Source organism: Flavobacterium riviphilum, from assembly GCF_055231795.1.
Map to the genome: position 1 here is coordinate 1 of NZ_JBUYSY010000014.1, position 57,671 is coordinate 57,671.

The 57,671-nt window shown below is 36.6% G+C and carries 50 protein-coding genes and 1 tRNA gene (1 of these 51 running past the window's edge); 35 read left to right on the forward strand and 16 right to left on the reverse strand.

Going from position 1 to position 57,671, the window contains the following annotated elements; all coding sequences use genetic code 11:
- On the forward strand, positions 1-188 hold a 188-nt coding region (locus tag ACZIX2_RS11630), incomplete at its 5' end, for a hypothetical protein (protein ID WP_463340260.1).
- Positions 189-194: 6 nt separating this feature from the next.
- Here ACZIX2_RS11630 and ACZIX2_RS11635 read toward each other — a convergent pair.
- Entirely contained in the window at positions 195-1,028 is an 834-nt protein-coding gene (locus ACZIX2_RS11635; protein WP_463340261.1) for a winged helix-turn-helix domain-containing protein, read from the reverse strand.
- A gap of 165 nt (positions 1,029-1,193) precedes the next feature.
- On the opposite strand from ACZIX2_RS11635, the gene ACZIX2_RS11640 reads away from it, so the two are divergent.
- The gene (locus tag ACZIX2_RS11640; RefSeq protein ID WP_463340262.1) at positions 1,194-1,742 is read left to right on the forward strand and encodes a hypothetical protein; all 549 of its coding nucleotides are present in this window, start codon (positions 1,194-1,196) and stop codon (positions 1,740-1,742) included.
- A gap of 121 nt (positions 1,743-1,863) precedes the next feature.
- Here the strand turns inward: ACZIX2_RS11640 and ACZIX2_RS11645 are convergent.
- From ACZIX2_RS11645 to ACZIX2_RS11660, 4 genes are all read right to left on the reverse strand, one after another.
- Positions 1,864-1,950, reverse strand: a tRNA-Ser gene (locus ACZIX2_RS11645).
- A 56-nt stretch (positions 1,951-2,006) separates the two neighbouring features.
- Positions 2,007-3,035 (reverse strand): asparaginase, encoded by a 1,029-nt coding sequence (locus tag ACZIX2_RS11650; protein WP_463340263.1) that lies wholly within the window; start codon positions 3,033-3,035, stop codon positions 2,007-2,009.
- Positions 3,025-4,161, reverse strand: a complete 1,137-nt coding sequence (locus ACZIX2_RS11655) for a 1-acyl-sn-glycerol-3-phosphate acyltransferase (protein WP_463340264.1) — start codon at positions 4,159-4,161, stop codon at positions 3,025-3,027. The genes ACZIX2_RS11650 and ACZIX2_RS11655 overlap by 11 nt, the downstream gene beginning before the upstream one ends.
- Positions 4,162-4,225: 64 nt before the next feature.
- Positions 4,226-4,993, reverse strand: a complete 768-nt coding sequence (locus ACZIX2_RS11660; protein WP_463340265.1) for a TatD family hydrolase — start codon at positions 4,991-4,993, stop codon at positions 4,226-4,228.
- An 84-nt stretch (positions 4,994-5,077) separates the two neighbouring features.
- Here ACZIX2_RS11660 and ACZIX2_RS11665 point away from each other — a divergent pair, with 84 nt between their 5' ends.
- Positions 5,078-5,515: a retropepsin-like aspartic protease gene (locus tag ACZIX2_RS11665; protein ID WP_463340266.1), complete on the forward strand. Its 438-nt coding sequence runs from the start codon at positions 5,078-5,080 to the stop codon at positions 5,513-5,515.
- Positions 5,516-5,705: 190 nt separating this feature from the next.
- On the opposite strand, the gene odhB is transcribed toward ACZIX2_RS11665, so the two are convergent.
- Entirely contained in the window at positions 5,706-6,941 is a 1,236-nt protein-coding gene (odhB, locus tag ACZIX2_RS11670) for a 2-oxoglutarate dehydrogenase complex dihydrolipoyllysine-residue succinyltransferase (RefSeq protein WP_463340267.1), read from the reverse strand.
- A 104-nt stretch (positions 6,942-7,045) separates the two neighbouring features.
- Entirely contained in the window at positions 7,046-9,832 is a 2,787-nt protein-coding gene (locus tag ACZIX2_RS11675; RefSeq protein WP_463340268.1) for a 2-oxoglutarate dehydrogenase E1 component, read from the reverse strand.
- A 115-nt stretch (positions 9,833-9,947) separates the two neighbouring features.
- Between ACZIX2_RS11675 and ACZIX2_RS11680 the strand changes: the two genes are divergently transcribed.
- Positions 9,948-10,472 carry a hypothetical protein gene (locus ACZIX2_RS11680; protein WP_463340269.1) on the forward strand — a complete coding sequence of 175 codons (525 nt, stop codon included), beginning with the start codon at positions 9,948-9,950 and terminating at the stop codon, positions 10,470-10,472.
- A gap of 6 nt (positions 10,473-10,478) precedes the next feature.
- Here the strand turns inward: ACZIX2_RS11680 and ACZIX2_RS11685 are convergent, their stop codons facing one another.
- The 3 genes from ACZIX2_RS11685 to ACZIX2_RS11695 form a co-directional block, all read right to left on the reverse strand.
- Entirely contained in the window at positions 10,479-11,306 is an 828-nt protein-coding gene (locus ACZIX2_RS11685) for an ion transporter (RefSeq protein ID WP_463340270.1), read from the reverse strand.
- 65 nt (positions 11,307-11,371) lie between these two features.
- On the reverse strand, positions 11,372-11,725 hold the full coding sequence (locus ACZIX2_RS11690) for a hypothetical protein (protein WP_463340271.1): 354 nt from the start codon (positions 11,723-11,725) through the stop codon (positions 11,372-11,374).
- A 79-nt stretch (positions 11,726-11,804) separates the two neighbouring features.
- Positions 11,805-12,779, reverse strand: a complete 975-nt coding sequence (locus ACZIX2_RS11695; RefSeq protein ID WP_463340272.1) for a polyprenyl synthetase family protein — start codon at positions 12,777-12,779, stop codon at positions 11,805-11,807.
- 252 nt (positions 12,780-13,031) lie between these two features.
- On the opposite strand from ACZIX2_RS11695, the gene ACZIX2_RS11700 reads away from it, so the two are divergent.
- From ACZIX2_RS11700 to ACZIX2_RS11720, 5 genes are read left to right on the forward strand one after another with little or no spacing between them, the layout of a single operon-like run.
- Positions 13,032-13,553 (forward strand): YceI family protein, encoded by a 522-nt coding sequence (locus ACZIX2_RS11700; protein WP_463340273.1) that lies wholly within the window; start codon positions 13,032-13,034, stop codon positions 13,551-13,553.
- Between the two features lie 10 nt (positions 13,554-13,563).
- Positions 13,564-14,178: a TetR/AcrR family transcriptional regulator gene (locus ACZIX2_RS11705; RefSeq protein ID WP_463340274.1), complete on the forward strand. Its 615-nt coding sequence runs from the start codon at positions 13,564-13,566 to the stop codon at positions 14,176-14,178.
- 32 nt (positions 14,179-14,210) lie between these two features.
- The gene (locus ACZIX2_RS11710; protein ID WP_463340275.1) at positions 14,211-15,554 is read left to right on the forward strand and encodes a TolC family protein; all 1,344 of its coding nucleotides are present in this window, start codon (positions 14,211-14,213) and stop codon (positions 15,552-15,554) included.
- Positions 15,555-15,556: 2 nt separating this feature from the next.
- The gene (locus tag ACZIX2_RS11715; protein WP_463340276.1) at positions 15,557-16,624 is read left to right on the forward strand and encodes an efflux RND transporter periplasmic adaptor subunit; all 1,068 of its coding nucleotides are present in this window, start codon (positions 15,557-15,559) and stop codon (positions 16,622-16,624) included.
- Between the two features lie 26 nt (positions 16,625-16,650).
- On the forward strand, positions 16,651-19,824 hold the full coding sequence (locus tag ACZIX2_RS11720; RefSeq protein WP_463340277.1) for an efflux RND transporter permease subunit: 3,174 nt from the start codon (positions 16,651-16,653) through the stop codon (positions 19,822-19,824).
- A gap of 93 nt (positions 19,825-19,917) precedes the next feature.
- Here ACZIX2_RS11720 and ACZIX2_RS11725 read toward each other — a convergent pair whose 3' ends face one another.
- Entirely contained in the window at positions 19,918-20,265 is a 348-nt protein-coding gene (locus tag ACZIX2_RS11725) for a toxin-antitoxin system YwqK family antitoxin (protein WP_463340278.1), read from the reverse strand.
- 430 nt (positions 20,266-20,695) lie between these two features.
- Between ACZIX2_RS11725 and aspS the strand changes: the two genes are divergently transcribed.
- The 18 genes from aspS to ACZIX2_RS11815 all read left to right on the forward strand — a co-directional run bounded on the left by aspS (position 20,696) and on the right by ACZIX2_RS11815 (position 38,040).
- On the forward strand, positions 20,696-22,447 hold the full coding sequence (gene aspS, locus ACZIX2_RS11730; RefSeq protein WP_463340279.1) for an aspartate--tRNA ligase: 1,752 nt from the start codon (positions 20,696-20,698) through the stop codon (positions 22,445-22,447).
- A gap of 153 nt (positions 22,448-22,600) precedes the next feature.
- On the forward strand, positions 22,601-22,795 hold the full coding sequence (locus tag ACZIX2_RS11735) for a cold-shock protein (RefSeq protein WP_463340280.1): 195 nt from the start codon (positions 22,601-22,603) through the stop codon (positions 22,793-22,795).
- Positions 22,796-23,020: 225 nt separating this feature from the next.
- On the forward strand, positions 23,021-23,386 hold the full coding sequence (locus ACZIX2_RS11740; protein ID WP_463340281.1) for an NADH-quinone oxidoreductase subunit A: 366 nt from the start codon (positions 23,021-23,023) through the stop codon (positions 23,384-23,386).
- Between the two features lie 35 nt (positions 23,387-23,421).
- A complete protein-coding gene (locus ACZIX2_RS11745) occupies positions 23,422-23,970 on the forward strand; it encodes an NADH-quinone oxidoreductase subunit B (RefSeq protein ID WP_463340282.1) in 549 nt (182 codons plus the stop codon).
- Positions 23,971-23,973: 3 nt separating this feature from the next.
- The gene (locus ACZIX2_RS11750) at positions 23,974-24,495 is read left to right on the forward strand and encodes an NADH-quinone oxidoreductase subunit C (protein WP_463340283.1); all 522 of its coding nucleotides are present in this window, start codon (positions 23,974-23,976) and stop codon (positions 24,493-24,495) included.
- Between the two features lie 29 nt (positions 24,496-24,524).
- Positions 24,525-25,763, forward strand: a complete 1,239-nt coding sequence (locus ACZIX2_RS11755; RefSeq protein ID WP_463340284.1) for an NADH-quinone oxidoreductase subunit D — start codon at positions 24,525-24,527, stop codon at positions 25,761-25,763.
- Positions 25,764-25,844: 81 nt separating this feature from the next.
- Positions 25,845-26,375 (forward strand): complex I 24 kDa subunit family protein, encoded by a 531-nt coding sequence (locus ACZIX2_RS11760; protein WP_463340285.1) that lies wholly within the window; start codon positions 25,845-25,847, stop codon positions 26,373-26,375.
- 1 nt (position 26,376) lies between these two features.
- Positions 26,377-27,744, forward strand: a complete 1,368-nt coding sequence (nuoF, locus tag ACZIX2_RS11765) for an NADH-quinone oxidoreductase subunit NuoF (RefSeq protein ID WP_463340286.1) — start codon at positions 26,377-26,379, stop codon at positions 27,742-27,744.
- 92 nt (positions 27,745-27,836) lie between these two features.
- The gene (locus ACZIX2_RS11770) at positions 27,837-28,883 is read left to right on the forward strand and encodes an NADH-quinone oxidoreductase subunit G (protein ID WP_463340287.1); all 1,047 of its coding nucleotides are present in this window, start codon (positions 27,837-27,839) and stop codon (positions 28,881-28,883) included.
- On the forward strand, positions 28,876-29,928 hold the full coding sequence (gene nuoH, locus ACZIX2_RS11775) for an NADH-quinone oxidoreductase subunit NuoH (RefSeq protein ID WP_463340288.1): 1,053 nt from the start codon (positions 28,876-28,878) through the stop codon (positions 29,926-29,928). Before ACZIX2_RS11770 ends, nuoH begins: the two co-directional genes overlap by 8 nt.
- Before the next feature lie 111 nt (positions 29,929-30,039).
- A complete protein-coding gene (locus ACZIX2_RS11780; protein ID WP_463340289.1) occupies positions 30,040-30,585 on the forward strand; it encodes a NuoI/complex I 23 kDa subunit family protein in 546 nt (181 codons plus the stop codon).
- On the forward strand, positions 30,585-31,097 hold the full coding sequence (locus ACZIX2_RS11785; RefSeq protein ID WP_463340290.1) for an NADH-quinone oxidoreductase subunit J family protein: 513 nt from the start codon (positions 30,585-30,587) through the stop codon (positions 31,095-31,097). Before ACZIX2_RS11780 ends, ACZIX2_RS11785 begins: the two co-directional genes overlap by 1 nt.
- Position 31,098: 1 nt before the next feature.
- Entirely contained in the window at positions 31,099-31,419 is a 321-nt protein-coding gene (gene nuoK / locus ACZIX2_RS11790; RefSeq protein WP_463340291.1) for an NADH-quinone oxidoreductase subunit NuoK, read from the forward strand.
- A gap of 6 nt (positions 31,420-31,425) precedes the next feature.
- A complete protein-coding gene (gene nuoL, locus ACZIX2_RS11795) occupies positions 31,426-33,309 on the forward strand; it encodes an NADH-quinone oxidoreductase subunit L (RefSeq protein ID WP_463340292.1) in 1,884 nt (627 codons plus the stop codon).
- Between the two features lie 12 nt (positions 33,310-33,321).
- Positions 33,322-34,764 (forward strand): complex I subunit 4 family protein, encoded by a 1,443-nt coding sequence (locus ACZIX2_RS11800; RefSeq protein WP_463340293.1) that lies wholly within the window; start codon positions 33,322-33,324, stop codon positions 34,762-34,764.
- A 68-nt stretch (positions 34,765-34,832) separates the two neighbouring features.
- Positions 34,833-36,200 carry an NADH-quinone oxidoreductase subunit N gene (locus tag ACZIX2_RS11805; protein ID WP_463340294.1) on the forward strand — a complete coding sequence of 456 codons (1,368 nt, stop codon included), beginning with the start codon at positions 34,833-34,835 and terminating at the stop codon, positions 36,198-36,200.
- Positions 36,201-36,311: 111 nt separating this feature from the next.
- On the forward strand, positions 36,312-37,262 hold the full coding sequence (gene mnmL, locus ACZIX2_RS11810; protein WP_463340295.1) for a tRNA modification radical SAM protein MnmL/YtqA: 951 nt from the start codon (positions 36,312-36,314) through the stop codon (positions 37,260-37,262).
- Positions 37,263-37,332: 70 nt separating this feature from the next.
- Positions 37,333-38,040: a porin family protein gene (locus tag ACZIX2_RS11815; RefSeq protein ID WP_463340296.1), complete on the forward strand. Its 708-nt coding sequence runs from the start codon at positions 37,333-37,335 to the stop codon at positions 38,038-38,040.
- A 24-nt stretch (positions 38,041-38,064) separates the two neighbouring features.
- On the opposite strand, the gene ACZIX2_RS11820 is transcribed toward ACZIX2_RS11815, so the two are convergent.
- Entirely contained in the window at positions 38,065-38,670 is a 606-nt protein-coding gene (locus ACZIX2_RS11820; RefSeq protein ID WP_463340297.1) for a hypothetical protein, read from the reverse strand.
- A gap of 151 nt (positions 38,671-38,821) precedes the next feature.
- Between ACZIX2_RS11820 and ACZIX2_RS11825 the strand changes: the two genes are divergently transcribed.
- The 3 genes from ACZIX2_RS11825 (at position 38,822) to ACZIX2_RS11835 (ending at position 42,882) form a co-directional block, all read left to right on the forward strand.
- The gene (locus tag ACZIX2_RS11825; RefSeq protein ID WP_463340298.1) at positions 38,822-41,263 is read left to right on the forward strand and encodes a bifunctional UDP-N-acetylmuramoyl-tripeptide:D-alanyl-D-alanine ligase/alanine racemase; all 2,442 of its coding nucleotides are present in this window, start codon (positions 38,822-38,824) and stop codon (positions 41,261-41,263) included.
- Between the two features lie 67 nt (positions 41,264-41,330).
- Positions 41,331-41,702 (forward strand): large conductance mechanosensitive channel protein MscL, encoded by a 372-nt coding sequence (gene mscL / locus ACZIX2_RS11830; protein ID WP_463340299.1) that lies wholly within the window; start codon positions 41,331-41,333, stop codon positions 41,700-41,702.
- Between the two features lie 190 nt (positions 41,703-41,892).
- The gene (locus ACZIX2_RS11835) at positions 41,893-42,882 is read left to right on the forward strand and encodes an aspartate-semialdehyde dehydrogenase (RefSeq protein ID WP_463340300.1); all 990 of its coding nucleotides are present in this window, start codon (positions 41,893-41,895) and stop codon (positions 42,880-42,882) included.
- A 54-nt stretch (positions 42,883-42,936) separates the two neighbouring features.
- On the opposite strand, the gene ACZIX2_RS11840 is transcribed toward ACZIX2_RS11835, so the two are convergent.
- Positions 42,937-43,860 (reverse strand): hypothetical protein, encoded by a 924-nt coding sequence (locus tag ACZIX2_RS11840; protein WP_463340301.1) that lies wholly within the window; start codon positions 43,858-43,860, stop codon positions 42,937-42,939.
- Between the two features lie 167 nt (positions 43,861-44,027).
- On the opposite strand from ACZIX2_RS11840, the gene ACZIX2_RS11845 reads away from it, so the two are divergent.
- The 5 genes from ACZIX2_RS11845 (at position 44,028) to ACZIX2_RS11865 (ending at position 47,711) form a co-directional block, all read left to right on the forward strand.
- Positions 44,028-44,717 (forward strand): HAD family hydrolase, encoded by a 690-nt coding sequence (locus ACZIX2_RS11845; protein ID WP_463340302.1) that lies wholly within the window; start codon positions 44,028-44,030, stop codon positions 44,715-44,717.
- On the forward strand, positions 44,717-45,346 hold the full coding sequence (locus ACZIX2_RS11850) for a CatA-like O-acetyltransferase (RefSeq protein WP_463340303.1): 630 nt from the start codon (positions 44,717-44,719) through the stop codon (positions 45,344-45,346). Before ACZIX2_RS11845 ends, ACZIX2_RS11850 begins: the two co-directional genes overlap by 1 nt.
- Before the next feature lie 61 nt (positions 45,347-45,407).
- Entirely contained in the window at positions 45,408-46,787 is a 1,380-nt protein-coding gene (locus ACZIX2_RS11855) for a hypothetical protein (RefSeq protein WP_463340304.1), read from the forward strand.
- A gap of 73 nt (positions 46,788-46,860) precedes the next feature.
- Positions 46,861-47,382, forward strand: a complete 522-nt coding sequence (locus ACZIX2_RS11860) for a ferritin (RefSeq protein ID WP_463340305.1) — start codon at positions 46,861-46,863, stop codon at positions 47,380-47,382.
- Positions 47,383-47,507: 125 nt separating this feature from the next.
- On the forward strand, positions 47,508-47,711 hold the full coding sequence (locus ACZIX2_RS11865; RefSeq protein WP_463340306.1) for a hypothetical protein: 204 nt from the start codon (positions 47,508-47,510) through the stop codon (positions 47,709-47,711).
- A 77-nt stretch (positions 47,712-47,788) separates the two neighbouring features.
- Here ACZIX2_RS11865 and ACZIX2_RS11870 read toward each other — a convergent pair whose 3' ends face one another.
- From ACZIX2_RS11870 to ACZIX2_RS11880, 3 genes are all read right to left on the reverse strand, one after another.
- Positions 47,789-50,809: a T9SS sorting signal type C domain-containing protein gene (locus ACZIX2_RS11870; protein WP_463340307.1), complete on the reverse strand. Its 3,021-nt coding sequence runs from the start codon at positions 50,807-50,809 to the stop codon at positions 47,789-47,791.
- A gap of 483 nt (positions 50,810-51,292) precedes the next feature.
- Complete coding sequence (locus ACZIX2_RS11875) at positions 51,293-54,481, reverse strand: DUF7507 domain-containing protein (protein WP_463340308.1); 3,189 nt, start codon at positions 54,479-54,481, stop codon at positions 51,293-51,295.
- Between the two features lie 295 nt (positions 54,482-54,776).
- Positions 54,777-57,671, reverse strand: the 3' portion of a protein-coding gene (locus ACZIX2_RS11880) for a T9SS sorting signal type C domain-containing protein (RefSeq protein WP_463340309.1). Its footprint extends 3,945 nt past the window's final position; 2,895 of the gene's 6,840 nt are visible here — the last part of the coding sequence; its start codon lies off the right edge, out of view; the stop codon is at positions 54,777-54,779.

Genomic DNA, 57,671 nt, shown 5'->3' on the forward strand with positions numbered 1-57,671 from the left:
TCAAATATAAATATTTGTGTCCAGACGGTAGGATGGCAGTGGAAATCCTCTTGTGCTGGGGTTCAGCACAAGAGATTGTAACGAACAGCGGGACAACTCGTGTGGTGCGCAAAGAACTACTGCTCCTAAAAAAACAAACACGAATGACACGAATGCATTCCTTCGAATTCCCATTTCGAACGCGATAGTTTTCCTTAAGCCGTTACTTCCAGCTTGTATCCTTTGCCGCGTACCACTATGATGTTAGTCTTTGGGTCTAATTCTAGTTTTTTTCTAAGTTTTGAGATGAACATATCCAGACTACGGCCTACGATGACGCCTTCGTCTTCCCAAATCTCTTTTTGCAAGCGGCTTCGGGCTATGGTTTCGTTGGGAGCTGAAGCAAAGATGCGCAACAAACGCGTTTCGGTTGCGGTCAAAACTTCGATTGTTTCGTTGATTTGCAGTTGACGTTGTTGCGCATCAAACACGACCAAACCAAAAGTAAATAACTTGTCATCCTCGGTTTTACCTACCGTATTTTTCGGCTTAGCTGGCTTCAAAAAAACAAAACCAAGCAGGGCAAAAAAGGACAAACCTCCCAAAATATACCCATAGTTTGTTGCGAAGCCATTGGGTTTAAAGGTAATGTTGATGGTATAACAAGCTACCGGTTGTTTTCTTCCTAGACAGGCTACAATATCGTCTTTTTTGTTTTTGGAAATGGCGTATCCATAAGTGACAGTCGCGTTGGCGCAGTTAAGCACGCTAACCACATAATCGTTGGCGAGCGGGTCTTTGGCTAACCAACGCTGCGTCGTTTTCACCAGAGCATCGGGTTGAAAGCTAAACGCACTCTCAAAAGTGATTTGATACTCGTTTTCGGCTATCTTTTTGATGGGAAGCACTCTTGAAGTACTGTCGCCAGACTGCAGGAGTATGTCGTGTCCAATACGGCGCAGTAACACTTCTCGTTTAGAACTAGCATAGTTGTCCTTATCCCGAAAGCTAAATCCAACGCAGATTACCACAATAAATAAGAGGCCCATCCATCCGAAGAGGTAGTTGCGTTGTCTGGAAAGGAGATATTGTGTAAATTGCATAGTGTCAAGTTTATATTTACAAAGTTTACATTTTTATTTACAATCCCAATTGCTTCAGCCTTAAAATATTCAAATACATTCGCAGTATCAATTTTAAAAAACGACAACGTTATGAAAAAAACCATCTATTTGTTGACCTTAACCCTGATTTTACTAAGCGGAGTAGTATTGGCTAATTGTGAAATGAAAAATGAAGACAATTCCCCCAAGAAACCAAGCTCGATTGCTGACAAAAAAGCCAATGAAAAAGCAAGAAAAAAATGGGAGGCTTCTCCTGACGGCAAACGGTATATGGCTTGGAAAGTTTCTCCATTAGGCAAAAAAGTGCAGGCTAGTTATGAAAAATTAAAGCCTTCTTTAAAAGCTTTCAGCAAAATCGAAGCCGTGGTTACTTGTATAAACTATCAGCGTCCAAGTACCAATAATTCGGGACCCAAATGGCTTATTGTGGAAATTATGGGTGAACGATACATGATGCAATTCATTCCTAAAGAATTCGAGCTATTAAAAGACCTAAAAGTTAATGACACAATAACTATCAAAAGCCGCAGCGCCGGACTTTCTCCCAATCATCCCCATTTGATTTTATCGAGCGACTATATTGAACACGACAATAAGGTGCTCTTTGAACGTGATTTGAGCAAAAATAATGGGTGTTGAGGTGAAGTAAAACTTCTATTTTGAAATGTAAGTGGTTAGTCTCGAATTAGGTAACGGTAAAATATAAAAAACCCACTAAAGGAAACATTTAGTGGGTTTTGTTGTTGTAGGAAATTGTTAGCAGAGAGGATGGGATTCGAACCCACGATACAGTTACCCATATACAAACTTTCCAGGCTTGCTCCTTCAACCACTCGGACACCTCTCTTTTTGGGATTGCAAATAACTTAAAAAAAAATGGTTTTTGAAAATAATTCACCACTATTATCCCATTTCTCCTCGAATTTCCTTTTCAAATAAGGTTTTAAATTGAGATGGGGGAGTCTTTTGTCCTAACAAATGCATTAATTTGGTTATTGCGGCTTCGGTTGTACAATCTTTGCCAGAGATAACGCCAATTTTTTTGAGTTGCGAACTGGTTTCGTATTGCCCCATATTGACGCTTCCCCCCGAACATTGGGTCACGTTGATGATGTGAACACCAGCTGCAATAGCATTGGCGATAGCAGTTATAAACCATTCGGCCGTAATAGCATTACCTGCGCCAAAGGTCTCTAGTACGATTCCTTTTAAATCGGGTAATTTAAAAATGGTTTCAATGAGGTGCTGATTGATCCCTGGGAAAAGTTTTAGAATAAGGACATTCGTGTCAAAATCTTTATGAACGCGTAGTGGTTTTGAGGCGTCATAAGGCAATAATAAGGACTCGTTAATATTTAAATGCACACCCGATTCGACCAAAAAGGGATAATTGGGCGAACCAAAGGCGTTGAAATGCTCGGCGCTCAATTTGGTGGTACGGTTGCCGCGATACAATTTGTATTCGAAATACAAGCCTACTTCGGTAACTACAGGCTTGCCAGATTTTTGTAAGGAGGCAATTTGTATAGCTGTAATTAAATTTTCTTTGGCATCGGTACGCAAATCCCCTATGGGCAATTGTGAGCCAGTAAAGATAACGGGTTTGCTTAGGTTTTCGAGCATAAAGCTCAAGGCCGAAGCAGAATACGACATTGTATCTGATCCGTGCAATACTACAAAGCCGTCAAATGCTTCGTATTGGGATTCGATTACCTCGGCTATGGCGACCCAATGTTCGGGAGCGATATTCGAGGAATCTATTGGGTTTTCAAAGGAGAAAGTTTCAATGTCGCAATCCAAAAGTTGCAATTCGGGTACCCGTTGTAAAAGCTTTTTAAAATTGAAGGCCTTCAAAGCGCCCGTTTCAAAATCTTTTTGCATACCAATGGTCCCACCGGTATAAATCAAAAGTATTTTGATATTAGAGTTCATGATTGTATTTGCGTTGATTGATAACTGGATTGGCATACATCGATAAAAAACCTTCTAAAACCACAGGATTGTCGTGGTCTATACGCAGTTCTAGACGACGTAAGAATAGCGATTTTTCGTTTTCGGTGTATTTATGTGCGTAAGTTGAGGATTGATGCAACAAATCGTAGGCAATGAAATTGGTAGGCCACAACCTGTAGTTGGACAAAATAGAATCGTCTATGCATTGTGCCAGTGCAAGGATTTGTTTGTTGCTGTTTTCTTCATTGGCCAGGATCGTATCTATTTCTGAGTCAATCACTTTGCCCACATGAATGTGAATGCGTTTTTTTTGCCCCATTACGCCACTCATGATATTCTGAAAGTCTTCATTTTTCTCTTTCACATACACTTCGTTATTGGCTTGTGCTAATAATTGTGGCATTTTTAAAACATCGGTAGGGTCGTATTCGTAAGAAATGGATACTGGCACAATTTTTACTTTTTTGAAATAGTGCATCACATTTTTTTCGTCGGAACCCATGCCAAGCATTTTCAATACACCGGGATTGGTGGCGTCATTGCCGTCTTTGGTTCTACCTTCGCGTTGTGCAATCCAAACCGAACGATTTTCATGCATTAACAATTGTCCGATGTATTCTGACAGGAGTTTGGAGCTTTGTAGCATTTCCCTTGGCGATTGGCCACGCAATACTAAGAAATTGCGGTTGAGTTTGGCTAATATTTTTAAAAAGGACTTTTGTACCAAATTATCTCCAATGGCTGATGCGGTCATGACCAATCCTTTCTCAAATAGCGTAGCATTGAGTAGGGTGGTGTCCAGTAAAATATCCCTATGATTCGAGATGAACAAATACGCAGTATCTTTCTCTAAACGATCAAATCCAGAAGTGGTAAGGCCTTCGGAACTTCTTTCCAATACTTTTAATACGGATTGGTATATAAATTTGCATTGGAAATCAGTGATAGTATTGATTTTTAACAATTGTTCTTTCCAAACCTCTTCAGCCACATTTGGCAAAGAGAATTGCATTAATGCTTTCATCATCGGATGGGGTACTACTTCTCGTAGGGCCTCATTTACTTCGGCATCATAATAGGAACGAATTGCGTCAAATTTTTGCATTATATTTTTACGTTTAGAGTGAACAAAAGAACAAAAAAAATCACAAACTAAGGCACTTTTGTGTTTAAATCCCAAAAACCCTTTTGGAGTTTTCGGTTGTAATTTGGCCTATTTCTGCAACACTGAGTTGATAAATTGAAGCCAGTTTGCTGGCCACTTGCAGCAAATAACTACTCTCATTTCGCTTGCCTCTAAATGGGATAGGGGCCAGATAAGGAGCGTCGGTTTCTAAGACAATGTGTTGTAAATCAATTTTGTGCAAAAATTGATCAATTTTGCCGTTTTTAAACGTAGCCACTCCACCAATCCCTAAAAGCATGTTGTAGGAAATGGCCTGAAGGGCTTGCTCATAAGTGCCGGTAAAGCAATGAAAAATCCCGAACAATTCTGGACTTTTTTCTTCTTCTAGAATTTCAAAAATTTCATCAAAAGCTTCGCGGCAATGTATAACAATTGGCAAATGGTATTTTTTTGCCCACTGAATTTGTTGTCTAAAGGCGATTTGTTGTTCTTTTATGTGAGTTTTGTCCCAATACAAATCGATGCCAATTTCGCCCACTGCGTAGAATTTTCTGGTCGCCAATTCGGTTTCCACATGCTGTAATTCTTCTAGGTAATTATCTTTTACATAAGTAGGATGTAAGCCCATCATAAGGAACACTTGATCTGGGTATTTTTGTTCCAAATCATACATGGCCGAGGTGTGGTTGGAATCAATTGCCGGAATAAAAAAACGGGAAACGCCAGCATTGATGGCTCTTTGCATCATTTCGTGGCGGTCTTGGTCAAATTCTTCAGAATATAAGTGGGTATGCGTATCAGTAAGTATCATCTTTTCAATTTTCGGGTGCAAAGTTAGTATTTTGCACTAGTAGATTTGCAAATTTTAGGCTACTTTTGACAATACTTTAGTCGTATGGAAAACCTGCACGCCATTTTACAATCCGAAAATTACCGCAAAATTCGTTTTAAAATTATCCGAACACAGCATTTGTTGATTAAAGCTAAAATCAACGGCATTCGAGGTAATTTTATTTTGGATACCGGAGCTTCTAGCAGTTGTGTTGGGTTTGAAAGCATTGACTTTTTTCAATTAGAAGCCCAACATTCCAAAACCAAAGCCTCAGGTGCAGGGGCAACCGGTATGCATACCCAACTCTCGGTCAACAATACGTTACAATTGGGCCGATGGAAACACCAAGAGGCGTCTTTAGTTATTTTTGATTTGTCGCACGTCAACGAAGCGCTAGTACAACATAAAGCCAAACCAGTTCATGGAATCATTGGCGCCGATGTATTACTCAAAGGGCAAGCCATTATCGATTACTACAACCATTATTTGTATTTAAAATAGGGCAATTGCCAAGGCACCGCGCTATCCACTATAGTTTTGCAAAACCATAAAGGGTAGTTTTGCAAAAGCTGCCGTTCCTATCGCTATTGCGATGCGTATTTCTATACAACATTTGTTGTAAAAAGACCCAAAAAAAATCCCAAAAACCAATCTTGGAATTTGGGATTTTACTATTGAAGATCGAATTGTATTACAACTCAAATGCTTTTTTAGGATTGTTATCACAAAGCAATTCTACTGGATTTTCTAGAGCCTCTTTCACGGCTACTAAGAAACCAACCGATTCGCGTCCGTCGATGATGCGGTGGTCATACGAAAGTGCCACATACATCATAGGGTGAATTTCTACTTTACCGTTTACGGCTATAGGACGCTCGATGATGTTGTGCATTCCTAAGATTCCTGACTGTGGAGGGTTGATGATAGGAGTAGACAACATGCTGCCAAAAACACCACCGTTAGTGATCGTAAAAGTTCCTCCTGTCATATCATCTACCGTGATTTGTCCTTCGCGAGCTTTGATAGCCAAACGTTTGATTTCAGCTTCGATACCACGGAATGTTAAGTTTTCAGCATTACGAACTACAGGTACCATTAATCCTTTTGGACCAGAAACTGCAATCGAAATATCGCAGAAATCGTAAGCCACTTTATAATCACCATCAATCATAGAGTTTACATCTGGATACAATTGTAAGGCTCTAGTAACCGCTTTGGTGAAAAATGACATGAATCCTAAGCTCACTCCGCCATGCTTCGCTTTGAAAGCATCTTTGTACTCGTTGCGTAAGTTATTGATTGGGGTCATGTTTACTTCATTGAAAGTAGTCAACATGGCCGTGTCGTTTTTAGCAGCTACTAAACGCTCTGATACTTTTCTACGTAACATCGATAATTTAGTGCGCTCTGAGCCACGGTTGCCTCCAGTTGGCGTTCCCATAGAAGCTACGGCATTGATGGCATCGTCTTTAGTAATTCGTCCCGCTTTACCAGTACCAACAACGGTTTCTGGAGCGATATTTTTTTCGTCTAAAATTTTTCTAGCGGCTGGTGAAGGCGTGCCTGCAGCGTAACTTGGTGCTGCTGGAGCTGGTTGAGCAGCTACTGGAGCTGGAGCTTCTACTTTTGCTTCCGCTTTTGGAGTTTCAGCTACTGGAGTAGCCACTGCTGCTGCGCCTGATGGTTTAGCAGCACTTGTATCGATATGACATACTACAGCACCAACGGCTACAGCATCTCCTTCTTCTGCTTTTAAGGTAATGATACCGCTAGCTTCTGCTGGCAACTCTAAAGTAGCTTTATCAGAATCTACTTCGGCAATTGCTTGATCTTTTTCTACATAATCACCATCTTTTACCAACCAAGTGGCTATTTCTACTTCTTTGATGGATTCCCCTGGTGATGGGACTTTCATTTCTAAAATCATCTTCTTTTAGTTTATTGTTTGTAGTTTATGGTTATTAGTTTGAGGCTTATGATTTTTTAGTTTGTATTGAAAATGATATAACTAACTAAAAAACACTGAAGCTTTTATCTAAATAAATTTTTATCAAATACCATTCTAATTGCATCGGCATGACGGCGTTTTGCTCTAGTGTAACTTCCAGATGCTGGCGCTGCATAGGCTTTTAATGAAGCAAGTCTCCATTTTACTAAATCGAAATTGGCCAACATGTAAGTATAAGCCCCCATGTTTTTAGGCTCTTCTTGTGCCCAAACGTAATCATCAACATTTGGATATAGTGCAATGATAGCTTTCAATTGTTCGATTGGCAATGGGAATAACTGTTCGATACGAACTACAGCTACATCATTTCTGCCATTATTAGCTCTTTCCGCTGTGATGTCATAGTAAAACTTACCAGTACAGAATACTAAAGTTTTCACCTCTGCTTTGTTAACTGAGGTATCGTCGATAGTTTCTTGGAATTCGCCATGAGTGAATTCTTCTACAGCCGAAACGCATCTTGGGTCTCTCAACAAACTCTTTGGTGTGAATACTACCAATGGTTTACGGAAATTGGTTTTCATTTGTCTTCTCAACAAGTGGAAAAAGTTAGCAGGTGTAGTACAATCAGCCACATACATGTTTTGACGGGCACACAATTGTAAATAACGTTCCATTCTAGCCGAAGAGTGTTCTGCTCCTTGTCCTTCATAACCATGGGGCAATAGCATTACGATTCCGTTTTGGTTGTTCCATTTGTCCTCTCCACAAGAAATGTATTGGTCAATCATGATTTGAGCTCCGTTTGAGAAATCACCAAATTGTGCTTCCCAAATGGTCAAGCATTTTGGATTGGCTAAGGCATAACCATAGTCAAAACCTAAAACACCATACTCCGAAAGGTGTGAGTTAAAGGCGCTAAAGTTTCCTTTTTTGCCTTCTAGATGATTCAATAAAATCACTTCTTCTTCAGAATCTTCTACTTTTACAACCGCATGACGGTGCGAAAATGTTCCGCGTTCCACATCTTGTCCAGAAATACGAACATCAAAACCTTCGGTCAATAGGGTGCCAAAAGCCATGGCTTCGGCAGTTCCCCAGTCGATTGTATTGTTTTCGTAACCAACTTTTCTATCGGTTATGATCTTGTTGATTTTGTTAATGAATTTTTTATCAGAGGGCAAAGTTGAAATCGTATCAATGATAACATCTAGCCCTTCTTTAGGGTACGCAGTGTCTACTTTTTGAAGCATTTCTACTGCAGTTACTTGTTGGTACCCTTCCCACTCATTTTGCATGAATGGCGTGATGATTGTCAAGTCTTTTTTACGAGACGCTTCAAGGTTATCGTTAAGTTTATCTTTGTATTCTTTTTCGATTTGGTTGACATAAGTTGCGTCAATTACGCGCTCTGCCAATAGTTTTTCGGCATAGATATCTCTAGGATTTTGATGCTTGGCAATCAATTTATATAGAACCGGTTGTGTAAATCTTGGCTCATCCCCTTCGTTGTGACCGTATTTTCTATAGCCTAATAAGTCAATAAATACGTCTTTGCCAAACTCCATTCTAAAATCTAGGGCAAAAGACATGGCGTGTACTACAGCTTCGGCATCATCGGCATTAACGTGCAATACTGGCGAAAGTGTTACTTTGGCAATATCGGTACAATAGGTTGAAGAACGCGCGTCTAAGTAGTTAGTCGTAAATCCTACTTGGTTGTTGATAACAATATGAATGGTTCCGCCTGTTTTGTAACCATCCAATTGTGCCATTTGCACGATTTCGTACAAAATACCTTGTCCTGCAATAGCAGCATCACCATGAACTGCAATAGGTAGTACTTTGGAAAAATCATCTGCAAAGTATTTGTCTTGTTTGGCTCTTGAAATCCCCTCAATTACAGCTCCTACCGTTTCTAAATGCGAAGGGTTTGGTGCCAAATTGATGTTGATTTTCTTGCCTTTACGGGTTACTTTGTCGGCGGTTAATCCTAAATGGTATTTTACGTCACCATCAAAATATTCTTGATCGTAGTCTTTACCATCAAACTCGCTAAAAATGTCTTGGGTAGATTTTCCAAAGATATTGGCCAAAACGTTCAAACGGCCACGGTGTGCCATTCCCATTACGAATTGCTCCACACCTTTATCGGCTGCTTTTTCAATCAAAGCATCAAGCGCAGGAATAATGGTTTCGCCACCTTCTAGAGAAAAACGTTTTTGCCCTACGTATTTGGTGTGTAAGAAGTTTTCAAACGAAACGGCTTCGTTCAATTTTTCAAGAATCACCTTTTTCTCATCAATAGAGAAATTAGGTTGGTTGTCGTTGATACGGATTTTTTGACGAATCCACTCCACGATTTCTGGTTTACGAATAAATACATATTCAATACCGATATGTTGACAATAAATACGTTCTAAGTGTCCAATGAGTTCTCTTAAAGTACAAGGCTCTTTACCGATTACTTTGGCAGCATCAAAAACCACATCCATATCCGAAGCCACAAGTCCAAAGTTTTCAATGTCTAAAGTAGGCAAATACACACGACGATCGCGAACAGGGTTTGTTTTGGTAAACAAATGCCCTCGCATACGGTAGCCGTCAATTAATTTAATTACTTTAAACTCTTTTTGAAGCTTTTCAGAAATGGCATTAGCGTCAGCAGTGTTTGTAGGTGTTGTGTTGGAAACTACTGGGGCAGAATGGTACACTGGGTTTTCTTCGTTGTAAGTAGTCATTCCAAAATCGAACCCCTGAAAAAAACTTCTCCAACTGGGTTCAACACTATCTGGATTTTCTAAATATTGATCATATAATTGTGCAAAAAATTCGGTATGTGCTGCGTTTAAAAATGAAAACCTATCCATAATTTTTGTTTGAAAGTATTTTAAAATAGTCCGACAAAAGTACAATAAACAGTTATATATTAATCATTTTTTTCCTTACATTTACTCTGAAAAATGTTAAAAAACACCCTTTACTATGAAAAAAAATGAATTTTTTGTGGCTATTACTGCAATTGTAGTTTTTGTCTTAGTCGGATTTACGCAATCGTTATATGCGCAACAGGCGCAATCTTATGGAATTAACAAAAAAATACAGTTTGGAGGAGGGCTTGGTTTGAATTTTGGATCGGGTTTTACAGATGTTTCTATTGCTCCTAGTGCTATTTATAATGTGAACCCATTTTTGGCTGTCGGGGGAAGTTTGCAATTAGGCTATATCAAAGTAAGAAACAGTTATGAAACGTTTACTTATGGCGGTAGTGTAATTGGGTTAGTGAACCCCATACCTCAAATTCAACTTTCGGCAGAATTAGAGCAATTGCGTTTTAATACCGACTTTAGGTTTGGTGGCTCACTCAATTTCTGGAATACGGCCTTGTATTTGGGTGCGGGTTATAGAGCCAATAATGTTACCTTTGGGGTGCGTTATGACGTTTTGCATGATGACAACAAAAGCATCTATAGCGAAGCTTTTATGCCTTTTGTGAGAGTGTATTTCTAACGTTTTTTATAACTCATCTCCACATTGTTGGCAATATCTAGCATTCTCAAGATGATCCGCATTGCCACATTGTTCACAAACTTTTTCATGGCTTTTTAGCCTGTTATCTTTTGATTTGGCCATCTCTGCCGAAACGATACCTGTGGGTACAGCTATAATTCCATAGCCTAAAACCATAACGATGGAGGCGATAAGTTGCCCTAAAGGGGTAATGGGCGAGATATCGCCATATCCCACGGTGGTAAGGGTAACGATGGCCCAATAAATGGAAATGGGAATGCTGGTAAATCCTCCTTTTTCACCTTCAACCAGATACATAGTGGCTCCAATAATGATGGTACTTACGACTACAAAATACATAAAGATCATTATTTTTCCTTTGCTTGCAAGCAAGGCTTCTCTCAAATGTTTGGAGTGGTTGTTAAATTGGGGAAGGTTTAAAATTTTAAACAATCGCAACAGACGAAAGGCTCTAACGACCAAAAATATATTAGCGCCACTAAAAACAAAAGAAAGGTACATGGGTAATATGGCCATTAAATCAATTAAACCATAAAAACTAAAAATATAATGTAGGGGTCTTTTAATGGTAATGATTCTCAGGATATATTCAATAGTAAAAAATACCGTGATAATCCATTCGAATATCATCAGATAGAAATGGTATTCTTTGTCAATTGATTTGACAGATTCCAACATGATTAATAGTACGCTCAAAACAATTAAACCCAGCAGTATCAAATCAAATAGGCGACCTGCCAAAGTGTTGGTGCCATAAATGATGATTTGGGCCTTTTGCTTGAATACGTCAAATTGGGTTTTAAATGCCTTCATTTTGTAAATATAATCAATTGAATGTATTTGCAAAATGTTGATATTGAATAAAATATCAGTATGAATTATTTGTAATAATTTCTAAACCACACTTTTTGCCATTCTCTTTTTAGTATTAAAAAGGCTACTTGTCCGGACAATGCTATAATATCCGATCCATCGAGTTGTTTGATGTCTTTTTCTGGGACATCAATGATGTATAACAAATTGAGGTATTCCGCAAACTTATACTGTATGAGGCGATAGATTTTTTCTTGCAATTGAATTTTTAGTTCCTCTGGTAACAAGCTCAATGGAAAATCAACCCCTTCGTTGGCCAAATTAAAATCTTTATTGATTTGAAGTATCAATTTTTCGTACAAGTTGGCTTTTTCAGCTTCTGAAAGTAAATGATCGGTGTTTAGAGGTGCTATATACATACCTTGGTTTTGTGTGATATTTGGGAAATCAAAATGAATTTGAACCTTATGCTTAATTTCTAAAATTGCAAAACCATGTTTATACTTTTCTTCCCATTAAATTTTCTCCAAAAGCCTTTAGCACCGCTTTTTTATCAGTAGCTATTTTTATTTTTTCTAAGGTAGCAAATGCTTTAATGGTGTAATCTTTTATAGCCTCTTGGGTTGCTTTTGCGGCTCCAGTGTCTTCGAAAATTTGCTTGACTTCACGAATTTTTTCTGTATTATCCTCGAATGATTGTGAAAACAATTGGAGTAGGCGACTTTTTTGAGTCTCGTTTGAAAACTCGATCGCTTTTAGATATAAATAGGTTTTTTTATTTTCTATAATATCGCCTCCCACTTGTTTTCCAAAGGTGGCAGGATCTCCAAAGGCATCCAAATAATCATCTTGCAATTGAAAAGCTAATCCAAGATTTAACCCAAAATCATAAATTAAATTTCCATTTGATTTGGAAGTTTTAGCAATAATGGCTCCCATTTTCATAGCCGCAGCCACCAAAACAGCAGTTTTGTATTCTATCATTTTTAAATACTCAGGGATGGTAACATCGTTGCGTGTTTCAAAATCGACATCCCATTGTTGGCCTTCACATACTTCCAAAGCCGTTTTACTAAATAGTTTAGCTAGTTTTCTGAAGGTTTTTGGTTGGTATTTTTCAAAATTTTGATAGGCTAATATTAACATGGCATCACCCGATAGAATTCCGGTATTGGTATCCCATTTTTCGTGTACGGTTTGGTGCCCTCTACGTAGTGGCGCCGCATCCATAATGTCATCGTGAACTAAAGAAAAATTGTGAAACATCTCTACAGCCAAGGCTGCGGGTAGCGCTTTGGAGTAATCGGCATCAAATACTTCGGCGGCCATCAAAGTTAAAATAGGACGTATGCGTTTTCCGCCTAAATTCAGGATGTATTGGATAGGTAGGTACAAATTTTTGGGTTCTTTTTCAAGCGATTGCTGCTCTAAAAACGATTCAAAATAGGTCTGGTACGCCGAGATGGAATGCATAATGTTAATGTTCTTTTAATTAAGGTCAAATATACAACTCCATGATGATATATTTGCATTTTTATTGTTTAAGATTAAATCTGATTACTTTAAACTTGTGTTAACAAAATCGACCTAAAATGTAAAATATTGTTAATTTTTGAAGAAGCTCAAAAAACAACGGAAACTATTTTGGTACCTAAAGTTTCCTTTCTATATTTGTTCTCTCAAAATCAATAATACGTAACATCAATTTTATTAACTCCCCAAGTTATGAATGTAAAGAACAGAATTAACTCCGCTCAATCCGATGTGTTATTAGAAGATCACGGTTCATTGATTGCCTATATGGATGGGACAACCAATCAATTTAGTGGTTATGTTGTCATGCAAGATGACGAAATAGAAGACGCCGAAGTAGAGTTTGTTTTGCACATCAATCCAACGGTAAATCGAAAAGATTCGAGTAGATCTGCGGCCAAATTGAATCCTTTTTTTAAAGAAGATGCACGTCCAACGATTCGTTTTAAGTCGACTTCTTTCGAAAAAGTGCATCGCAACATTAATTTTTTAAAAGGAGATTTGACCATAAAAAATGTGACAAAAACCTTAGAATTGGCCACTGAATTTGTAGGGATTCACAATTACGACGGTCAAAACAAAGGCGCATTAGAGGTAACTACTACCATCAAGCCTGAAGATTTTAATTTATGGCAATCGGATGAACAGCCCCGCATGACAGGTACTTATGCGCAAGAAGTAAAATTAACAGCCAATTTAGAGTTTGTAGTGTAAAAGAACAATTATGAAGGAAAAAATTATGGCAAAAGCCAGTGAATTGTTTTTGAGATTGGGTTTCAAAAGCATTACGATGGACGATATTGCCAGTGAAATGTGTATTTCCAAAAAAACGATTTATAAATACTTCTGCAACAAAGAAGTGTTGATTGAGGAAAGCACCGAAGTGATGCACAATGAAATTCATCACCAAATAAATGCGATAGTGAAAGCCAATTTCAATGCCATTGAAGAGAACTTTGAAATTAAAAAGAAATTTAAAGAAATGTTCAAAACAGCTGATAGTTCTCCTATTTATCAATTAAAGAAACATTATCCTGAGATCTATCAAAAAGTAATTACTAGAGAAATTACCGAATGTACTTCCTTTTTTAGACAGAATATCGAAAAAGGAATAGCAGAGGGATTGTACAGAAATGAGGCTGCCATAGATACTTACATCAAGTTTTACTATACTTTGTTGTTTGACATTCATGGCAATACCATGTCTGAAAAGGAAGCACAAGAACTTGAATTATTGGTCCTTGAATACCATACTAGAGCCTTGGCTACACCGGCTGGGATAGCTGAACTAGAAAAACAATTGGCCATACATACCCAGCAGCCTATCACAATTGTATAATCAATTTTTTGAATTTAATATAAACCAACTTTATGAAATACCCACTGTCCTTACTGTGTATTGCCTTATTTATGGGTCAAATACATGCTCAAGAAGTGATGAAACTCACTTTGAAAGACGCTTTAGCTTATGCACTTGAGAATAAAGCCGAAGCCAAAAAATCAAAACTCAAGATTGAAAATAGTGAGTACCAAATTCAAGAAATCCGCTCTAGAGCTTTGCCTCAAATCGCTTTCAATGGTAGTTTAACCTATAATCCGATTCTTCAAACACAAGTAATTGATGGAGATAATTTTGGTCAACCAGGTACTACATTACAAGCAGTATTTGGTCAAAAATGGAATTCTATTGGAGGAATTACCTTGTCTCAAAACCTTTTTGATCAATCGGTGTTTACTGGATTAAGAGCGGCCAAAACGACGCGTCAGTTTTATCAAATTAATGATCAACTTACCGAGGAGCAAGTAATTGAAGCGGTGGCCAATAACTATTATCAAATATATGTTTTAAAGCAAAAACTTGATTTATTGGAAAACACCTTCAAGATTACACAAAAAGTTAGAGACATCGTAGAAGGTCAATTTCAAAATGGCTTGGCTAAAAAAATAGATTTGGACCGTATGAATGTAAGGGTAACCAACGTAACTACGCAAAAGCAACAAATTCTGAATTTATTGACTCTTCAAGAAAATACGCTAAAATTCTTTATAGGAATGCCTATTTCTACAAAAATTGAGTTACCAAATAATGATTTTAAATTACGTCCAGTAGATTTGACTGAAGCACCAGATCCAAATAATCGTACTGAAATATTGCTTTTGAAAAAACAAGAAGAAATGTTAGAGTTTCAGAAAAAAGCAGCTTTGGCAGGCTATTATCCAACGTTGTCTTTGGTAGCCAATTATAATTTCTTTGGTCAAGGACCACAAATGCCTTGGTTTAAACTGCCTTCCAATGGCGTGTACTGGTCTGATTTTTCTTCCATCGGATTAAATTTACGAGTGCCTATTTTTTCAGGATTCGGAACCCGTGCCAGAGTAAGACAAACCGATGTAGAATTGCGTTCGATTCAAGAGGATATCAAAGATACTCAATTGGCCATGGAATTGGATTATAAAAATGCCAATACGCAAATTGAAAACAGCATGATTACCATCAACAATCAAAAAGAAAACATGCGTTTGGCCGAAGAAATTCTTAAAAATACGAACAATAACTATTTACAAGGATTAGCTTCATTGACCGATTTGCTCGATGCTGAAAATGCTTCAAGCGAAGCGCAAAATAATTACACAGCCGCCATTTTGGATTACATTTTGGCCGAAATTAAATTAATAAAATCTAAAGGGGAATTAAAAACATTAGTAAACCAATAATCATGAAAATAAATTTTAAAACCATCGTAATCCTTTTGGCATCTTTGGGTGCAATTGCTTTTATCTTAGTAAAAAACAAGCAGTCTAATGCCGAAAAAATTGCTGTTGTTTCTGAAAAAAATGCAAAGGTTGCCGTAAAAGCTACTCAAGTAAAATCGGAAGTAGTTTCCTTGAATTTTATGTCTAATGGTGTTTTTCAACCTATTCAAGAACTTACTTTTTCTGCAGAAAAATCTGGAAAAGTAATTCAAGTTTTAGCCAAAGAAGGGGATCGTGTAGTGGTAGGTCAAGTATTGGCTATCATTAGAGGTGATGTTATTGATGTAAATGCAAAAGCAGCTCAAGCCAATTATTTAAACGCCAAATCGGATTTTACTCGTTTTGAAAATGCTTATAAAACTGGAGGAGTAACACGTCAACAATTAGATCAAGCGCGTTTGGCTCTTACAAATGCCGAGGCAAATTATAAGCAAGCCTCTATTAGTGTAGGTGATACCAAAATTAAAGCGCCTATTAGTGGAATTATCAATAAGAAATACATTGAACCAGGTTCTATATTAACTTCTATGCCTGCCACTGCACTATTTGATATAGTAAATGTGAGCAAATTGAAATTAAATGTTACCGTAAGCGAAGCGCAAGTTGCTTCATTAAAAGTAGGGAACACTATTGAGGTAAAATCAAGTGTTTATCCAGATGAATCGTTTACGGGTAAAATTACTTTCATTGCCGCAAAAGCTGATACTAACTTAAACTTCCCAGTTGAAGTGGAAATTGCGAACAATACGAACAATTCTTTAAAGGCGGGTATGTACGGAAGTGCCATCTTTAAACCAGCAAATGGAAGTTCTGCGTTGACTACAGTTCCAAGAAGTGCTTTCGTTGGAAGTGTAAGCAGTAATGAAGTATTTGTGGTAGAGAATGGTATAGCCAAAATCAAAAAAGTTACAGCTGGTAGAATTTTGGGTGACAAAGTGGAAATCATTGGAGGTTTATCTATTGGCGAAATGGTGATTACAACGGGTCAAATCAACCTTCAGGACGGTGTAGCCGTTGAGATTATTAAATAATTGGGCTTCAATTCAAAACAAAATCTATGAAATTAGCAGAAATATCCATCAAGCGTCCATCGTTAGTTATTGTATTATTTACCATACTAACCTTGGCAGGGCTTTTTAGTTATAGTCAACTTGGTTACGAATTGATTCCCAAGTTTGAAACCAACGTAATTACAATCAACACGCTATATCCAGGAGCTTCACCAAGTGAGGTGGAAAATACAGTAACCAAAAAAATAGAGGATGCGATTGCGTCTTTGGAGAATATCAAGAAAATTGAATCTAAATCTTTCGAGAGTCTTTCCAGTGTATCGGTAGCTTTGACATCCAATGCTGATGCCGATATTGCTATCAATGACGCGCAAAGAAAAATCAATGCCATTTTGGGTGATCTACCCAAAGATGCTGATCCGCCATCGTTGACCAAATTTTCGTTGAGCGATTTACCAATTATGACTATTGGTGCCAATGGGAAAATGGATGAAGCATCATTTTATGACTTGATCGATAAAAAAATTGCACCAATTTTATCACGTGTACAAGGGGTAGCTCAGGTAAATATTATTGGTGGCGAGGAAAGAGAAGTACAGGTGAATCTGGATGCTGTGAAAATGCAAGGATATAATTTGTCGGTACAACAAGTACAACAAATGATATTGGCCTCCAATTTGGATTTCCCTACCGGAAATATTCAAACACGAGAGCAAAAAGTTTTGATTCGTTTGGCGGGGAAATACAAATCCGTTGACGAATTAAGAAATCTAGTTTTAACCTCAGACAACGGTATTCAAATTCGTTTGAAAGACATTGCCGATATTCAGGATACTCAGAAAATTGCTGAAAAAATTGCCCGTATTAATCAAAAAAGTGCCATTGTTCTTCAAGTGGTAAAACAATCGGATGCGAATGCGGTTGCAGTGAGTGAGTTGATCAACACGGCGGTAAAACAACTCGAAGAAGATTATAAGAATGTCAATTTAGAACTTCAAGTAGCCAAAGACAGTACTATTTTTACTCTTGAAGCCGCAGATTCTGTGGTGCATGATTTATTGATTGCGGTATTATTGGTAGCCGTGGTAATGTTGTTTTTCTTGCATAGTGTGCGAAATTCATTAATTGTAATGGTTTCCATTCCAGCGTCATTGATTGCTACATTTATTGGCATCTTCTTATTGGATTATACCCTAAACTTAATGAGTTTATTAGGTCTTTCTTTGGTGGTAGGTATTTTGGTGGACGACGCGATTGTGGTGCTCGAAAACATATATCGCCACATGGAAATGGGTAAAAATAAAGTTCGTGCTGCATACGATGGTACTGCTGAGATTGGAGCAACGGTAACCTCTATTACCCTTGTAATTGTGGTGGTGTTCTTGCCAATTGCGATGAGTACCGGATTGGTATCAAATATCATCACCCAGTTTTGTATGACGGTTGTAATTTCGACAATGTTGTCCTTATTGGCTTCCTTTACTATTATTCCATGGCTTTCTTCTCGTTTTGGGAAATTAGAACACATAGAAGGAAAGAACTTTTTTGAGAAAATCATTTTGGCTTTCGAAAGTCAATTGACTCGTTTTACCAATTGGGTAACAGAAATTTTAGAATGGTGTTTGGATCATTATGTTCGTACACTTATAGCTGTTGTGATCTTGTTTTTTGGTTCTATCGCCTTATTGCCACTAGGATTTATTGGAGGTGAGTTTTTTGCCACTTCAGATAGTGGTGAGTTTTTGGTGCAAATCGAAATGCCAAAAGACGCTTCATTGGAACAAACGAACTTCATGACGCAAAAAGCAGAACAATTCTTGAGTAAAGAGCCTTATGTGTTTAGTCAAATTACGACTATTGGACAAACCAGTGACGGATTTGGAGCCGCTCAAGCTACGGCTTACAAAGCAGAAATCAACGTGAAGATGATTGATCAAAAGGACCGTACCGATGATGCGGCTGTTTTTGCTGCCAAAATAAAACGTAAACTGGAAAAAGTGTTAGTGGGCTCAAAAGTAAAAACAGTACCAGTAGGTATTCTTGGTACGGCCGAGAATGCAACACTTGGATTAGTAGTAACAGGTCAATCCGTAGAAAGCGCCATGAAATTTGCTAAACTCGCAGAAGCTGAATTGCGTAAAATTCCTGGAACAACCGAAATCAAATTAACGGTTGAAGACGGAAACCCTGAAATTAATGTAAAAGTTGATCGAGATAAAATGGCAGCGCTTGGACTTAATTTACAAACCGTAGGTTTAACTATGCAAACTGCCTATAGTGGTAACACCGATGGAAAGTTTAGAGCCGGTGAATATGAATATGACATCAACATCAAATACAATGCATTCAATCGTAAGGATGTGGATGATGTGAGTAATTTGATTTTTATTAATCCTGCGGGTCAACAAATTAAACTTTCGCAATTTGCTACAATTACTGAAGGTTCTGGACCAAGTCAATTGGAACGTCGTGATAAAACGGCTTCGGTGACCGTTCAAGGACAAAACGTTGGAGTACCATCTGGAACAATCGTGGCACAATGGCAAAAACAATTGGATAAACTAGAAAAGCCAACGGGAGTAAATTATATCTGGGCTGGAGATCAAGAAAACCAAAGTGAAGGATTTGGTACTTTGGGAGTAGCGCTTTTAGCTGCTATCATCTTAGTATATTTGGTTATGGTAGCCTTGTATGATAGTTTTGCGCATCCATTTGTGGTGTTGTTCTCGGTTCCACTATCTTTTATTGGAGCGTTATTGGCTTTGGCTTTGACAAACAATTCGTTGAATATTTTTACCATATTAGGAATGATTATGTTGATTGGTTTGGTGTGTAAAAATGCGATTATGTTGGTGGATTACACCAATCAACGACGTAAAGCCGGAGAAACCATTCGTAGAGCCTTAGTACAGGCCAACCATGCAAGGTTGCGCCCCATTTTGATGACTACAATTGCGATGGTTTTTGGAATGCTTCCCATTGCCATTGCTTCAGGAGCTGGTGCTGAGTGGAAAAACGGTCTAGCATGGGTAATCATTGGAGGATTGCTAAGTTCGCTGTTCTTAACATTGATTATCGTGCCTGTGATTTATGAATTGCTGGAAAAAATTATTCACCGTTTTAGTAAAGAGAAAAAAACCGATTATGAAGCCTTAATGACTGCCGATTATGTGCATACAGAAGTAAGCGAGGACGGTTTTAATCCAAAGCATACATTATAATCAAATGCAAAATCCCCTAAAGATTTTTACTTTGGGGGGTAAAAAAAATTGCCATCTTTAATAAGGTGGCAATTTTTTTACTAGATATACGTTTTAGTTCTTAACTGCAATAGCTTCTTTTTTCCAATTTTTTACAGAAGCAACGGCGTTTTTGTTAAAATCAACTTCATTCAGTTGATCTGTTTTCCAAAAAAACCATTTGCCTACTTTTACGCCATCTTTGTAAAAACCAGAAGAATTTTTGGTGCCATCTTCATTGTAAGCTACCCAATAACCTTCTAGTTTTCCATTTTCAAAAAATCCCTCTTGTTGTATTTGGCCATTTTCATAGAAATAGGTGGCTTTCACTTTTTTTCCAAAAGGTTCTAATACCGGTTTTGCGTCTTGTGCATATACCATGCCAGAGAAAACCAATGCTAAGGTTGCTATAAATGTTTTCATATCGTTACTAATTAAGTTGTTACCGTTTGTTATCTCAAAATTAAGCAATTGTTTACTTTAAAAAAACATTTTGGTAACAATTTCGTAACATTGAGCGAAAACTTAACATTGGATTTTTTAAAATGCTGCTTAAATTCCTTTCAAATCAAGTGGTTATGTGGTTTGTGACACCTACAGAAGTAGAATGATGTTGTGTTGTATGGTGTACTTGGTTTTATGCTTTGGATGTTTTTCTTTTCAAACATTTTCGAATTGATAAATCAAAAGGATATGGGCAACAAATAGTAATAATTTAATTTTTGTGTTTACTTTTGCAGTCTAAAAATTGGAATATGTATAGAAGTCATAATTGTGGCATTTGAAATTAAAAGGAGGAAGCCCAGTGGGCTTCAGGTATAATAGTCTAATTAACACTTATAAAAAAAATATAATGTACAGAAGTCATTCATGCGGGGAGCTAAACGCCTCTCATATTAATCAAGAAGTAACGCTAGCGGGATGGGTACAAAAATCTCGTGATAAAGGATTCATGAATTGGGTCGACCTAAGAGACCGTTACGGAATTACACAATTGATTTTTGACGAAAGCCGTACCGATAAAGCGGTATTCGAATTGGCCAAAACCTTAGGAAGAGAATTTGTAATTCAGGTGAAAGGTACCGTAATTGAACGCGAGGCCAAAAACAACAATATTCCAACGGGAGCAATTGAAATTTTGGTTACCGAGTTAACTGTTTTAAATGCTGCACAAACGCCTCCATTTACTATAGAAGATGAAACCGATGGTGGCGAAGACATCCGAATGAAATACCGTTATTTGGATATTCGTAGAAATCCAGTGAAAAACAGCTTGCTTTTCCGTCACAAAGTGGCCATGGAAGTACGTAAATACCTTTCTGATTTAGATTTTTGCGAAGTAGAAACTCCTTATTTGATCAAGTCTACTCCAGAAGGTGCTAGAGATTTCGTAGTTCCATCTCGAATGAATGAAGGTCAATTTTATGCGTTGCCACAGTCGCCACAAACCTTCAAACAGTTATTGATGGTGGGTGGCATGGATAAATATTTTCAGATTGTAAAATGTTTCCGTGACGAAGACTTACGTGCCGACAGACAACCTGAATTTACACAAATCGATTGTGAAATGGCATTTGTAGAGCAAGAAGATATTTTAAATGTTTTTGAAGGGCTTACACGTCATTTACTAAAAGAATTAAAAGGCATCGAAGTTGACAAATTCCCAAGAATGACCTACGAACATGCGATGAAAACCTACGGAAACGACAAACCAGACATTCGTTTTGGAATGGAGTTTGGCGAATTGAATGCTTTTGCACAACACAAAGAATTTCCTGTTTTCAATTCGGCAGAATTAGTTGTAGGTATTGCTGTTCCAGGTGCAGGCAATTATACTCGTAAAGAAATTGACGCCTTAATTGACTGGGTAAAACGTCCACAAGTGGGGGCAAGCGGAATGGTGTATGTAAAATGCAATGAAGACGGCACTTACAAATCATCTGTAGATAAATTTTACGATCAAGAGGATTTAACCAATTGGGCAAAAACAACGGGTGCTAAAGCTGGTGATATGATTTTTGTATTGTCGGGTCCTGCTGACAAGACAAGAGCGCAACTTTCTGCTTTGCGTATGGAATTGGCAACACGTTTAGGCTTAAGAAAACCAGACGAATTTGCTCCTTTATGGGTAGTTGATTTCCCGCTATTGGAATTTGATGAAGAAAGCGGACGCTACCATGCCATGCATCATCCATTTACTTCGCCAAAACCGGAAGATTTACACTTGCTAGAAACCAATCCTGGAAAAGTAAGAGCCAATGCTTATGATATGGTTTTAAATGGCAATGAAATTGGTGGAGGTTCTATTCGTATTCACGATAAAGCTACGCAACAATTAATGTTTAAATACTTAGGTTTCACAGAAGAGGAAGCCAAAGCACAATTTGGATTCTTAATGGATGCTTTTCAATTTGGTGCACCTCCTCACGGTGGTTTGGCTTTTGGATTGGATCGATTGGTGGCTATTTTGGGTGGACAAGAAACCATTCGCGATTTTATTGCTTTCCCTAAGAACAATTCTGGTCGTGATGTTATGATTGATGCACCATCAGCTATTGATGAAATGCAATTGAACGAATTGCATATTCAATTAAATTCAAAATAGTTTAAAATTGAAATTATATTTTGTCGGAAATGCCAATGGAATTCTAGAATTAGCTGTAAATCAATAAATTTGAAAAAAAAATATGACACAAAATGATTTTGTATTGTATTAAAGATTACATTTGTTGCATTATAAATTATTATTATTATTACAATGCGTACAGGTACAGTTAAATTTTTCAATGAATCTAAAGGTTATGGATTCATTACTGATGAAGAAACAGGAAAAGACATTTTCGTACATGCTACAGGAATCAAAGCGGAAGAACTTCGCGAAGGAGATCGTGTGAGCTACGAAGAAGAAGAAGGAAGAAAAGGTAAAGTTGCCGCTCAAGTAGTAGTACTTTAATTTTCCACTTTTTCGAAAGAATTGAAAGTTGCGATGCCAATCGCAACTTTTTTTTTGCATTTACGATAACGATTGCTGTTAAAAAATTAAGAATTCTTATTTGTAATCATTAAAAATTAGAAAAGATTAACTAACGTTTAGAATTGAAAAACTCCTTTTGATTTGTGTTTTCAATCCTTGCGCCCTATCTTTGTGCCTTGTTGAAGCAAGAAAATTTTAATTACTATGCAAACTGAACAAATTAACTTCATTCCAATCCTAATTCAATTGCTTATTGTAGTGGCATTTGTATCCGGAATCATCTTTATTTCTGGGCAATTAGGTCCAAAAAGGCATTCTGATAATAAAGATAAAAATTTCGAGTGTGGGATTGAATCAATCGGGAATGCTCGTATTCCTTTTTCTGTAAAATACTTCTTAGTAGCTATTCTTTTTGTGTTGTTTGACGTAGAGGTAATATTTTTATATCCTTGGGCGGTGAATTTCAAAGAGTTAGGTATTGAAGGTATGGTGAAAATGATTATATTTATGCTCTTGTTATTGGTAGGTTTTTTCTATATTATCAAGAAAAAAGCATTAGAGTGGGAGTAAATAGTTAAGTCAGCAATTGAATACTAAATAAAGTCATGTCAGATTCTAATACAAAAATGGTTGCTCCGCCAGAAGGAGTAGTTGGAGAGGGGTATTTTGCTACTCGACTAAGTGATGTTGTAGGGTTAGCAAGAGCTAATTCGTTGTGGCCTTTGCCTTTTGCAACCTCTTGTTGTGGTATCGAGTTTATGGCTACGATGGCCTCGCACTACGATTTGGCTCGTTTCGGTTCAGAGCGTGTGAGTTTTTCGCCTCGACAAGCCGATATGCTAATGGTTATGGGAACTATTTCTAAAAAAATGGGACCTATTTTGCGTCAAGTGTATGAACAAATGTCTGAGCCTCGTTGGGTTATAGCTGTAGGTGCTTGTGCTTCATCAGGTGGGATTTTTGATACTTATTCTGTTTTGCAAGGTATTGATAAGGTAATTCCTGTAGATGTTTATGTTCCTGGATGTCCGCCGAGACCAGAACAAATTGTTGAAGGGGTGATGAAGTTGCAAGAATTGGTGAAAAACGAATCCGTTAGAAGACGAAGCTCCCCAGAATATCAAGAATTATTAGCTTCTTATAATATTAAGTAACAGATGGCTTTAGAGACAACAGAAATTCAAGAGAAATTAGTTGCCACTTTCGGTAACGACGTTTTTCAATTCAATCAAGATAGAGATATTTTTTCATTCGAAGTTTCGGCAGATAAAATCACTGCTGTTATTTTGTTTTTGAAAAACGATCCTCAGTTGCGTTTTCATTTTTTGACTGATTTGTGTGGAGTACATTATCCAGATAATGAAGTAGAAAGACAATTTGCTGTAGTGTATCACATGCACAATTGGTATGAAAACAAACGCATCCGCATCAAAACTTTTTTAAATGGTGCACAACCCGAAGTGAAATCAGTAGCTAATATTTTTCTTTGCGCCAATTGGATGGAAAGAGAAACCTATGATTTCTTCGGGATTAATTTTATAGGACATCCCCAATTGAAACGTATTTTAAATATGGATGAAATGGAATCTTTTCCTATGCGAAAAGAATTTCCTATGGAAGATAGCGGTAGAACCGATAAAGATGACCGATTCTTTGGAAGAACCCAATCGAATTGCTAAAAAAAAGTATAATTTTTCACATTCAATAAATGTCAGAACTATTATTGCCACCAGAGCATCGTTATGCTAAAATCATTAAAGAGCGTCATAACGAAGACGGAAGTGAACTTTCGATCCTAAATTTAGGACCTACACACCCTGCCACACACGGTATTTTTCAAAATATCTTGTTGATGGATGGTGAAAAAATATTGGATGCCGAACCCACCTTAGGTTATATTCACAGAGCATTCGAAAAAATTGCCGAAAATCGTCCTTTTTATCAAATTACGCCGCTAACCGATAGAATGAATTATTGTTCTTCGCCCATCAATAACATGGGATGGTGGATGACGTTAGAAAAACTTTTAGGTGTTGAAGTTCCCAAAAGAGTTCAATATTTAAGAGTTATTGTAATGGAATTGGCACGTATTGCCGATCACTTGATTTGTAACTCTATTTTAGGTGTTGATACTGGAGCCTACACTGGGTTCTTATATGTTTTCCAATTCCGTGAAAAAATCTACGAAATCTACGAAGAAATCTGTGGAGCACGTCTAACTACCAATATGGGTCGTATTGGTGGTTTTGAAAGAGATTGGTCTCCTGAAGCTTTCCGTAAATTAGAAGTTTTCTTAGAAGAGTTTCCGGTAGCTTGGAAAGAATTCGAAAACTTATTCGAAAGAAACAGAATCTTTATTGATAGAACAGTAAATGTTGGACCAATCTCTGCTGAACAAGCATTGGCTTATGGTTTTACAGGTCCAAACTTGCGTGCTGCAGGTGTAGATTACGATGTTCGTGTAGCACAACCCTATTCTTCATACGAAGATTTTGATTTCATTGTACCTGTTGGTAAATCAGGAGATACTTATGATCGTTTCTGTGTACGTAATGCAGAAGTTTGGGAAAGTTTGAGTATCATTCGTCAAGCCTTGGATAAAATGCCAGAAGGCAATGTTTACCATGCCGAAGTGCCGGAATATTACTTGCCTCCTAAAGAAGATGTTTATACTACCATGGAATCTTTAATTTATCACTTCAAAATTGTGATGGGTGAAGTGCCTGTACCAGTAGGAGAGGTGTATCATCCGGTAGAAGGAGCCAACGGCGAATTAGGATTCTATTTAATATCAGACGGCAGTAGAACACCTTATCGTTTGCATTTTAGACGTCCTTGTTTTATCTATTATCAAGCATTTCCAGAAATGATCAAAGGTGGAATGCTATCAGATGCCATAGTTACTTTGTCTAGTTTGAATGTGATAGCAGGTGAATTAGATGCTTAATGAAATTGTAAATGTTGAATTTTAAATTATAAATAGCAACCATCATTTAAAATTTATTATTCAAAATTTAAAAATATTAAAATGGAAAGAACACACTATAAACAAGAAATAAATATGACTGAAGCATTGATGGCTCGCATCAATGAATTGATCAGTCATTATCCTGAGGACAAAAGAAAATCAGCTTTATTGCCCGTACTACATGAGGTTCAGGATGCACATGACAATTGGTTAAGTATCGAGTTACAAAACAAAGTAGCGGAGATTCTACAAATTAAACCTATTGAAGTGTACGAAGTAGTGACTTTTTATACCATGTTCAACCAAAGACCTGTTGGGAAATACATGTTCGAGTTTTGTCAAACTTCGCCTTGTTGTTTAAATGGTGTAGAAAATTTGATGGATTATACTTGTGAGAAGTTAGGTGTGAAGGTTGGAGAACCTACTCCAGATGGGCTTTTCGAAGTTAGAGGAGTTGAGTGTTTAGGTGCATGTGGGTATGCTCCAATGATGCAGTTGGGTGATTTTTATAAAGAACACCTAAACGAAGAAAAAATAGATCAAATCATCGCGGATTGTAGAGATAATAAAATTACGTTACACGATAAATAATATGTCACAAAAAATATTATTAGACAAAATCAATGTCCCTGGAATTAAAACCTACGAAGTGTATCGTGCCAATGGTGGATATGCCTCTGTAGAAAAAGCTCTTAAAACACTCACTCCAGATGAAGTGGTAGAAGAAGTGAAAACTTCTGGATTAAGAGGTAGAGGTGGAGCAGGATTCCCCGCTGGAATGAAGTGGAGTTTTATTGATAAAAAATCAGGAAAACCTCGTCATTTAGTTTGCAATGCCGATGAATCGGAACCAGGTACTTTCAAGGATCGTTACTTGATGGAGTACATTCCTCACTTATTGATTGAAGGGATGATTACTTCGAGTTATGCTCTGGGTGCCAATCGTTCGTATATCTACATTCGTGGAGAATACATGTGGGTATTCAAAATTTTAGAAAGAGCCATAGCCGAGGCCAAAGCTGCTGGATGGTTAGGTAAAAATATATTAGGAACAGGTTACGATTTAGAGTTACACGTTCACTGTGGTGGTGGTGCTTATATTTGTGGAGAAGAAACTGCACTTATTGAATCTTTAGAAGGAAAACGTGGAAATCCTCGTATTAAACCACCTTTCCCTGCGGTTTCTGGTCTTTGGGCTAATCCTACCGTAGTGAATAACGTGGAGACAATTGCTTCTGTGCCATGGATTGTGAACAATTCTGGAGCAGATTACGCCAAAATTGGAATTGGCCGTTCTACTGGAACTAAATTGATTTCAGCCTCAGGACATATCAAAAATCCTGGTGTGTATGAAATTGAATTGGGATTGAGTGTATACGAATTCATGAATTCCGATGAGTATTTGGGAGGTATGAGTTCTGATCGTCCATTAAAAGCTTTTGTGCCAGGAGGAAGTTCGGTGCCAATTTTACCTGCCAATTTAATCTATAAAACTGCTGCTGGTGAAGATCGTTTGATGACTTACGAATCACTTAGTGATGGAGGATTTGCTACAGGATCTATGTTAGGATCAGGTGGATTTATTGTTTACAACGATACCAGTTGTATTGTAAGAAACACTTGGAATTTCTCTCGTTTCTATCACCATGAAAGTTGTGGTCAATGTACACCCTGTCGTGAAGGTACAGGATGGTTAGAAAAAGTATTGCACCGTATCGAAAACGGACACGGACGCGAAGAAGATATTGAATTGTTGTTAAGCATACAAAGTAAAATTGAAGGGAATACTATTTGTCCTTTAGGAGACGCTGCTGCTTGGCCAGTAGCTGCTGCTATTCGTCATTTTAGAGAGGAATTTGAGTATCATATTCGTTTCCCTGAGAAAATCAAAAATAGAGATCATTTTGTAGCAGAGCCTTTTGAAAAAGTAAAGCATTTAATGACAAAACAAACCATTTAAAAGCTTTTTAATGTTGCGTCAAACATTTTGAGAAGCTTAAAAATTATTGTAAAACCTATGTGCCCCAAGTAGGAATAGATTGGGGAAGTATTATGAAAGTAACAATAGACGGTCAGTCAGTAGAAGTAGAGCCAGGAACCACGATCCTTCAAGCCGCTCGTATGATAGGTGGAGATGTTGTGCCACCAGCGATGTGTTATTATTCAAAATTGAAAGGAACTGGAGGAAAATGTCGTTGTTGTTTAGTAGAAGTTTCCAAAGGAAGTGATGCCGACCCAAGACCTATGCCAAAATTAATGGCTTCTTGTGTAACGGGTTGTATGGATGGAATGGAAGTGAATAGCAAAAATTCTGAACGTGTAACCGAAGCTAGAAAAGCAGTAACCGAATTTTTATTAATCAATCACCCGTTAGATTGTCCAGTATGTGATCAAGCCGGAGAGTGTGATTTGCAAAATTTGAGTTTTGAACACGGTAAATCGCAAACACGTTTCATCGAAGAAAAAAGAACTTTTGCACCAGAAGATATTGGCCCTTACATTCAATTGCACATGAATCGTTGTATTTTATGTCAACGTTGTGTGCAAGTGGCAGAACAATTGACTGATAATCGTGTACATGGGGTGTTAGATCGTGGTGATCATGCCAATATCTCCACTTGTATTTCAAAAGCAATTGATAATGAATTTTCTGGAAACATGATCGATGTGTGTCCAGTAGGAGCGTTAACTGATAAAACGTTCCGATTCAAATCGAGAGTTTGGTTTAACAAACCTTATAATGCACACCGTGATTGTCCTACTTGTTCTGGTAAAACTACCGTATGGATGTTTGGTGGCGAAATTCAACGTGTAACTGGTAGAAAAGACGAGTATCATGAAGTAGAAGAATTTATCTGTAATACTTGTCGTTTTGATAAGAAAGATGTTAATGACTGGGTGATTGAAGGACCAAGAGAATTTGAAAAAGATTCGGTAATCAATCAAAACAATTACCAAAAAGTTGAAAAAGTAATCATCAATACTGAAGAAAATATTTTGTTAGGTCGTCCTGTGGATCGTAAAAAAATCAGTATGGCAGAGATAGATTATAATGAAAAAATTGATGGTAATTTAATAGATTCTAAACAAAATGGATAGTACTTTTATTATAGAAAAAAGTGTAGTTATTGTTGTGGTTTTTGCCATTACAATGCTCGTAGCAATGTATTCAACTTGGGCAGAGCGTAAAGTAGCTGCTTTTCTTCAAGACCGTGTGGGACCAAACCGTGCTGGATGGGGTGGTTTGTTTCAGCCATTAGCCGACGGATTAAAATTATTTGCTAAAGAAGAGTTTGAACCCAATACGCCTAACCGTTTTTTATTTTTTGTTGGACCTGGAATTGCTATGGGTACAGCCTTAATGACTAGTGCGGTTATTCCATGGGGCGATCGTTTGCATCTATTTGGTAGAGATATTATTTTACAAGCTACAGATATCAACATTGGATTGTTGTACTTTTTTGGAGTAGTTTCTATTGGAGTGTATGGTATCATGATTGGTGGTTGGGCATCCAATAATAAATTCTCATTAATGGGAGCAGTTCGTGCCGCTTCTCAAATGGTTTCTTATGAAGTAGCTATGGGATTGTCAATGATTGCTTTGTTGATGATGACTGGCACTTTGAGTTTGAAAGAAATATCTGCACAACAAGCAGGAATGAATTGGAATGTGTTTTACCAACCCTTATCCTTTTTAATTTTCTTAATCTGTGCTTTTGCTGAGAGTAACCGTACACCTTTTGATTTACCTGAATGTGAAAGTGAATTGATTGGTGGATATCATACAGAATATTCATCGATGAAAATGGGATTCTATTTATTCGCTGAATATGCCAACATGTTTATTTCATCTACTATTTTAGCTACTTTGTTCTTTGGAGGGTATAATTATCCAGGAATGGCTTATGTGGTTGAAAATTGGGGAGTAAATATTGGTAATCTTATCGGGGTGGCTGTGTTGTTCACCAAGATATTTGGTTTCATCTTCTTCTACATGTGGGTAAGATGGACAATTCCAAGATTCCGATACGATCAATTGATGCACCTTGGATGGAGAATTTTGATTCCTTTGTCGATTATTAATATCATCATTACAGGAATTGTAATATTAAGAGCAGATCTTGCTGCTTTTTTAGGATTGTAATAGAATAGTAGTAGCCCTAGCCCTGATAGCAGCGGCATCCTTTTGTTTTTTTCTTTATAAAAACAAAAGATACAGCGGATAGCAGGATTAGCTTCAAATAAAAATAAAAAAATGTCTATAGAAACTATATCATTATCGGGTAGAAAGAAAATGGTCTCTAACAAGGAGATGACCTTTTTTGAACGCTTGTATTTAGTTGCCATTGTAAAAGGCTTAGCCATTACGATAAAACACTTTTTCAGAAAGAAAGCAACCATTCATTATCCAGAACAAACGCGTCCGATGAGCCCGGTGTACCGTGGTCGTCATATGTTAAAACGCGATGAGCAAGGAAGAGAAAACTGTACCGCTTGTGGTTTATGTGCTCTATCTTGTCCTGCGGAAGCCATTACGATGAAAGCGGCAGAACGCAAGCCTGATGAAATGCATTTGTATCGCGAAGAGAAATATGCTGAAATTTATGAAATCAACATGTTGCGTTGTATTTTTTGTGGATTGTGTGAAGAGGCCTGTCCAAAAGACGCCATTTATTTGACACTTTCTAAAGAGTTAGTACCTGCCAATTACGACAGAGAAGATTTCATTTTTGGAAAAGATAAATTAGTAATGCCTTTAGAAATGGCGATTAAAAATACTCAACTTAAAAACGCTAACTAATGTCTACAGTTCTTATAGTTTTTTGCGTGTTAGGTTTTATCACTTTAGCGAGTGCCTTTCTAACCGTTTTTAGCCGCAACCCGATCCATAGTGCCATCTATCTCGTGATAAGTTTCTTTTCTATTGCAGGACACTATTTATTATTAAATTCTCAGTTTTTGGCCATTGTTCATATCATTGTTTATTCAGGAGCCATCATGATTTTGTTCTTGTTTACGATCATGTTAATGAATTTGAATAAAGAAGATGAAGTACATAAGCCAAGAATTACTCGATTAGGTGCTATTGTATCTTTTTGCTTAGTATGCTTGATTTTGATTGCTATTTTCACCAATTCGAAACCAATTGTTGATGGGTATACGGCAACAGGTGAAGATTATCAATCTATAAATGTTTTGGGAAGAGTACTTCTCAACGAATATATGGTTCCGTTTGAATTTGCTTCAATTTTGTTATTGACGGCTATGATTGGAACAGTATTATTGTCTAAAAAAGAAAAAATAGGAAAGTAAGATGAATAATATTTTAAACCAAATTGGTATAGAGAACTACATCTTCCTGAGTGTCATACTTTTTTGTATCGGTATTTTTGGAGTATTGTATAGACGTAATGCCATCATTGTTTTCATGTCGATCGAAATTATGTTGAATGCAGTTAATTTACTATTTGTTGCTTTCTCTACTTATCATCAAGATGCTCAAGGGCAAGTTTTTGTTTTCTTCTCTATGGCTGTAGCTGCTGCCGAAGTAGCAGTAGGGCTCGCTATCTTGGTTTCAATTTTTAGAAATTTAGGAGCAATTAGTATTGATAATTTAAAAAACTTAAGAGGATAGATGGAAATGAATACCAACATAGCTTTAGTGTTAGTTTTAGCTCCTTTAGTAGGGTTTTTAATTAATGTGTTTTTTGGAAAACAATTAGGTAAGTCTGTTTCCGGGGCTCTAGGGACAGTATCAGTTTTGAGTTCTTTTTTAGCTACTTGTTTTTTCTTTAGTACTGTTTCTAATGGCGAAAAAGCCATATCAGTTTTTCTATTTGATTGGATACAAATTGGTACTTTCAAGATTGATTTAGGATTTTTAATTGATCAATTATCCGTGTTATGGTTGCTATTTGTAACAGGGATTGGTACTTTGATTCATTTGTATTCTATTAGTTATATGCATGACGATGAAAATATGCACAAGTTTTTTGCCTATTTGAATTTGTTCGTGTTTTTCATGATTACTTTAGTAATGGGAAGCAACTTATTAGTGCTTTTCATCGGATGGGAAGGAGTAGGACTTTGTTCGTATTTACTTATCGGATTTTGGTATAAAAACCAAGAGTACAATGATGCCGCTAAGAAAGCTTTCATCATGAATAGAGTGGGAGATTTAGGATTGTTAATTGGGATCTTTATCATTGGAAGTCAGTTTAACACTTTGGATTATACTACTTTGCAAACTGCTATAGCTTCGGCTTCAAATGTTAATGGATATGCATTATCGGCAGCTGCTTTAGCTTTGTTTATTGGAGCTTGTGGTAAATCGGCTCAAATTCCTTTATATACATGGCTTCCTGACGCGATGGCTGGTCCAACGCCTGTGTCTGCTTTGATTCACGCTGCTACCATGGTAACTGCAGGTATCTTTATGGTTACTCGATTGAATTTTGTATTCGATTTAGCGCCCAATGTACAAATGATTATTGCTGTTGTTGGAGCCATCACTTCTTTGGTAGCTGCTACTATTGGATTAGCTCAAAATGATATCAAAAAAGTATTGGCTTATTCTACCGTTTCTCAATTGGGATTAATGTTTTTAGCATTAGGATTGGGAGCCTATGAAGTAGCCGTGTTTCACGTAATCACACATGCTTTCTTCAAAGCTTGTTTGTTCTTAGGATCGGGATCTGTTATTCATGCGTTGCACGGTGAGCAAGATATGAGAAATATGGGTGGTTTGCGCAAAGTAATGCCAATAACCCACTTAACGATGTTGATTTCTTCGTTAGCTATATCTGGAGTACCATTGTTTTCTGGATTCTTTTCAAAGGATGAAATTCTATTGACCGCTTTCCACCATAGTATTCCTTTATGGGTAATTGGTTCGGTGGCTTCTATTATGACAGCTTTTTATATGTTCCGTTTGATGTTTTTAACTTTCTACAATGACTTCAGAGGAACAGATGAGCAAAAACACCATTTACATGAAAGTCCTGCTTTGATAACCATTCCATTAATCATTTTAGCAATATTGGCTACTTTTGGAGGATTGATTAGTTTGCCTGGTCATAGTTGGTTAAATCATTATTTACTGCCGATTCTTCCAAAATTAGCAACTGCTGCACATCATTTAGGAACAACCGAGTATACGTTAATGGGTGTTGCTGTTTTAGGAGGTTTGGTTGGAATTTTCATTGCCTATGTTCAGTACATGAAAAACAAAGTGGTTCCTCGTGTGGATTCTGAAATTACAGGTTTAACCAAAATTGTGTACAACAAATACTATGTTGATGAATTGTACGATACTTTGTTTGTAAAAACTACTAATTCTTTATCACGTTTCTTTAGAGATTACATTGAAACCGGTATTGCTTTTATAGTTTTTGGTTTTGGAAAAGTAACCAACGAAATAGGTTTTTATGGTCGTAAAATACAAAATGGTAGTGTTGGATTATACCTTTTTGCTTTTGTTTTGGGATTATGTGCCATTATTTCCTTTTTATTTTTAGCTCAATAATACATTACTACTATGAACGTATCTCTTATATTACTTTTACTTTTAATCGGAGCATTTGTCACTTTTATTGTGGGTGATAAATTGGCCTCTAAAGTGGCTTTGTTGTTTGGATTAGCTACCTTTTGTGCCTCTGTTTTACTTTTAAATCAATTTAACGCTGGTGAGAATTGTAGCTTGTTGGTTGACTGGATTTCTGCTCCGAAAGTAGTTTTTGCTCTGAAAGTTGATGGCTTATCTATGGCGATGTTGTTACTTACAACCGCTTTAACGCCTATTATTATTTATTCTTCATTTGGAAATGATTATAAAAATGCCAAAACATTTTATGCTTTAGTTTTATTCATGGCTTTTGCTATGGTAGGAACTTTTGTGGCTGCTGATGGTCTTTTATACTATATTTTCTGGGAATTAGCTTTGTTACCTATTTACTTTATTGCTTTGGTATGGGGTAATGGCGACGCTGAGGAACGCAAAAAAGCGGTAGTTAAGTTTTTCATTTATACACTTGCAGGTTCTTTATTTATGTTAGTGGCCTTTGTATATATGTACCAAAAAGCGGGTAGCTTTTTATTAGAAGACTTATATGCTTTACCTTTAACAGTTGCAGAACAAAAATGGATATTCTTAGCTTTTTTTGGGGCCTATGCTATCAAAATTCCATTAATTCCTTTTCACACTTGGCAAGCGAATGTTTATCAAAAAGCGCCGACAGTGGGTACCATGTTGTTGTCTGGTATCATGCTTAAAATGGGATTGTACAGTGTTTTACGTTGGCAGTTACCACTTTCGAGTGCAGCCGCCAAAGATTACTTGCCTATTTTTGTTGGATTTGGAATCGCTGGTGTAATTTACGGTTCTATAGTAGCGTTGCGTCAGAGAGACCTTAAGAAGCTATTGGCTTATTCTTCGCTAGCACACGTTGGTTTAATTGCAGCAGGTGCTTATACTTTAACTATTGATGGATTTAGAGGTGCTGTATTGCAAATGATAGCTCATGGATTTGTGGTAGTTGGATTATTCTTAGCAGCCGAAGTAATTCATAGACGTTATGACACAAGACTTATTTCCGAAATGGGAGGTATTCGTGCCTTGGCGCCTCAATTTACTTCATTGTTTTTAATCTTAGTTTTGGCTTCTGTAGCTTTGCCTACCACATTTAATTTTGTTGGAGAGTTTACAGTGCTTTATAGTTTGTCACAAATTAATATTTGGTTTGCAATACTTGGTGGTACAACCATAATTCTTGGTGCCTATTATATGCTAAAAATGTTTCAGTATGTGATGTTGGGTGAAACCAATACTAAAGGTTTTTCTGCTTTAAGTGCTAGTGAAACGATTTCCTTTGTAGTTATTATTGCGGTATTGTTTTTCTTTGGATTGTATCCAAAACCAATCAACGACTTAATAACGCCTAGTTTGGAACTGATTTTAAATCAAATAAATAAAATACAATAATTTAGGAGTCATTGACAAATAGAGATTTTAATGATCTCACTTCAAAATCTTAAATCAAAACAAATAAAATGAATACATTAATAGCAATAATAGGATTAGGTGTTTTGTGCCTTTTATTTGAAATTCTAAATTTCAGAAAAGCAATTGTTCCAGTAGCCATCATTGGTTTGTTGGGTATTCTAGGCCTAACAATGGGTGATTACAATGCGCCTGCTTCTTATTACAACAATATGATTTCCGTGAATAATTTCTCAGTAACTTTTTCTGGATTATTCATTGTACTTACCATTTTCTTGGTCGCATTAAGTGGTAATTTTTATGACAATCATCCTACTAAGTTATCCGATTTTATAGCTATTAAAATATTTTTGTTATCTGGAGCTGTAGCTATGGTTACTTTTGGCAATTTAGCTATGTTCTTTTTAGGTATCGAAGTGTTGTCTGTTTCTCTATATGTTCTTGCCGCCAGTAACCGTTTGAATTTAAAAAGCAATGAAGCTGGTATGAAGTATTTCTTGATGGGATCTTTTGCTTCGGGTATTATACTTTTTGGAATTTGTTTAGTGTACGGTGCAATGGGAAGTTTTGATGTAGTAGAAATTAGTCAAATGTCTCAGTCAGCTGAATTGCCTATATGGTTTCCAATTGGTATAGTATTGCTTACTATTGGAATGTTATTTAAGATTGCTGCTGTGCCATTTCATTTCTGGGCACCAGATGTTTATGAAGGAGCTCCATCCATGACAACCGCAACAATGAGTACTTTAGCCAAAGTAGTGGCAATGGCTACTTTGTTTAAAATATTATCTGCATTACATGTAGAGTTAAATGAAAACTTTATGTTGGTAATAGTAATCGTTTCTATTGCTTCTATGACCGTTGGAAACATTATGGCTTTGAAGCAAGCCAATGTAAAACGTATGCTAGCTTTTTCAGGTATTTCTCATGCTGGATTTATGCTTATGACTTTGTTGAGTATCGGTAGTTCAGCAGGAAGTTTATTGTATTATACTACGGCTTATGCATTGGCTGGAATTGGTGCCTTTAGTGTACTATTATATGTTTGCAAGCACCATGAGAATGAAGATATAACTAATTTTAATGGTTTAGGTAAGACCAATCCAATCTTGGCGATAGTACTTACAGCTTCATTATTATCTATGGCTGGTATTCCAATTTTCTCAGGTTTTTTTGCTAAGTTAACTTTATTCAATCAAACCATTCAATCGGGTTACTTAGTTGTGGTTATAGCAGCGGTAATCAATTCTATCATAAGTGTGGGCTATTATTTCAAGTTAATATTAGCTATGTATGCTAAAGAACCAAATGAAAGTAGAACTGGAACCCCTTTGGTAATTTATTCAGTAGCTGTTGTAGCTTTACTTTTAAATGTTGTGTTGGGGCTTTTCCCATCGTTGTTATTAGATTTATTGTAAGATAATTTTATGATATTTTAACCGTCTTTCTTTTTTAGAAAGACGGTTTTTTTATGGTTAATAGCCTGTTTTTCTTATGCCTATGTTTTTAATAATCCGTATTTTTGCGTTATGAAAGCTATGGTAAGTTTGGATAGAAAAGGCTATGCCAATTATGGTACTTTTCTTCGTGAAAAATATAGAGGGAAAAAAGTATATAAAGTCATTGTTGATGCGGGTTTTAGTTGCCCTAATCGCGATGGAAGTAAGGGTTATGGTGGTTGTACTTATTGTAATACCGATTCTTTTACCCCAGAACTTTCACGCAAGTTGCCTTCTATAACAGAACAAGTTCAACAAGGCATGGCTCGTGCTAAACAATCGTACAAAGCAGAACAATTTATCATCTATTTTCAACCCAATACCAACACTTACGCTTCGGTTGATTATCTCAAAAGGTGTTATGATGAAGCCTTAGCTGTGGCGCCAGAAGTTACCGTTGGTTTATCTGTAGGGACACGACCTGATTGTTTAGATGCCGAAAAAATAGCACTTTTAGAATCCTATTGTGACTTTGTGGATGTGGATGTTGAAATGGGTATGGAATCCATGTATGATACTACTCTTCAAACGATCAACAGAGGCTGTACTCATTCTGAATTTCTGAAAGCAGTGAGTTGGTTTGCCAATAGCCCAATAGATTTATGTATTCATACAGTATTTGGTTTTCCTGGTGAAACGATTCCGATGATTCTCGAATACATTCATGAAATAAACCGTTTCCCGCAGATCAAATTTGTAAAATTTCATCATCTTCATATTGTAGAAGGATCTATAATGGGTGTTCATTACAAACGCAATCCTTTTCCGTTATTTTCTTTAGAAGAGTATACCGATTTACTGTGTCAATTACTACCTTTATTGCGACCAGATATTGTTGTGCAACGTTTGTTTGGTATATCAGACTGGGAATTGTTAATTGCGCCGAATTGGGGGCTTAAAAAAACATTGATTCAACATTATATTGACCAATCGATACTTGATCGTGGCATCGTACAAGGTTCTTTATACAAAACATCCTAGTGTTGTACTTTACATTAATTTTTCATTACTAATGCACCATTTTTTTAGTATTAATTAAAGGGATTTTAATATGCGCTTTATACTCACATTTATTCTTGCTGTTTTTTTGTTGCCAATTTCTAGTTTGTTTGCACAAAAGGCTAGTTATTTTGAAGGTGGTTCACGTAAAGTGGTCGATTCTTTATACCGTGAAGATCAATTTTTCGTAGGCATTACGTATAACAATTTATTAGCGAGTCCCAAGGGTTATTCTAATGATAAAATCGCTGCTGGTTTTACTGCTGGGGCCGTTCGTGATATTCCTATTAACAAAAGTAGAACGTTAGCATTTGCTACAGGTCTTGGTTTGACCTATAACAAATACAATCATAATCTTGGCATTACCGGAAATTCATCCGCCCCAGTTTATACATTTTTGGCAACGGGTAGTTATAGCAAAAATAGTTTATCTATGCTATCCGTGGATTTGCCCTTAGAATTCCGTTGGCGAAATTCAACCTTTGAGAGCACTAAATTTTGGCGAATATATGGGGGTGTTCAATTGAATTATTTACTTTATAATCGGAGCTTATTTGAATCATCCATAGGTAACCAAAGGCTTACTAATAACAAAGATTTTGCAAAATGGGGTTATTCAGTGTATTTGGCCTCAGGATTCAATACGTTTAATATTTACTTTAATTATCGTCTTAATAATTTGCTTCAAGGTGCTCAATTGAATGGACAAGATTTGAAATTGAATCATTTTAACGTAGGTCTTATATTTTATATCTTATAAACAGTCGAAAAAGACGAACTACAGTTAGGCCCAGACTACCAATAGTAATGCTTGAGGAATAATTCCTGCTAACGTGCCGATAAGTAATTCAGTATTGGTATGTGCCTTCATCACCAGACGCGAGGATGCAATAATGCCATTGAGGAGTATTAATCCGATGATTAATCCAAAATAGCGATCGGGATAATGTAAATGTAAACCTATTACAAAAACGGTAAGCGAGCTTATAGCTAGCATGTGTATGCTTGCTTTGATTTTTACAAAAAGCAACAACAACACTACTATCGTACTTATTAACGCGGCCAAAAAGAAAAAGTGCAATTCAAAATAACGGTCGATGGTAATGTTTTTTTTGACTAAAACAATCAATAAGAAACATTGTAAAACAAGTGGAAGTTTTCTTTCGTTTATTTCAGAAGCCATCACCGTATTAATTTTTTTTAACGACTTAAGTATTAAAAAAATTAAAATGGGAGCGATCACCGTCAGAATTGCTATTTGCATAACGATCAACCCTTTTTCTTTCCAATCAAAAAGAGGAGATTTGCCATAAAAATAACACAAAGTAGCAAGTATCGGTATGAAAACCGGATGGAAGACATAGGAGAAAAAAGGAAGTATTTTTTTCAAAGCAGTTCGATTTGACACAAATATATCTAAAATAGTGGTTGGGACTATTTTTTTAACTTTACCCTCAGTACATCATTAAGCGTTAAATAATAGTAAAAATCCGAATTTGATATCGGACCATTTAGTATTTTTACCTTTCAATTCTAACTCCATGAATCTTTCCCTTTCTAGTATTGCAAAACAATTAAAGGCTACTTATACAGCTGATGACATTACTATTATCGAATCGGTTTCTACGGACAGTCGTTCTTTGCAAAATGGTCCTAATACGCTGTTTTTTGCCTTAGTAGGACCCAATACAGATGGGCATCTGTACCTACAAGAAGTCTTACAGCAAGGGGTTACTCATTTTGTAGTGGAGTATGTTCCTGAAAATTGTGTAGGCAAAGCCACCTTTTTAGTGGTTGATAATACTTTAGCAGCTTTGCAAGAACTCGCAAGGTATTATAGAAGTTTGTTTACTTTTCCTGTTGTTGGAATTACTGGAAGTAATGGTAAAACCATCGTGAAAGAATGGTTGAATTTTTTATTAAGCCCTGATTATACCATCATCCGAAGCCCTAAAAGTTATAATTCGCAAGTAGGGGTTCCTTTATCTGTACTTGGAATTGCCTCACAACATAATTTCGGAATATTCGAAGCTGGGATTTCTACCGTAAAGGAAATGGTTAATTTAGAGCGCATCATTCAACCTACCCTAGGTATTTTAACCAATAACGGATCGGCTCATGACGAAGGTTTTTCTTCTTTGGGAGAAAAAATTAAAGAAAAATTGAAGTTGTTTGCCCACTGCAATTTGTTAATCTATAACAAGAACAAAACCATTGCTGGCTTTCTGCCACCGCAGTTAGCTACTTTTTCTTGGAGTTTTACCGATGCTACAGCCGATGTTTTAATTAAAAAAACAGCCATTCTGGATAAAACCAAATTGCACATACAACTGTCCACAACCTCATTTGAGGTGACCATTCCTTTTCAGGATGACGCTTCAATAGAAAATGCAATACATTGTTTAATGATGCTATTGTATCTAGGCTATGATCGCCTTACCATTGAGCATCGATTGCATTTGTTATATCCAGTCGAAATGCGTCTAAAAGTAAAGGATGGTATCAATGGATCCACATTAATCGATGATAGTTATAGTTCCGATTTTCAGTCGTTAAAAATTGCTCTCGATTTTTTGGAAAGTCAAAAGCAACATAAAAAAAAGACCTTAATTCTTTCGGATATTTTTCAAAGCGGATTATCTAATGAAGAATTGTATGGTAAGGTGTCTCAGTTAGTCATTTCTAATAAAATTCATCGTGTAATTGGGATTGGAAAAACAATTTCAGCCTACAAACACAAATTTATGAATTGTACTACCTATCCCTCCACCACTGATTTTTTGGCACAATGGAATAGTAATGAATTTGGAAAAGAAACGATATTAGTTAAAGGTGCCAGAAGTTTTCATTTTGAAGATATTGTTTCGGCCTTAGAGGAAAAAACCCATGAAACGGTATTGGAAATCAATCTCAATGCCATCAGTCATAATTTGAATTTTTTCCGTTCCAAATTGTTGTCCAAGACCAAGATGATGGTCATGGTGAAAGCTTTTGGTTACGGAAATGGCGGATTCGAAATTGCTAAACTTTTAGAGCATCATCAAGTAGATTATTTGGGAGTAGCTTTTGCAGACGAAGGCATTGCCTTAAAAACAGCGGGTATTCGATTGCCAATTATGGTTTTAAATCCAGAATCCACAAGCTTCTCAGCTATTATTCAACATCAATTAGAGCCAGAAATTTATAGTATAAAGGGTTTGCGTGCCTTTTTGAAAATCGCCGAACAAAAGCAATTGACTCAGTATCCAATTCATATTAAATTCGATACCGGCATGCATCGTTTGGGTTTTGAACGTGACACCTTAGAGGAATTGATTGCGATTCTTAAAGGCAATACTAGAGTGTGTGTTAAAAGTGTTTTATCCCATTTGGCCACTAGCGATGATAGTAGTTATAGGGATTTTACAGAAGCTCAAATTGCATTATTCGAATCTCTATCTACACAACTCATGACTGCGTTAGCCATCCAACCGATACGTCATATACTGAATACTTCCGGTATAAGTAATTTTTCACATGCTCAATACGATATGGTTCGATTAGGGATAGGTTTGTATGGCGTTTCTAATGATCCCGAGGAACAAAAAGAATTACAAAATGTAAGTACACTCAAGTCGGTTATTTCTCAAATACGCACTATACCATCGGGCGATTCTGTTGGCTATGGTCGTCGTTTTATAGCAGAAAAGCCCACTAAAGTAGCTACTATACCGATTGGATATGCCGATGGCATTGCTCGACTTTGGGGTAATGGGCTCGGTTATGTTTTGATTCATCATCAAAAAGCCTTCATCCTAGGAAGCATTTGTATGGACATGTTGATGGTAGATGTTACTTCAATAGACTGTCAAGAAGGAGATGGGGTGATTATTTTTGGCGAATGCCCAACAGTAGTTGAAATAGCCGAAAAAACCCATACCATACCTTATGAGATTTTGACCAGTATTTCGCAACGGGTGAAACGCATTTTTTATCGAGAATGAGTACGTGAAATTATTCAAAATTTTTCTATATCTTTATGTTCTAATCAATTAACTAAAAATTATAGGTATGGGAATGATTTCTGAATTTAAAGATTTTATAGCTAAAGGCAATGCCATGGATTTAGCTGTAGGGGTTATCATTGGAGGGGCTTTTGGTGCTATTGTTAACTCATTAGTGGCCGATGTCATCACGCCGGCGATATTGAATCCAGCTTTAAAAGCAGCTCAAGTTGAGGATTTGGCTGGATTAAAAACGGATGGAGGAATTTTGTATGGAAAATTTTTGGCAGCCGTTATTAGTTTTCTTGTCATTGCTTTTGTGATATTTATTATGGTTAAAGGCTTGAATAGCATAAAGAAAAAAGAAGAACCTGCCGCTCCCGCAGGTCCAACACAAGAAGAATTATTGACACAAATTAGAGATTTATTAAAAAAATAATACCGCTACACTATTGTCTAACTTAACCGTTTCTTCAAAAAAGAAGCGGTTTTTTTTGTTAAAAATACAGAATAAAAAGTGGTTTTGTTTTATTTGTAACAATTTGTTAATATTTGTGACTACCCTTGCTTTAATTTAAAGAATTCTTACATTTGTGCCTCATTAATATAGTCATAATAAAACAGATACAATGAGAATAGCAGTAGTAGGCGCTACCGGAATGGTAGGCGAAATCATGTTGAAAGTATTAGCAGAACGTAATTTTCCTGTAACCGAGTTAATTCCTGTTGCTTCAGAAAAGTCAGTAGGTAAAGAAATAGTATTCAACGGAAAAACATATAAAGTAGTTGGATTGCAAACCGCTGTAGACATGAAAGCCGATATCGCTTTGTTTTCAGCAGGAGGAGGCACTTCACTTGAATGGGCTCCAAAATTTGCAGCTGCGGGTACTACTGTAATTGATAATTCTTCGGCTTGGAGAATGGATCCTACCAAAAAATTAGTAGTTCCTGAAATTAACGCCAGCCAATTGACAAAAGAGGACAAAATTATTGCAAATCCAAACTGTTCTACTATTCAAATGGTGTTGGCTTTGGCACCTTTGCATCAAAAATACAACATCAAACGTATCATTGTTTCTACCTATCAGTCTATCACTGGTACGGGTGTAAAAGCAGTGCAACAATTCGAAAATGAAGTAGCAGGAATAGAAGGCGAAATGGTGTATAAATACAAAATTAACCGCAACTGTATCCCTCAATGTGATAGTTTCGAAGACAACGGTTACACCAAAGAAGAAATGAAATTGGTAAACGAAACCAAAAAAATCTTAAGCGACGATAGTATTAAAGTTACTGCAACTGCGGTTCGTGTGCCAGTAGTTGGGGGTCATAGTGAAGCGGTGAACGTTGAGTTTACGAATGATTTTGATGTGGCCGAGGTACGTAATATTTTGCACCATACTGATGGTGTAGTTGTTCAAGACAACTTGGATACTTTTACTTATCCGATGCCGCGTTACGCAGAAGGAAAAAATGAAGTTTTCGTAGGTAGAATTCGTCGCGATGAAAGTCAGCCAAATACGTTGAATATGTGGATAGTAGCCGATAACTTAAGAAAAGGAGCGGCAACCAACACCATTCAAATTGCCGAATATTTGATTAAAGCGGGTCTAGTTTAATCTATATATTATAATAAAAAAGAAAACGCCTCGAGATGTCGAGGCGTTTCTTTTTTATTGATATAAAAGTTGCGCGGCATCCTGAGTCGTTTTTATGGGGTCGTGATAGGCATTGTTCACTTGTCGGAATTCCCAATTGAAAGGTAAACCGAGTTTTTGTGCCAAGGCTTTTCCGTTGTTGTAAAAATATAGGGCACGATCAATTCGGTTTAAACCCTGGGCATCGGCCGCTGCATTGTGTCTAAAACCCGTACTTTGATCGCTGTTGTTAGAATTGCAAACATTACAAGGAACACCAACTTGTACTGTTAAGTTAGCAGCAAAAAAACTTGCATAATTTGCGGTAGAAATTGGGGCGTTTTTTAGACCGTATGGAAATTCGGCAGCGCTATCAGCTACGGTAAACCAGCCCCCATTGGAACTAATTACTTGGTTGACATTTAAATTGTTTTTCATCAAGACCAATCGATGTGCAAATTGTCCACCACCCGAATGACCGTAAATATCGTATTTAGATTGGGTGCTATTGGTTCTTCTTTTGATTTCTGAAAATAAGGGTTCAATATAGGAAAAGGTCCATTGTGATTCTGGGTTCAATTCGTCAGGTTTGGGTTTATTGGTGTCTTTGTAAACATTACCCATAATATAGAAATTGCCACCTGGGAAATCTTTTTCGGAAAATTCAGGAGCAAAAACCATGACATTGTATTTTTCGGCATAGCCAATCCATAAATCTCTATAATAACTAGCATCACGGTTGTCGCCATGAAATACCATCAAAATTCTCTGTGCTTCTTTATTTGAATTAGATGGGTAATAATAATGTACTGGAATTGGTTTAGAAGGAATTCCAGCATAGGTGAAAGTAAATGTTCCTTTTTCTCCTAAAGTTTCGTTTGAATTATTTCCAGAATCGCTTGAGGTGCAAGCAGCTATCAAAAGGAAAACTAGAGGTAGGATGAATACAAATTTTTTCATTTTTATTTTTTTACAAAAATACTGACAATCAAAAGATTACTATTCCTTCTAAAGTTAAAGATATTTTAAAATTTGATAAGAGTTTTGATAAGGAACGATTCATTGCAAACTGATTTTAACTTTGAATCAATTATATCTTATTTTTGTAGTTATAAAAAAACAAAAAAATGGAAAAGCTAAAAGTAATCGCTTTTGATGCCGATGATACCCTTTGGGGCAACGAAATGTATTTTGATGAAACTGAAAAAAAGTTTTGTGGATTGATGGAAGATTATCTTTCGCATCAAGGAATATCATCCGAATTGTTTCAAATTGAAATTGCCAATTTAAAGTTGTACGGATATGGTATCAAAGGATATATTTTATCCATGATAGAAGCGGCCATGAAAATTTCTAATAATACTATTTCTATTGAAGCGATTGCGAAAATTGTGCAATACGGAAAAGATTTATTAGAAAAACCGGTTGATTTATTGGACGGCGTAACCGAAACTTTAGAAGCTTTGAGTGGAAAATATAAATTAGTAGTTGCGACCAAAGGAGATTTATTAGACCAAAGACGAAAATTACACAATTCAGGTCTTGGTCCTTATTTCCATCATATCGAAGTAATGTCAGACAAACAAGAAATTGATTATTTGGATTTGATTAAACGCTTGGAAATACAACCTGAAGAGTTTTATATGATTGGTAATTCGCTTAAGTCGGATGTGTTGCCAGTGTTAGCCATTGGTGGGCATGCGGCTCATATTCCATTTCATACAACTTGGGCTCATGAGAAAATAGACCACAAAGTGGAGCATCCTAATTTTACTACACTCCAAGAATTAACCGATATAATTCCTCTTTTAACCTAATGAAGCAGCCGTTTGACCTTGAAAATTGGAACCGAAAAGAACATTTTCATTTTTTTAGACAAATGGAGGAGCCTTTCTTTGGTGCTACTGTGGCTATCGACTGCACCAAGGCCTATGAGAAAGCCAAATCCATTTCATCTTCTTTCTTTATTTATTATTTGCACAAAACCTTACAAGCGGTCAATGCTATAGAGAATTTTAGATACCGAATAGAAAACGACAGTATTGTGGTTTACGATAGGATAGATGGTTCACCAACTATAGGTCGTCCCGATGGAACTTTTGGTTTTTCGTTGATAGTATATCATCCTGATTTTGCAGTTTTCGAAAAAAATGCCTTAGCGGAAATTGAAAGAGTTCAAAACACTACAGGATTGTTTACCCGAGAATTTGAAACCGAGAATATCATTCATTTTTCGGCTTTACCTTGGTTGGATTTTACTTCCTTGTCTCACGCTCGTAGTTTTACATTTCCTGATAGTTGCCCAAAAATTTCTTTTGGAAAGATGGTTGTTCAAAACGATGGAAGCAAACGCATGAATATGTCAGTACATGTGCATCACGGTTTGATGGATGGATTGCATTTGGGTCAATTCGTAGATTATTTTCAGAGAATCATGAACGAATAGATGTATTGTTTTTGGTATGGTGTTTGTGGGAGTATTTGTGTTATTTTATATTTAAAACGCCATGAGACAACTGTTGATTCTCTTTTTATTGAGTAGTGTTATTGTGACCTATGGTCAAGTTAAGGTTGCTTCACATCCTTTACAATTTAAAAAAGGAAAAGAGTATCATCAAATCATTATTTCTTCAAATCGGCAAAACGATGATGTATTTGTTTTTGCAACCGACAAAGAGAAAACGACAATTTTAAAGTACAGCCCCTTCTTGTTTTTTAAAGACAGTGTAGTAACCCCTAGACCAGATTTAGGCTATAAATCGATGGTAGGCTATTCCTTTGGGGTTGATGGAAACCCCACAATTTACTGGGCGGATCAAACGTATAAAAAAATACTGGGGGTACAATACAACCTAGAAACTAAAAAAACTACTTTTAGTTTTTTTCAGCTGCCATTGAATCGTGAAAAGATTTTGCTGACTTTCAATGAAAACAATAACTTTTACGTGCTAACCAAAAAGGATAATGCCGATGCGTTAGTGCTATATGTTCTTAAAGAAGGTAAAAATACTCCTTATCTTTTAGATTTTAGTACATTCGAATTTATAGATAGAAAAAGAGATCCAATCACGTTGTCTATGGTTTTGACGTTTTATCCCTTTGAAAAAATGGAAACTCAAACATACAATTCCCTGTTTAAAGCGATTAGCAAATCCAAAGTCTATGTACGACCTAATGACATCCTCTTTACCTTTGATCATAATAGTTTTGAAACCCAATTGTTTCAACTCAATTTTAAAACACTACAGCTTCTTGAGCGCAACATTCCACAATTTCCATTGAAACGACTCAACGGATTATCCAATTCCTATTATCATGAAGGTAAAATCTATCAATTGACAGCCAATGATGAGGAACTGAATTTTGGCTTTAAAGATTTTGACACTGATGCGGTAATCAAAGAATTTCATGTGACAAAAAATGATACGATACCTTTTCAAAACTCTCCTTTTTATTCTCAGGTGGAAAACCAACGCCCCAAAACCATTAAAACGACATCCAAGTTTTTGAATCAATTATCAGCGACTAATTTGGGACTTACCGTATACAAAACACGTAAAAATTTGTTTTTGACGATAGGGGGTAATCGTGAAATAGAAAAAAATAGTATCGAGCGATCGTTTTTAAGTCAAGAATTTCCTGAAATAGTACCTATAACGGAATTGCAGCAGTCTTTGCTTTATTTTGAATCGCTTTTTGATAAAAAAGGAAATCCAATTAAGACAGCACCTGAACCTTTGGCTGTTGATTTTATCGGCCGTTTTTCCTATGAACATCCCGCTGCCGTTTTACAGAGCACTATCCGGCATAAAGAGTACTATTTGCATGCTTATTATGATTCTAAATTAAAAGAATTTGTATTAATGAAGTTTTACGATGGATTCTAATTAAATATCTTTATACTACTTTTTACTAATTTTGTTATTCAGTCTATTGTATTAACCCTAAAATAAATTAAAGATGTTATCTAAAAATATCGAAACCGCCCTAAACAATCAAATTCGTATTGAGGCAGAATCCTCTCAAATTTATCTGTCTATGGCTTGTTGGGCCGAAGTGAATGGACTAGAAGGAATTGCTCAATTTATGTATGCGCAATCCGATGAAGAACGTGCTCATATGCTTAAATTGATTAAGTATGTAAACGAACGAGGAGGTCACGCTCAAATCACCGATTTAAAAGCACCAAAAACAACCTATGATACCTTTCAAGGCATGTTCGAGGAATTGTACAAGCATGAAATATTTGTTTCTAATTCTATAAATGAATTAGTGCATATTACTTTTTCTGAAAAAGATTATGCTACGCACAATTTCTTGCAATGGTATGTTGCTGAGCAAATCGAAGAAGAAGCCACAGCCAAATCGATTTTAGATAAAATCAACCTGATTGGAGATGATAAAGGAGGCTTGTATTTGTTTGATCGCGACATTCAACAAACGGCTATGGCTAATGCAGCAACTATAGCAGCCGCAAAATAAAGTGTTATTACATAACTTCTTACCCGATTCGAAAGATTCGGGTTTTTTTGTTTGCGATGTGTTAAATTTTATTTAGAATAGATAAAAACAACTTATATTTGTCGCAGCAAATACAGCTCAGAACCATGAGTAAGAAAGACAAAGAGAAGGATAAGAAAAAAGACAAAAAAGACAAAAAGGAGAAAAAGGCGCTAAAAAAGCAAGCCCTTTTAGCCAATGTAATTGTGGTAGAAAACCGAAAGTCGAAATGTTGTGGTAAATTCAAAAAAGGAGAACACAAACGTTGTGGGCGTTGTCCTATGTTTGATTTAATCCATAAAGTAGCCTAATTTTTGCTTACCTTTTTAAGATAAAACCCTTTCAGTTTAGTATTCTGAAAGGGTTTTGTTTTTCTATACTAGAAGGGCTAATACTTTATTTTTTGAGTGTTTATGGTGCCATTTTCTAAGCTAGTTTTAACAATGAGCACTTGTCCTTTGGCAGCGATGGAATACATTGTAAAATCTTGCATGTTGACATTCGGTTTTTCGTATATTTTTCTGCCCATCAAATCAAAAACAGTTATTTTTTCTATTTTTTCAGTAGTGGAACTGATGGTTATATTTTTGCTGTTGACGGTTACTACAACGCTTTTCTCTATCGAATTGGTGTTTTTGTTACTCAAATTTTTGTTGGTATATTTCAATACAAAACGGTCATTTTCGGTACCGTTGATGGCGATGAAAGTGTATTTGCCTTGGGTTAAATCGTGGGTAATGCCCGTTTTTTTGTCTTCTAGCCAAATGGGTTGATTGGCTAATTTTCCATCTCGACGATCAATGGCAATATCGAAGGATCCCACTATGGTACTACTGTAGCCTAAGGAGACTTGGTCATTTTCATCAAAGGGTAAAGCGCGTCCTTGTATGGTTAATTTTTTATCGGAATTGAGGCTGTAAAAATCTACGAAAGTTTGACCCTTAAAGGTTTCGCCATCGTATAAATGATCCCAATCGTTAGTAGCTCCATCAATATATCCTATTAGGAGTTGTTTGAAAGCCCCTTGAGTGTTAGTTAAATTAAGCCAAAGGCGATTTTGTTCGTTATCTGCAGTATTTTTGTTTGAAATGGATTTGAAAAATTGACTGTTTCTGCCTGAAACTCGCATCGAATTTAATATTGTAAAACTTCCTGGATCGGCATTTTTAACAAAAAACGATTGTCCAGCTGCTATGAATCCTTCAGGTCTAGGTCCGCCAGAGTTAGCAATTGTACCCCCTGTTAAAGTATATGTAGCATAATCGTTCGCACTATATACGTAATTAGAGCCACTTGGTGCAATAGCCGTATTGTGCGTCCAAAAATAAAGCGCTCCCGAAATGATGCTACTATTGGCATTAATAAAATCATTTGCATTAATAGCTGAAGGGTAAGGGTTGCCTATTAAATTAAACTGATTAGCGCCAACCGCAACATTATAGGTGCCATTATTAGGAACTCCTTTGAATGCCACGGGTTGTGCATAGGTAGTTCCGCTCCAAGTTTCGCCATTTGGATAGGTGCCGGGTTTGGGAACCCGTATAATGTATCCCACCGCTGGTTTCATTATGCCATCATCAAAAACCCAACCTATGGTAGGATTGTATCTAAAATACTTATCGAAGAGTGTATTTGGAGAGAGATTTTTGGCCGTTTGACCGACTACTGGAGATGACCAATAGGTATAATCAAAATTTTTCATTGGGGTTGAGATTCTTTTGTAGGTGATGCTTCCAATGTTGGTAGCATCAGGATTTATCTGAATCAAGCTGGAATTGTTTTCAAAGGTTAACGTGCCATGGACTTCAAGCCCGTTTTCAAGTTTAAGTTCTCCTGTGGCATTTACCGTTACATTTACCCCAGGATCAATGCGGCAAGAACAAGCTTGAAGTGCGGTATTGACATTGATGATGGCATTGCCTGTAAATCTTGCAATTTTATTAGGGTTTAAACCGCCATTATCCCAAGAAATACCATCGGCAGATGTTGAAACAGGTAAAGCAATCGTGGCAATATTCGAATATGCGCTGTTTAGCCCACAATTGCTTACCGATTTAATACGCATGTAATAAATTTTATCATTGAGTAAGCCATTTATAATCAACGATTCAGTTGTAGTACCTGACGGTGTAACCGATAGATTCTGATAATTCACTAAATAGTTGGTAAAATCTAAATCCAAAGCTACGTCTACGATGTATTGATTTGTATTTGAATTAGCACTCCAAGTTTGAGTAACAGATGTCTGATTACAAGTTAAAGAGATATTATTTAAAATAGGGGCGACAGGAGAAGCATTAACTAAAATTGTACCTACTGCGTTAACAATACCACAACCACCAATCAGTGGAATTTCATAATTAAAAGTACCACTAGATGTTGGAGTTCCAGATATTGTTATGGTATTGTTGGTCCAAATTGCATTTATTCCCGAGGGTAAACCTATTGGTGTTCCTATACCTGTGGCTCCCGTAGTAGTATGTGTGATGGGTGATATTGCACTATTAGTGCATGTTGACGAGCTTATTGATTGGGATGAAACAGTATTTTTATTTAATATTGTTACATTAACTATTTCAGAGTTTGAATAGTTTTCAACATTATATAATGCTGTATAGGTTAATTTAATTGTTGTAGTTCCTTGTGATATGTTTGGAATTGAAACAGAAGTAGTTGTACCTGTTGTTGTGATACCAGATGTGATCTCATTTCCATTTAAAAACCATTTAAAAGTTCCGCTAGTTCCTAAAGGACCTGTTATTGAGCCAGATATATTTAGTGTTTCTCCAGTGCATACACTTGTAATGGGATTAATATTTACATCAGGGGTTCCTCCGGCTGCCATTAATTGCTGAAAAGTGGAATCTGCATTACCTGCCCCATTACAGACTGAGGTGTAATTAGACCCCATTTGAATGTCTTGATTATTGGAACAAGAACCAATGATAGATCCAGTACTTACTTTTAATACTTCAGTTCCCGGATTAGTTGACGAAAGTATTCGTAAGCTGAATTTATTATTAAAAAAGATTTTTCCAATAACAGGAGTCACTTCAATTTTTTGAGTATCTAATGTCGCAATTCTAGTAACATTGTTCACTCCATCTAAAGACAAAGTACCAGAAATGGTTAAAGTTCCAAAAGGAAAGGTAGTAAATCCAGGCGCTGTATTCTGTGGGCTTAAAGTAATAGTATGTGAAGTAAGAATGAGTACAGACCCATAGTATAGGTTGTTTTGTCCGGGATATCCCTCGGAGTTTGTTGGTGTTACCCATGATGTGCCATTGTAGCGTTGCCAACTATTTAAATTAGTCCAGTTTCCTGTTCCAGAGGAACGATAATCACCTACAGTTTGAGCAAAATTCAATTCTATAAAGAAAAAACAGAGTATAAGTAATTTTAGATTCATCACCTTGAAAAATAGAGTATTATTAAAATAAAATCCTACAATAATCAGCTTAGGATTTAATAAAATTACAATATTAAACAAGGATAAATGCTTAAAAAACAAGGAATTAAAGCATTTTTGTGTGAAAAGTCGTTAAAATGAATTTTTCGTTCGTTAAAGAGATACGAAAAAAAAATTTAACAATATTTTTTCTAATTAAACGTAGAATCCGCATTAAACTTAGATGCGAAACTGAATTATACAATAAAAGCAAGAGCTCACTGACTATTTTTGAAGAAGGAAACAACGTTCAACAAATACCTTATGTATATAAACCCATGGGCTAATACTTTTGTAATTTGAATTTTAAAAAGGAGTAAGTTTTTGGTTTTGAAAAAGAAATTAGTTGTAGTAGATTTCTATTGCAGAATTTGGCAAAAGAAAACCCTTTGATTCTTCTATAAAATACGAATCAAAGGGTTGCTAAAATATAGGCATAGTGCGTTAGAAAACGATCTTTTGACTATTAGTCATTCCATTTGCCAAAGTAGTTTTTACGATTAAGGCTTGAGTGTTTAGTGGTAACTGATCAATACTCCATTCTTGGGCGTCGATCTTAGTTTTTTCATACACTTTTCTTCCCAATAAGTCAAAAACTTCCACTTTAGCGAGGGCCTCTCGAGTAGAACTAATTGTTATGTTTTTGTTTTTAACCGATACGGTGAGGCCATTTTTTATTATTTCATTTTCATTAGTTCCTAGTGTTTTATTAGTATACTTTAATACAAAACGGTCGTTTTCGCTTCCTTTGATGGTGGTGAAGGTATATTTTCCTTGGGTTAAATCGTGTGTAATACCCATTTTTTTGTCTTCTAACCAAATGGGTTGATTGGCTAATTTTCCATCTCGACTGTCAATAGCGATATCGAATGGCCCCACTAAAGTACTGCTGTAGCCTAAGGGGATTTGGTCGTTTTCGTCAAAGGGAAGCGCACGTCCTTGAATGGTTAATTTTTTGTCGGAATTGAGGCTGTAAAAATCTACGAAACTTTGTCCATTGAGCGTAGCACCATCGTACAAATGATCCCAGTCGTTAGTAGCCCCCGTGATGTAGCCTACTAAGAGTTGTTTAAAGGCTCCTTGGCTGTTAGACAAGTTTAACCACAGCCTGTTTTTTTCGATGGCTTCCGTTTTTTTGGTAGCCGTTTGTTTGAAGAATTGAGTATTGTTGCCAGCGATACGCATTTGGTTGTTAAATACAAATGCAGTAGCCGTTGGATTTGCTTGAGAGCTTACAAAAAAGGATTGTCCTGCAGCAATGAATCCAGAAGGCCTATTGGTCGTAATTTCTTCGTCTGGATCTAATTGCCCATTATTGTTGAGATCATTAAAATTACCTATTGAAGTCGCTGTAGATCCCGTAAAGTTATAAGTTGCATAATCGTTTGCAGAATACACGAATTGAGTCCCAATTTGTGTAATTGGAGTATTATGTGTCCAAAAGTACAAAGGTCCAGATATAATACCGCTATTTGCTTTGATAAATTCTTCAGCTTTAATAGCAGAGGGATAGGGGTTTCCTATAAGATTGAATTGATTAGGACCCGCTGTGATTGTATAATTGCCATTATTTGGAATCCCTTTAAAAGAAACGGGTTGCTCATATGTAGTTCCACTCCATGTTTCACCATTTGGATAAGTACCTGGTTTAGGTACACGTATGATGAATCCAACACCAGGTTTCATTTCACCATCGTCAAATGTCCAACCACTTGTAGGGTTGTATCTGAAATATTTATCAGAAAGTGTGTTGGGCGATAAATTTTTGGCCGTTTGACCAGCAACAGGCGAGGACCAATAGGTGTAATCAAAATTTTTCATGGGAGCCGATTTTCGCCGGTATTCTATACTACCTGAGTTCATAACCGGATTGATTTGTATTAAACTGGATTGGTTTTCAAAAATCAATTGGCCATTGTTTGTAATGGCATTTGTTATCGTAAAAGTTCGACCACTTGGCACCGTAATAGTGAATCCAGAATTAATCGTCAAACTACAAGCAGTAAAATCGGAAGTTATGGTATACGCCCCATTAATTATCGCATTTTTCGTTACGTCTGGCACTCCATTACTCCAAGTTGTGCCATTCCAAGTGGTATTTGAGGCGTCAGATATGTTTACTAATTCAGATTTTGGAGATAAACATCCATTAGCACTGGTTACTCTAAAAGTATAACTACCTATGGATAAGCCGTTAAGGGTTGTAGTACTTCCAGAACCCGTCAATCCTGTAACTCCTGTAACGGTGGGCGTCATTGTAATTGTCCAAATTCCTGTAGTAGGTAAATTGTTTAGGACCACTGCTCCACTTTTTGATGAAGAACAATTAACATTTGAAACTGTTCCAATGGTAGGAGGAGCTAGCAAATTAATAACTGTAGGTACATTGTTTGATTCATTGGTGCCCGAAATATCAATTACTTTTGCAAATGAAGGGTCTTCGCCCTCTACTTTAGCGCTATTTTCTATTTTACCTAGGGCTACATCGGCAGCAGTTATAACGTATGTACCTGTTAAAGTTGAGGTAGCGCCAGGATCCAAAAGTGCTATGGTGTTAGTTGGAATAGTAACTGCGGGATTTAAATCATTTAATATGATGTTGCGAATCGGTACGTCTCCTGTGTTTTTTACTACAAAAGTATAGGTTACGGTATCTCCCAATTTTCCACAGTCGATAATAGAGGCTGTTTTGATAAGACTCAACTCTGATCGTTTTAATGAATTTTGATTTACTCCAATAAAAGCACAATCCGAACTTCCAGAAAAATTGATCACCAATCGATCTACCAAGGCCTCATTTGAAGAATTAATACCAAAATCAGAGAAATCATAACCTAACATACGTATATCTCTGGTTTGTCCTAAAGGGAAACTTGGAATTCCATTGGATGCGCTAAATAAATCTAAACGGTAGGTACCCACTGCTGTAATACTAGGAAACGATACTGTAATTGGATTTCCAATGGTGTTTCCATTTACATCCACAAATTTGAAAACATCTGCAGATGTATCAGGTGCGGCTACTTGAGTTATAATAATATCTGGTTTTTGATCGCCCACGCCAAGGATATTGATATTGCCCACTCCGATTTTAAATTCGGAAGTTCCATTTTTGATATTTGCAATTCCAGTGCCTAAGGCTAGTCCATTTTTACCATCGGTCAAACGGGCAGCTAACTCAGCAGGAGTTGAGGCGATACCGTTTAAGGCAGGAGTTAATATTCTATCATTTGAATTACCATCTATCCTAGCACCTTGTAAAAAATGAGTACTTCCATGAAATTGGATATCAGATATTTTTAGTGCTCTAAATTTGGTGTTTTCGAAAGTAATACTATTGTTTGTTAAAGCGGTATTATCTACCCCTGTAGCCCACGTTTTACCGTTCCAATCGAATGCTAAAAGGTTGTTTTCTGTATCGGGTTGATTGGCCGTTATATTAGTGGTGGCCGAAGACGTAAAATAACCATTGTAATCGGTGTAAATTCTTGTAACGGCTCGATTTGGTACTGTTAGATTGGATAATGTTTTAAAAAAAATCTGATTTTTACTTGTTGTTGCAGTATCTTTTGTTTGAGCATTAGCTAATGTGATAGAGATAAACAAAACAAAGAAAAACAAAAATCTATTCATATTCTGATTTAATATAATTAATTGTTTACAAAAAAAATGTTAATAAAACTATTTTTCTATTGAGTAGCAAATGTAAGAATAAAAGATTTACTGTTTATTTTTCTAGTGTTAAGCCGTAAAGAATTTGAAAAACTGTAAAAATTTAACAATAAAAATTATATTTAAATATATTAAAAGCTTTGCAATTGTAATTATGCTACTAATGACTCAAGGATAGTTAATTACTTTATAAATTTATAAACCCTTTCAGATCAAAATCACTGAAAGGGTTCTCAAAAATATATTCTAAGGGTATTTAGAAAATAATTTTCGTACTGCTGTTTGTATTATTACTTAAAGTTGATTTCACAATTAACGTTTGGCTTGGGATAGACAAGTTTTCAATAGTCCATTCTTGGGCATTGATCTTAGTTTTCTCATACACTTTTCTTCCCAATAAGTCAAAAACTTCAACTTTAGTAAGGTTCTCTCCAGTAGAACTAATTGTTATGTTTTTGTTTTTAACCGATACGGTTAGGCCATTTTTTATTATTTCATTTTCATTAGTTCCTAGTGTTTTATTGGTATACTTTAATACAAAACGATCGTTTTCGCTTCCTTTGATGGTGGTGAAGGTGTATTTACCTTTAGTTAAATCGTGTGTAATACCCATTTTTTTGTCTTCTAACCAAATGGGTTGATTGGTTAAATTTCCATCTCGACTGTCAATAGCGATATCGAATGGCCCCACTAAAGTACTGCTGTAGCCTAAGGGGACTTGGTCGTTTTCGTCAAAGGGTAATGCTCGTCCTTGTATGGTTAATTTTTTATCGGAACTGAGGCTGTAAAAATCTACGAAAGTTTGACCCTTAAGGGTTTCGCCATCGTATAAATGATCCCAGTCGTTAGTAGCACCAGTGATGTAGCCAACTAATAGTTGTTTAAAGGCTCCTTGGCTGTTAGACAAGTTTAACCACATCCTGTTTTTTTCGATAGCTTCCGATTTTTTGGTAGACGTTTGTTTGTAGAATTGTTCGTTTTGTTTGTTTTCATTACCTACTCTCATGCTATTATTAAATGCAATCTTACTTGCTGTTGCAAGATTTTTTGCCCCTTGAACGAAGAATGACTGCCCAGCAGCGATAAAACCTTTAGGGGTTGAATCCTTACCAACTAAGTCGCTTTTAGCTGCACTTGTACCGCCTGTTAAGTTAAATAACGCATAATCGTTGGACACATACACATAATTGTTACCACTTTGTTGAATTGGCGTATTGTGAGTCCAGAAATAGAGGGTACCGTTAATTACACTGCTATTTGTAGTAATAAAATCATCTGCATTTATGGCTGAGGGATACGGATTGCCTACTAAATGGAATTGATTGGCCTCAACATTATTATAAAAGATGTCACCATTATTCGGAACCCCTTTAAAGGCTACCGGTTGGGCATAGGTGGTTCCTGACCAATTATCTGGCGCTGGAGAACCAGGTTTAGGAACACGAATAATATAGCCTACTGCAGGCTCCATAATCCCTTGGTGCAATTTCCAACCTTTATCGAATCTAAAATATTTATCCCAAAAGGTATTTGGAGATAAGGCAACGGTTGTTTGTCCGGTAACTGGAGAAGACCAATAAGTATAATCGAAATTTTTCATTGGAGCAGAGGTACGGCGATATTCAATATTGCCAACATTGGTGGCATTGGTGGTTTGTACCAAACTTGCATTATTTTCGAAAACCAGACTTGTTGTTGCATTATTGGTTACCTTAATGGCATTAGTAATGGTTAGAGTATGCCCCTCTTTGATGAGAACATGGCCAGATAGTACGGTGCAAGAACAAGCCTTTAAATCTCCGGTAGAGGTGTAGTTTCCGGCAAAAGCAATAGGATTCGAACCATTAGGTGTTGTTCCAGTCCATGTTGTACCATCCCATGTGGCAGTAGCTGGAGCCGCATTAATATTTACATTTGTTAAGGCTGTTGATGAACACGAACCATTATTGCTCACCACAAAGCTATAACTAGTATTGGCAGTTAAACCCTCAATTGTAGTGTTTATACCAGTGCCTGTTAATCCAGTCAAATTAGGAGTTTGAGGTGAAGCCGTAATAGTCCAAGATCCTGAAGATGGTAAATTACTCAAGGTAACACTCCCCGTGGCTACAGCACATGTAGGTTGAGTAGTAGTTATAATTGTTGGTTGATTAGGAATTGGATTGACGGTTATAATAGCCGATCCACTTGTGAAACTATTGGTTCTCGTGCAACTATTGGCTCCAGTTACTGAAACTAAAGTATAACTAGTAGTAGTTGTTACTGGAGTAGTAAATGTGGCAAATGGCGTCCCGCTTACAACATTAGATGCGGTTCGATTGGCAACACCATCATTATAAACCACTGTATAAGGTCCTGTTCCTGCAGTTGCTGTCCATGTTAATTGACCCGTTCCAGAGTCACAAAAAGGGCCATTTGCAGTTAAACTTCCTTGCGGTAATGAGTTTACCGTTAATGTAATTGCTTTAGTGGAGGAACAGTTGGCATTAGTGATAATTAATGTTCCTGTATAGGATCCTGCAGGAGTACCGGCTGGGACAATAATTCCAGTCAAATTACCTCCCGTAGTAAATGTAGTAGTTCCTTGATCTGCTAAAGTATCCCAATCAATTCTATAACTAGTAGGCGAATTGGTGATGGCTGTATAAGTCATAGAGGTAGTTTGAGCGGTTGTATTTTGGCAAACGGCTGTCACTACTGCCGGAGTAGTTGAAGTGGTAATAGTTGGGCCATTAGTGCTGTTTATGTTAACATAAATGGTAGAGGATGAGATACAACCAGCGGCGGTAGTTACTGTAACAGTGGCTTCTTTCAAACCAGTTCCTGTAAAACTCACAATAGGATTTTTTATGTTGGTTGAAGAAAAGGATGCTCCAGAGGAACCCGTCCAAGAATAGGTAACCCCTGAGCTAGGAACATTATCTACATCTAATTGTATAGGTGTACCAGCACATGAAGACAAAGTGTTAAAAGTTCCTTTTGGTATTGTGGTTGCAAAAGGAGTCACTTGAGTAGAAGGTACTAAAACAATGTTGTCGATTATTGTTCCATACGTTTGGTTTGTCGCTAAATGATTGAATAAATCTAAAGTTATTGAAGTACTTGTAGGCGTAAAAGTAAAAGTACCAATTTGCGGCGTGGGAGTAGAAGT

Excerpts from the sequence above, each read along its gene's own strand:
- ACZIX2_RS11635 (WP_463340261.1), bottom strand. The coding sequence starts at position 1,028 with ATGGGCCTCTTATTTATTGTGGTAATCTGCGTTGGATTTAGCTTTCGG.
- ACZIX2_RS11640 (WP_463340262.1), top strand. The coding sequence starts at position 1,194 with ATGAAAAAAACCATCTATTTGTTGACCTTAACCCTGATTTTACTAAGC.
- ACZIX2_RS11650 (WP_463340263.1), bottom strand. The coding sequence starts at position 3,035 with ATGAACTCTAATATCAAAATACTTTTGATTTATACCGGTGGGACCATT.
- ACZIX2_RS11655 (WP_463340264.1), bottom strand. The coding sequence starts at position 4,161 with ATGCAAAAATTTGACGCAATTCGTTCCTATTATGATGCCGAAGTAAAT.
- ACZIX2_RS11660 (WP_463340265.1), bottom strand. The coding sequence starts at position 4,993 with ATGATACTTACTGATACGCATACCCACTTATATTCTGAAGAATTTGAC.
- ACZIX2_RS11665 (WP_463340266.1), top strand. The coding sequence starts at position 5,078 with ATGGAAAACCTGCACGCCATTTTACAATCCGAAAATTACCGCAAAATT.
- odhB (WP_463340267.1), bottom strand. The coding sequence starts at position 6,941 with ATGATTTTAGAAATGAAAGTCCCATCACCAGGGGAATCCATCAAAGAA.
- ACZIX2_RS11675 (WP_463340268.1), bottom strand. The coding sequence starts at position 9,832 with ATGGATAGGTTTTCATTTTTAAACGCAGCACATACCGAATTTTTTGCA.
- ACZIX2_RS11680 (WP_463340269.1), top strand. The coding sequence starts at position 9,948 with ATGAAAAAAAATGAATTTTTTGTGGCTATTACTGCAATTGTAGTTTTT.
- ACZIX2_RS11685 (WP_463340270.1), bottom strand. The coding sequence starts at position 11,306 with ATGAAGGCATTTAAAACCCAATTTGACGTATTCAAGCAAAAGGCCCAA.
- ACZIX2_RS11690 (WP_463340271.1), bottom strand. The coding sequence starts at position 11,725 with ATGTATATAGCACCTCTAAACACCGATCATTTACTTTCAGAAGCTGAA.
- ACZIX2_RS11695 (WP_463340272.1), bottom strand. The coding sequence starts at position 12,779 with ATGCATTCCATCTCGGCGTACCAGACCTATTTTGAATCGTTTTTAGAG.
- ACZIX2_RS11700 (WP_463340273.1), top strand. The coding sequence starts at position 13,032 with ATGAATGTAAAGAACAGAATTAACTCCGCTCAATCCGATGTGTTATTA.
- ACZIX2_RS11705 (WP_463340274.1), top strand. The coding sequence starts at position 13,564 with ATGAAGGAAAAAATTATGGCAAAAGCCAGTGAATTGTTTTTGAGATTG.
- ACZIX2_RS11710 (WP_463340275.1), top strand. The coding sequence starts at position 14,211 with ATGAAATACCCACTGTCCTTACTGTGTATTGCCTTATTTATGGGTCAA.
- ACZIX2_RS11715 (WP_463340276.1), top strand. The coding sequence starts at position 15,557 with ATGAAAATAAATTTTAAAACCATCGTAATCCTTTTGGCATCTTTGGGT.
- ACZIX2_RS11720 (WP_463340277.1), top strand. The coding sequence starts at position 16,651 with ATGAAATTAGCAGAAATATCCATCAAGCGTCCATCGTTAGTTATTGTA.
- ACZIX2_RS11725 (WP_463340278.1), bottom strand. The coding sequence starts at position 20,265 with ATGAAAACATTTATAGCAACCTTAGCATTGGTTTTCTCTGGCATGGTA.
- aspS (WP_463340279.1), top strand. The coding sequence starts at position 20,696 with ATGTACAGAAGTCATTCATGCGGGGAGCTAAACGCCTCTCATATTAAT.
- ACZIX2_RS11735 (WP_463340280.1), top strand. The coding sequence starts at position 22,601 with ATGCGTACAGGTACAGTTAAATTTTTCAATGAATCTAAAGGTTATGGA.
- ACZIX2_RS11740 (WP_463340281.1), top strand. The coding sequence starts at position 23,021 with ATGCAAACTGAACAAATTAACTTCATTCCAATCCTAATTCAATTGCTT.
- ACZIX2_RS11745 (WP_463340282.1), top strand. The coding sequence starts at position 23,422 with ATGTCAGATTCTAATACAAAAATGGTTGCTCCGCCAGAAGGAGTAGTT.
- ACZIX2_RS11750 (WP_463340283.1), top strand. The coding sequence starts at position 23,974 with ATGGCTTTAGAGACAACAGAAATTCAAGAGAAATTAGTTGCCACTTTC.
- ACZIX2_RS11755 (WP_463340284.1), top strand. The coding sequence starts at position 24,525 with ATGTCAGAACTATTATTGCCACCAGAGCATCGTTATGCTAAAATCATT.
- ACZIX2_RS11760 (WP_463340285.1), top strand. The coding sequence starts at position 25,845 with ATGGAAAGAACACACTATAAACAAGAAATAAATATGACTGAAGCATTG.
- nuoF (WP_463340286.1), top strand. The coding sequence starts at position 26,377 with ATGTCACAAAAAATATTATTAGACAAAATCAATGTCCCTGGAATTAAA.
- ACZIX2_RS11770 (WP_463340287.1), top strand. The coding sequence starts at position 27,837 with ATGAAAGTAACAATAGACGGTCAGTCAGTAGAAGTAGAGCCAGGAACC.
- nuoH (WP_463340288.1), top strand. The coding sequence starts at position 28,876 with ATGGATAGTACTTTTATTATAGAAAAAAGTGTAGTTATTGTTGTGGTT.
- ACZIX2_RS11780 (WP_463340289.1), top strand. The coding sequence starts at position 30,040 with ATGTCTATAGAAACTATATCATTATCGGGTAGAAAGAAAATGGTCTCT.
- ACZIX2_RS11785 (WP_463340290.1), top strand. The coding sequence starts at position 30,585 with ATGTCTACAGTTCTTATAGTTTTTTGCGTGTTAGGTTTTATCACTTTA.
- nuoK (WP_463340291.1), top strand. The coding sequence starts at position 31,099 with ATGAATAATATTTTAAACCAAATTGGTATAGAGAACTACATCTTCCTG.
- nuoL (WP_463340292.1), top strand. The coding sequence starts at position 31,426 with ATGAATACCAACATAGCTTTAGTGTTAGTTTTAGCTCCTTTAGTAGGG.
- ACZIX2_RS11800 (WP_463340293.1), top strand. The coding sequence starts at position 33,322 with ATGAACGTATCTCTTATATTACTTTTACTTTTAATCGGAGCATTTGTC.
- ACZIX2_RS11805 (WP_463340294.1), top strand. The coding sequence starts at position 34,833 with ATGAATACATTAATAGCAATAATAGGATTAGGTGTTTTGTGCCTTTTA.
- mnmL (WP_463340295.1), top strand. The coding sequence starts at position 36,312 with ATGAAAGCTATGGTAAGTTTGGATAGAAAAGGCTATGCCAATTATGGT.
- ACZIX2_RS11815 (WP_463340296.1), top strand. The coding sequence starts at position 37,333 with ATGCGCTTTATACTCACATTTATTCTTGCTGTTTTTTTGTTGCCAATT.
- ACZIX2_RS11825 (WP_463340298.1), top strand. The coding sequence starts at position 38,822 with ATGAATCTTTCCCTTTCTAGTATTGCAAAACAATTAAAGGCTACTTAT.
- mscL (WP_463340299.1), top strand. The coding sequence starts at position 41,331 with ATGGGAATGATTTCTGAATTTAAAGATTTTATAGCTAAAGGCAATGCC.
- ACZIX2_RS11835 (WP_463340300.1), top strand. The coding sequence starts at position 41,893 with ATGAGAATAGCAGTAGTAGGCGCTACCGGAATGGTAGGCGAAATCATG.
- ACZIX2_RS11840 (WP_463340301.1), bottom strand. The coding sequence starts at position 43,860 with ATGAAAAAATTTGTATTCATCCTACCTCTAGTTTTCCTTTTGATAGCT.
- ACZIX2_RS11845 (WP_463340302.1), top strand. The coding sequence starts at position 44,028 with ATGGAAAAGCTAAAAGTAATCGCTTTTGATGCCGATGATACCCTTTGG.
- ACZIX2_RS11850 (WP_463340303.1), top strand. The coding sequence starts at position 44,717 with ATGAAGCAGCCGTTTGACCTTGAAAATTGGAACCGAAAAGAACATTTT.
- ACZIX2_RS11855 (WP_463340304.1), top strand. The coding sequence starts at position 45,408 with ATGAGACAACTGTTGATTCTCTTTTTATTGAGTAGTGTTATTGTGACC.
- ACZIX2_RS11860 (WP_463340305.1), top strand. The coding sequence starts at position 46,861 with ATGTTATCTAAAAATATCGAAACCGCCCTAAACAATCAAATTCGTATT.
- ACZIX2_RS11865 (WP_463340306.1), top strand. The coding sequence starts at position 47,508 with ATGAGTAAGAAAGACAAAGAGAAGGATAAGAAAAAAGACAAAAAAGAC.
- ACZIX2_RS11870 (WP_463340307.1), bottom strand. The coding sequence starts at position 50,809 with ATGAATCTAAAATTACTTATACTCTGTTTTTTCTTTATAGAATTGAAT.
- ACZIX2_RS11875 (WP_463340308.1), bottom strand. The coding sequence starts at position 54,481 with ATGAATAGATTTTTGTTTTTCTTTGTTTTGTTTATCTCTATCACATTA.